The sequence below is a fragment of the Sediminibacterium sp. FW305-C-49 genome, from assembly GCF_058231085.1.
This window is the reverse complement of sequence record NZ_JBIQXS010000001.1, coordinates 815,578-873,248: the sequence shown is the minus strand read 5'-3', so window position 1 is coordinate 873,248 and position 57,671 is coordinate 815,578. Positions and strand designations below refer to the sequence as shown.

Genomic DNA, 57,671 nt, shown 5'->3' with positions numbered 1-57,671 from the left:
TGAATGCGTGGGTTATTTTTTACTTTGGCAATCAGTGTCCAGTCGGCTTCACCTTTATACATCTGCGCACGGGTACGGCCATGTATACTTAATGCTTTGATACCCACATCCTGTAAACGTTCTGCAACTTCTTCAATATTCTTGCTGTTATCATCCCAGCCCAGCCTGGTTTTAACGGTTACGGGTAAGCGAGTCGATTTTACAACGGCATCGGTAAGCCTCACCATCAGATCAAGGTCTTTTAATACACCTGCACCCGCACCCTTGCCTGCAACTTTTTTTACAGGGCAGCCGAAATTAATATCTAACAGATCAGGATTGGTTACATCTACAATTTTAGCGGCCATGGCCAGACTTTCTTCATCTCCTCCAAATATCTGGATACCAATCGGTCGCTCATAGTCGAAAATATCGAGCTTTCTCCTGCTTTTGATGGCATCACGAATCAAGCCTTCGCTGCTGATGAATTCGGTGTACATGAGATCGGCCCCGTTTTCTTTACACACTATACGGAATGGCGGATCACTCACATCTTCCATGGGTGCGAGTAAAAGCGGGAAATCGGGAAGTTCTATCGTATCAATTTTTACCATGACGCAACATTCTATTCTTTTCTCTGTTTCTTTGCCGGAGCTGTTCATGTCCGAAACCTGTCTTGATATACAGAAGGCTATTTACCCGTTTAACCGGGATTTAATATATGACCCGATACCCTTATCTTAGACACCGGCCCGAACAGGCTGCAAATTTACAAGCTTATTCTTCAACCACATGAATCAGAAGGCAGAGATTAGTTACCCGGTCCAGTTTTTATTGTTAATTGGGCTGGTTGGAGTAGGAATGATTATCGGATCATTGGTAATGGCTGGAGTGGGTGCCAGTCTGCTAGATGTACCTCTCTTAAAAGTGCCTGATGCCATGAATAAACCTGAAAATGCCAATATTTCCAGGTTCCTGAATACGCTGGCAACATTGTTGGCATTTTTTCTTCCAGCAGTCGTATTTGCAAAAATTGTCAACCGTCGTCCCCCGCTTCAATATCTCGGTTTTAACCTGAAAATGAACGGTAAACAAGTCATACTGGTAATACTTATAACGTTTGCGGGAATGATTTTAAGCGGTGCTCTTGGAATGTTGAACCAGGATATTCCTTTGTCTGATGAATGGCTCAAAAAAGCAAAAGAACTGGAACAAGCTTATAAAAATGTTATGCTGAATATGGCATATATGCGAAACGCAAGCGATTTTTTACTGGCTATACTGGTGATGGCACTTGCTCCTGCTATTTTTGAAGAAGTATTGTTTCGCGGGGCATTTCAGCAAGTATTTATTCGATGGACAAAAAATGCATGGATTGGTATTATTATCACCAGTATTTTATTCAGTGCCATACATTTTTCCTATTTCGGCTTCCTGCCAAGAATAGCACTGGGTATGATATTGGGGCTCATTTTTTACTATACCAATAATCTCTGGTTAAGCATATTGCAGCATTTTCTCAACAATGCATTTATTGTTGCACAATTATATATTGTACAATCGAGGGGCAAGTCTGTAGAAGAAGCCATGGATGAAACCATGCCTGTATGGTGGGGGCTTATCGGACTGGCCTTACTGATTCTGCTCTTTAAACAACTATATAAACAAAAGCCTGCAATACCTTCGCACATTACGTCACCTGTACCCGAAACTGAGCATGAGTAACTGGCAAAAAATATTTTCCACCCGTGTTTACGCCGAAGCAGCTATCATACAGGGTATGCTGGAAGAAAACCAGATACCTGTTCAAGTATTGAATAAGCAGGACAGTAGCTACCCCATGTTTGGTGATATACAAATTTTTGTTCCTGCCCACCTGCAACTGGCAGCCAGCGAACTGATTAATAAGGCTTTGCTGAATTAGTGAGTAGTCAATACTGGGTAAAGAAAAAACAACACTCACTACTCACTAATTCACCATTCACCATTCTTCTTATCTTCACATCATGGCTTTTAACTTTCAAACCTTTCGTACCCGTGCTTTAACGGCCATTGTATTTGTAGTAGTGATGCTGGGTGGATTATTGTGGAATCAATGGAGTTTTCTTTTGTTGTTTTCGGTGATACATGTTGGTTGTTGGATTGAATACATATCACTGATCGGAAAAATTAATTCAAGGTACCAGAGCATTTCACCAATACATAAGGCAGGGGCCATTATTGCCGGGCTGGGATTTATGTTTTGGATGACAGATGATCAATACAGCATCGGAAATGTTTTTTTGCGAGAAGTGGGAGGCTGGATAGTAGTAATATCATTGGCAGGCCTAATACTCATAAAACTCATCAAAGCACGCATGCCCGACTGGAAAATCATTGGTTATACAGTTGGTGGATTGCTCTATATCTCGCTGTCATGGGGTTTGCAGACAGACCTTTATAATGAAATCACTTCACCCCAATTCGCCAACAGTGGTTGGTTATTACCCATACTTATCATCGCTACCATCTGGATCAATGATACCATGGCATATATTGTTGGATCGTTTATAGGTAAAACACCTTTCTCATCTATTTCCCCCAAAAAAACCTGGGAAGGAACAATAGGAGGCGCCATACTGGCTGTATTGGCTGTTACACTTGTGGCTGTGTACTGGTTGGAGCTTGATATCACTCAAATGATCATCATTACCGTAACAGCTGCAGTAATGGGTACACTTGGCGATCTGTTTGAAAGTAAACTGAAAAGAATGGCTGGTGTGAAAGACAGTGGAAATTTTATGCCCGGACACGGCGGTTTTTTAGACAGGTTTGATTCTTTGTTACTGGCCACACCCTATGTATGGTTACTGCTTTTTTTACTTCGTTAATAAACAGACGAAATTTTGCAGCATTCGTTTACCTTTGTTGCTTAATTCTAAACTCATGACCATTCATCGTGAAGGTTACCAGACGATTGGCATCAGTGCTTTAATTTTTGGGGTACTGAATGTTGCATCATTTACTTTTTTTAGCGCATCAATTCCCTGGCTGGCCATCAGCATTTTTATTATTACGCTGGGACTTTTGTTATTCCTGATTTCTTTCTTTCGCATACCCAATCGCGTGCATACACTCGATGATAAGAAACTCATTTGTCCTGCAGATGGAAAAGTAGTGGTGATTGAGGAAATAGTAGATGAAGAATACTTCAAAGATAAAAGAATACAGGTAAGTATTTTTATGAGTCCGGCGAACGTACACGTAAACCGTAACCCCATGAGTGGTGAAGTGGTGTACAATCAATACCATAAAGGCAAGTACCTGGTAGCATGGCATCCCAAGTCTTCTACCGAAAATGAAAGGTGGAGTGTAGCTGTGAAAAATAATTACGGAACCATTCTTTACAAGCAAATAGCGGGAGCCCTGGCTAAACGAATCTGTAATTATACCACTGTTGGTCAGCAGGTAAAACAATGCGATGAATATGGTTTTATCAAATTCGGTAGCCGAGTAGATATCTTATTGCCTGTTGGCACTAAAATAGAGGTGAGCATGAACCAGGTGGTGAAAGGCGGCGTTACCGTATTGGCAAGCTGGGAGTAAATTTTGTAAACAATCCAGAGACTTCACAGATTTTTTTGTTAAGCCCATTTCATGAAAACGATAGACATCAGCTCCTTACCTGTCATGGAAAAACAACAATGGCTGCAACATGCTATTGCCCCACGTCCTGTATGTTTTGCCAGTACCATTGATAAAGCGGGAAATGTAAACCTGAGTCCGTTTAGTTTTTTTAACTTGTTCTCATCCAATCCGCCCATTGTCATTTTTTCACCAGCAAGAAGAGGGCGCGATAATACCACTAAACATACACTTGAGAATGTACTTGAAATACCTGAATGTGTCATCAATATTGTTGATTACGATATGGTACAACAAGTGAGTCTGTCGAGCTGTGAATTCCCGAAAGGCGTTAATGAATTTATTAAAGCCGGTTTTACCAGTGAGCCTGCTACAAGGATAAGCCCTCCTATGGTAAAAGAAGCTAAGATTAAGCTGGAGTGTAAAGTAAATGAAGTAAAAAGCCTGGGAGAAAATGGTGGTGCCGGACAACTGGTTATTGCGGAAGTATTATGTATGCATGTGGATGAAAGTATTCTGGGTGAAGATGGAAAAATTGATCAACAAAAAATACAACTGGTTGCAAGACTGGGTGGTGACTGGTATTGTAAAGTAAGCCCTGATAATTTATTCAAAGTGCCCAAACCCAATACACAACTGGGTATTGGAGTTGATCAGTTGCCGGATAGTATTCGAAACAGTACTATTTTAACAGGCAACCACCTGGGCATGCTGGCCAATGTTCATGTATTGCCCGATATTGATGCTTCTTTTGCAGACGACAGGGTAAAAAATATTTTCCAGTATTATGCAGTAAGTCCATCTGAAATGGAAAACGAACTACATAAATATGCCGCAGCATTGCTGAATGAAAATAAAGTAGATAAAGCCTGGCAGGTACTCCTCTGTTTATAATTCTACTAAACGACTTCTTCTTAACTCCCCTTCTCCCTTTTTCTTTGTGAAAACACTTGGAACCTTTTTGGTTACCTATAGTAAAGATGTATTAACAGGAAGAAAGGAAGAGCGGGAGATTTATGTTGATGTTATCTCTTTCTGATAAGAGAACAGGTCGGGAAATAATTCCCCTTCGGTCTTTTCCTTAAAAGACCTTCCGGTTTCTATGGCTTTTTGAACAATATCGTAGGTGCTGTGTGATAGTGTTAAGGGCTTCACAGCACTGTTGGCTAACCAGCTTTCTACCTGTAAAGAGAAGTCCATTGTTATTTTATCGATTACAGTTACATTAAAATCTTTTAAAGCGGCTGCATTGCACAACTGTTCATACTGGCCTCGTATGGGTAAACAAAGTAATTGTTTGCCTAGATACAAAGCTTCAGCAGGTGTTTCGAACCCGGCACCGGTAATAATACCATGCGCATTGATCATGCTTTGCGTAAATGCATTGTTACTGATAGGTATCAATGTAACATTGGCTCTTATTTCCTGCTGATTTACTTTTTTTGAAAATACTTCAAACCGAACACCCCGTATTTTATGCAGGGCCCGCAATACCACTTCATCACTGTAATGGGAAAGGTACACGGTTACATGGCCATTATTTTCTGGGCTAGCTTTCAGGATATCTTCTTTGATAACAGGCGAATAGATAAAATCGGCATACTGTTTAAAATGTAGTCCGATATAGGCGGAAGCTGTTGCATACCGTTTCAACACCAGTTCACCCGCAAAATCTTTCTTGGCACTTCTCGGTGTATGCTTACTTTGAAAACTCGCCTGGTGGCCAAAGCCAATACTGGGTATTTTTTTAAGTGAACAGGCAATAGCAGTAATACTATCGAAATCATTCAGTACGATATCATATTGCTCAACGGGTAATGCTTTTGCCTCTTCCCAGATTCTTTTCAGACTCAATTCCTTCCACATGCGCCAATAATCGAGGCCACCTGTATTGCCATAAAACAGGCTCAAGCCATTGCTTCTGTATTTTACGGGCAGGTTTGGCTGCAGGTTGCTGTTACTGCCACTCAGAAAAACATCTACCTGCCCGTATTGCTGCAGGTAAGGCATGAGTTCCATGGCGCGGCTGATATGTCCATTACCTGTTGCCTGTACTGCATATAATATTTTCATGTTCATGATGGTATGGCTAATGAGTGAATGAATAAGGCGATTTCATCTGTAACCACATTGAGTTGTGGTAATTTCTTTTCCATGGTTACCACAGGAACAGTATCTGTAGCAAACTGTTTTTCGTCATACTGATAAATACTCCATTCGTTGTTCTGGTATTCAAGAGAAGTAAGGTTTTCAATCCAGTCGCCACTGTTGAGGTAGGTAACCGAACCTTCTTTGGTGCTGATGATTCTTTTTTGTGGCTGGTGAATATGTCCGCAGATCACATAATCGTATTTCTTTTCAATAGCCAGTTCTCCTGCTGTTTGCTCAAAATCACCGATCCAGGATACTGCTTTCTTTACGCTGTTTTTTACTTTTTTGCTGAAACTCATTTTCTCTTTGCCCATCATTTTCAGGCAACGATTGATAAGGCTATTGATAAGGATAAGCAGGTCGTAACCGTGTCCACCCAATTTTGCCAGTAGTTTGGCACTACCTTTTGTGGTGGCATCAAACACATCGCCATGAAAGATCCAGGTCATTTTTCCATTGATCTCCATCACCACTTTATCAGTAAGCTGAAAATTACCCATATGCATATCGGAATAGCGACGTAAGGCTTCATCATGATTACCGGTTATGTAAATAACACGTGTGCCTTTACTCAACAGGTTCATGATTTCTTTGATCACCTGCATATGTGCAACCGGGAAATAACGTTTGTTGAATTGCCAGATATCGATGATATCGCCATTCAGTACAAGAATTTGCGGCTGAATGCTTTTGAGGTAATTGACAATTTCTTTGGCATGACAACCATAAGTGCCCAAATGAAGATCGCTCATCACCACCACATCTAAAGTACGTCTGTCCATACACCGTGGAGTTTAGCAAAATTGCTACGGTAGTATGAAGAGAATGTTAGGCGTGGGTGAAGAAATTGTTATTTGAAACAGTGAAGTGGGTGGGAAACGTGAATGGTCAATCGTCAATGAAATGCCACTTTGGACATTCGTTATTACTTATTTCTCTGTTCCTCTGTTTTACAAGTCTCCAAGCTGGGGCCGCATAATGATGTCTTCTGTTACAGCCATAGGAGAGAGCTGACTGGCAGCGAATATCATTTTGGCAATGTCCTCGGCTTCCATGATTCTTTTGGGGTCGATATCAAAACCATCCCAACTGGCCGTGAGAACGGCGCCGGGGTAAACGGCTGTAACTTTTATACCATGGGGCTTCATTTCTTCGCGTAGATTGCGACTAAAACCAGCCATCGCATATTTACTGATGCTGTAACTGCCTCCATTGGCATAAGCATGCAGGGATGCAATGGAACAGATATTAAAAATATGTCCCTGCTTTGCCGCCATCATCGATGGCAGCAGTTTACGTGTAAGGTGATAGGCACTGAATAAATTGGATTGTAACATTTCTTCCAGACTGCCTTCGGGCTCATTGTGTACACTGCCCGGAATAAAGTGGCCTGCATTATTGATGAGGATATCGGGAATTCCTTTTTGGAGACACCAGTCGGCAAAAGCGAGTACTTCATTTTTTGCCGTTATATCTGTTGGTCTGCCTGTAATGATGGCATCCGGAAAACGGGTTTGTAAATCGTTGACGGTATCATACAGTGATTTTTCACCACGGCTGCATAAAAATAATTGATGACCAGCCGCGGCAAACTGTGCAGCAATGGCTTTGCCAATTCCTTTAGATGCGCCAGTTACAATAACATTCATATGCGGGGTTGGTTTTATACTACGAAATAAAACATTTATTCTTTACTTCTACAGAATATCTCCCCATAACCTCCCGTTCCCCTTGCCCCTGTTTATAGGATATTTTAAATAAGTAATTCCCCGAAATTCGGTGCTTTTAAAAACAGGGAGAAGGGGAGAACAGGAGTTAACACAGGTTTTTTCTACAAGCTGATCAGTTAACAGTTGTTGTTATTACATTTGAACATGCGTTACAAACATGTATTTTTCGATCTCGATCATACACTCTGGGATTTTGAAACCAATGCAAAAGCAACTTTACAGGACCTCTATCACCAGTATGATTTACAGAGCAGGGGAATTGATGATTTTGATGCTTTCTTTACCCGTTACAGTTTCCACAACGAACGACTGTGGGACAGATATACCAAGGGTTTTATTAAACAGGATGAGCTCAGGTGGAAAAGAATGTGGCTGGCATTGCTCGATTATAAGCTGGCAGATGAACAATTATCACGAACCATGTCTGTTAGTTTTTTGGAAACACTTCCTACCAAAAAAGCCATCTTCCCTTATACATTCGAAATACTCGAATACCTGAAAAACAAAGGTTATAGCCTGCACCTTGTGACCAATGGGTTTGAAAAAGTGCAGCACAATAAACTACAGAACTCGGGTCTGCATGCTTATTTTGAAGCAGTGATTACCTCGGAAGCCAGTAACTGCCTTAAACCACAAAAAGAAATTTTCGATTATGCTTTTCAGCAAACGGGTGCCAGTGAGAAAGAAAGTATCATGATTGGTGATAACCTCGATGCAGATATACAGGGTGGGATTAATGCGGGTATGGATACTGTTTTTGTTAATCACCTTAATGTTGAGGCGCATGTACAACCCACTTACACCATTTATCACCTGAAAGAACTGGAGGATATACTTTAAAAACGTTTATTTCCCTGTAAGGAAATAAAAAAGGGATGCTTGTCATAAGCATCCCTTTTTATATGCAGTAAAGTTGATTATGCTTTAACGGTTGTTTTTTTCGCTTCAGTTTTCTTTACTTCTTTTGTTTCTTTTACTTCTTTGGCTTCTTTTTTAGCGTCTTTGCTGCAGCATTCTTTTCCTTCTTTGCTGCATTCTTTGGCTTTAGCGCATTTTTTCCCATCGTGTTTATGATCACCACCTGCAAATGCAGTACCAGACACCAGGAAAGCAGCCATCGCGAGTACAATTACCTTTTTCATATGACGTAGTTTTAAGTTTTTAGTTAAACCAAATATAATACATCAGCGCTTAGATTTTTGTTAAAAGAGAAGGATTTAGCTGATTTTACAGCTTCTTTTTGGCCAGAATAGAGAAATCGGTGTCTTCTTTTACAATGTTGTTTTCCAAAACACCAAGACCATCAATTTCCATTTTTACAACATCACCCGGCTGTAACCATTGTTCCTGGTAATTGGGATCATTGAGTTTGCCTGTTCCATTGAGTTCAAGAAAACAACCAGTGCCTACTGTTCCGCTACCGATAACATCACCCGGTTGCAACTGCACACCATAAGCACAACGTTCAATGATTTCAGCAAAGGTCCAGTCCATATCGCCCACATTTCCACTACTTACCTGAACACCGTTCACCCAACATTTCATACCCAGGTTCCAGTTTTTCCCTGTATGACCCGGTTTTGCAGGTATTTCAAAGGATTCCAGTTCATCCAGTGTAACAAGACATGGCCCTATCACAGTAGAAAAATCTTTTCCTTTTGCAGGTCCGAGGTTCAGCAGCATTTCTTCCATCTGTAACCTGCGGGCGCTCATATCATTCATGATCATGAGTCCGCCAATGTATTGATCGGCTTCTTCTGCCGGAATATTTCTTCCGCTTTTGCAAATGACAATAGCTGCTTCGAGTTCAAAGTCTAATTTCTCAAAATGATCAGGCATACAATGAATATCACCCGGCCCCTGTATACTATGATGATTGGTAAAATAAAAGATCGGATACTGATCGAACTCCGGAATCATATCCACTTTACGGTTTCTGCGTGCCGCAGCTACGTGCTGGCGAAATGCATAGCCATCTCTGCAAGAAGTAGGAAAAGGAACAGGTGCAAGTAAATGCTGTCCTTCTATGGCTATACCTTTTTCTTTACCGATTCTTCCGTCTTGAATGGCGGCATTAACCTGTTGGGCAACGGGAAACATATCATCCCAATAGTGTAAAAACATATTCATGCTATTGGGTAATTCGGGGTGTACCATATCACAATCATATAAATAACCATCTACCAGAAATGCGAGTTGATCACGGCCATCAGACAAATAAGAAACCAGTTTCATAGTTCAATCGTTTGAGGGCGAAAATAGCTTAAAAAATGCGCTGCAGAACTCTTTTTTCTCCTTTCTCTGCGGTCAACATTAACCGCAGAGAAAGGAGAGTGCTGAGGTTTCGCAGAGAGTACCTAAACTGGTATCTTTAAGCACCCAAAACAACCACATGAAAAGGATATTCTTGTTAACAGGAATGATATTGATGATTGTATGCCTTTCATTCAGAAAAACAGAACAGGAGCAGAACTGGATACGCATCAATCAACTTGGTTATACACCTGAAGGTATTAAGGTAGCTGTATGGTGCAGTAAAGAAAATAAACTGCCGTCTTCTGTAGCGCTTGTAGATGCAGCCACACAACAAACCGTGTACACAATTAGTGGTTTACAGGCTTTTGGTACTTATGGTCCTTTCAACCAGACTTCACGCATTCGTTTTACAGCTTATAATAAGCCGGGACGCTATTTTTTAAAATCAGGCAATACGCAATCACCCGTTTTTGCTATTAATGACAATGTATATAAAGGAACAGCCGATTTCTGTTTACGTTATATGCGGCAACAGCGAACACTGTTCAACCCTTATTTAAAGGATAGTTGTCATACCCGCGATGGTTATACATTATATGGCCCCATGCCAGATAGTACTTATGCAGATGTAGGTGGTGGATGGCACGATGCGAGCGACTATCTACAGTACAGTACTACATCGGCCAATGCTACCTGGCATTTACTGGCGGCTTACCAACAGTTTGAACATGTGTTTACGGATACCAAAAAAGCAAATGGACTTGATGGAAAAAATAATATACCGGATATTTTGGACGAAGCGAAATGGGGGATTGACTGGCTGATGAAAATGAATCCGTCAGATGATATTATGTTTAACCAGATTGGCGATGACAGAGATCATATGAAAATGCGCATTCCTAAAGAAGATACCAACTATTACGGAAAGGGAATTGAGCGACCTGTATATTTTGTCTCAGGTAAACCACAGGTACGGGGAAAGTTTATGAATGCTACAACAGGCGCGGCATCTACTGCGGGTAAATTTGCAAGTGCTTTTGCATTGGCATCAAAAGTGTATGCGAAAACAGATGCGAAGTTGTCAAAACAATTGTATCAAAAATCGCTGGCAGCTTATACTTATGGTAAAAAAATGCCTGGGGTAGCACAAACGGCATCTGTTAAATCGCCGTATATCTATGCCGAGGGTAACTGGACAGATGATATGGAACTGGCTGCCGCCAGTATTTATCCGCATAACCCTGAAAAACATCAAACATTACTGCAAGAGGCATATAATTATGCCAAACAGGAACCAGTAACACCCTGGCTCGGAAAAGATACAGCTCATCATTATGAGTGGTATCCTTTTATTAATCTCGGGCATGCTGTTTTAGCCTCATCGCTCCCTAAACAACAACGCGATACCATTCATGATTTTTATGAAGCGGGTATAAAAGCTGTATGGAATAAAGCAAAACAGAATGCTTTTTATCGGGGTGTGCCTTTTATCTGGTGCAGTAATAATTTGACGACTTCTTTTGCGATACAGTGTTATGCTTATCGTAAAATGACAGGTGATAATAGTTATGCAGAACTGGAGCAGGCCAATATAGATTGGTTATTTGGCTGCAATCCATGGGGAACGAGTATGGTATACGGATTACCATCCTGGGGCGATACACCGGTTGATCCTCATTCTGCGTTCACGCACATTAAAAAATACCCGATTGATGGCGGACTGGTTGATGGTCCTGTCTACACGGCCATTTATAAAAACCTGATTGGTATTAAACTGAATGAACCAGATGAGTATGCTACATTTCAAAGTGATCTTGCTGTATACCATGATGATTACGGAGATTATAGTACGAATGAACCTACCATGGATGGAACGGCTTCACTGATTTATTTACTGGCTGCCAAAGAAGACGAGACCCAGCCAAAAAAAGTATGGACAGCTTACCCCATGCCTTATTTTCCTCCTTCTTTTACATTACAGGAGAGGGCAATGGTAAGGGGCGATAGTACTAAAAAATCAATTGCACTCGTATTTACAGCAGATGAATATGCTGAAGGCTTACCAATGATCCGGCAAACACTTACCCAGCAGAATGTAAAAGCTTCTTTTTTCTTTACCGGTCGGTTATACAGAAACAAAATATGGCAGCCGCTGATACAACAATTATACAGTGAGAAACATTATCTAGGGGCACATTCCGATCAGCATATTTTATACAACGACTGGAAGAACAGGGATAGTCTTCTGGTAACCAGAGATTCTTTGGAAAACGATTATACTGAGAATATTGAAGCCTTGAATCAACTGGGTTTGTGGAAAGATAACCGACAGGAGTATTTTATCCCGCCATATGAGTGGTGGAATAAAAAAATCGGTAAATGGTTTGCTGAAATGGGTGTTAAGCTATTCAGTTTTACGCCCGGAACACGTACCAATGCAGATTATACCTGGCCCGAAATGGGGACTTCCTATAAATCAAGTGAAGAACTCATGCAATTGCTTCGATCCTTTGAAGTAAAACATACATTAAATGGTGCTATTCTTTTGATACATGCAGGTACAGACCCAAGGCGAAAAGATAAATTGTATAGCTATCTACCTGCTATCATCAATGAATTGAAAGCAAAGGGATACAGTTTCAGTACAATAGACCGCCTCTGATAGTTTGTTCTGTGTATTTTCAGTGCCAACAATATTATTGTCACTGAAAACACATGGAAGGAATAAAATCTACTCGCAAAGCAAAAAAATGCGGATATGTAAGTCACTTTTAATCATCAATCTCTAAATGTGTACTTACTGCAATCCTGTTCCAGGCATTGATGGTAACAATGGCCATTAGTATTTGAGCAATTTGTGTTTCTGTGAAAATGCCAGATGCTTTTTGATAAGTGGCCTCACTTAAACCCTGTTGATGAATAAGCGTAATTTCTTCTGTCATAGTAAGTACTATCTGTTCTTCTTCGGTAAAGAATTTAGAAGCTTCTCTCCACGCACTTATCAGAAAAATACGCTGGCTCGTTTCCCCATTTTTGATGGCATCTTTCGTGTGCATATCGATGCAGTACGCACAATTATTGATTTGTGATGCGCGGATCTTAATGAGCTCCTTGAGTGTTTTAGCAATTTCAGTTTTTGCCAGATAAGCTTCCAGTCCATACATAGCTTTATATGCATGTGGATCTGTTGTGTTAATGTTGATACGCTTTTCCATTGTTTTTTTTATGATGCCACAAAGCTCAGTAAACAAAAATTGGAAAAACTTAAACTGGTTTAAGAAATGCTTTTTTTTCTGATTTCACTTAAGTATTCAGGCGTAAAACCGAGATAAGAAGCAATAAGATATTGTGGAACACGCTGAAGGAATTCGGGTTGGCTTCTACGAAAATGATGATATAATTCTTCTCTGGTATGTTCATACAGGAATTTAATCCGCATTTGAGTAGCCGCATAAGCTTTCTGATAAATGCAACGAAAATATTTTTCCATAACAGGAAACTGCTTCAGCATCTGATCATATGAGTCGCGATCAATAACCAAAACCTCTGCATTTTCAACTGCCTGTATACAGAATGAACTGGGTGAATGGTTCAGATAAGAAAAAGTTTCAGTGATCCACCAGTTTTCAATGGCAAATTCTGTCGTTTGTTCAACGCCTTTTTCATTGGTAAAGAATTTTCTTAAGATTCCTTTTAATACAAAGTACGAGTTATGACAAGTCTGCCCTTCTTTTAGCAGATTTTCTTTTTTGCGATATTTTTGTAGCTGAAAGAATGGGATAATTTGATTCGATTCATCATCACTTATCTGTGTAAACTTCCTGATATGATTTTTGAGTTGTTCAGACATAATTTCTTTTATCATACTTCCAGCAGTAAGAACCGCATACTGTATCAGAAAATCTTGATTGCGCAACATGCATTGAAGTATAACTGTATACTAACCATCAAGTAAATACCCATACACACTGTACAATCATACTAGTTTCTAGTAATTTGTCGTCTAGCATTCCTGAAATAACGTATACTGATCAAAAATCCTATTACCGGTGTCAAAATAATAGCCAGTATAGCGATAAGCTTGAACTTGCGTTCAAGTAGTGGGTCGTTTATAATTTTAATGATTGTAATAATGCAAAGTATCAGATGCAGAAGTATAAATAAACTCCACAATGTCAAATTAAGGTCTGGGGAATAAAGTTCCATGGATATAACTGGTTTTAATTCGGCTGACTAAGTGATCAGCATCACATAAATATATGGAACCTCTACCATCTCTCCTCCTCAGATCCTCCCCAGTCTTTTCTGTTAAATTCTTCTCTTGCTTTCTTTTTCTGTTCCAGCCTGTCAATAATCATTTGCGCGATCAGTTCACCGGCATCCTGTTCGGGGTTGGTGGCCAGGGTTTTCTTTAACCGGGCCTCGCTGATGTCTAACCGGTATAGTAACTGAACCAGTCCGGCAAACTCATTACTGATCAGCGCCTGCAAATAAGCCACTAATTGTTCTTTCGTAAACGATTCGATATGTATCAATTCATTTTCTCCGCCCATACTTAAAGGTAAAATCTCTGCGTAAACCCAGCACCCTCTACTTCTCAGCGGAGGAATATAGTGTGAAACAGGGATTATGATGATAAAATGTTAAACATTTATTACAAAATGTAAAATAAATTTGACAAAATGAAAATCATACTTTACGTTTGTATTGTCAAAACAAATGAACCATGAAACAAATCAAATTATTCCCGCATAGTTTTCAGCGCATCGGCTGGATACTATTAATACCCTTCCTCACCCTCGGTATTGCCAATATGTTTTTCGAATACAATGCCTCCTGGCTCCAGTTCAGGATATCGAAGGGGAACGAACTTGAATTTTTCTCCAGCCACAATTTTACGGATGAACTGGCAGCAGTAGGACTCATCATCAGTCTTGTTTTTATTGCTTTTTCCAAAGAAAAAATTGAAGACGAAGCTATCCAGTTTTTTCGTTTGGAAGCATTGCAATGGGCAGTTTATGCCAATTACCTGGTATTGATTATCAGCATTTTATCTGTTTATGGCAGTACTTTTTTTCAGGTGATGACATATAATATGTTTACGGTGCTCATCATCTTTATTCTTCGGTTCAGGTATGTATTGTTTCAGTATAATAAAGCCAGCGTATGAAAAATAAGATTAAAGTGCAGCGGGCTATCCATAACCTGACCCAGGACGATCTGGCCAGGAAAATAGCCGTGAGCAGGCAAACCATCAACACCATGGAATCGGGGAAATATGTGCCCTCTACCTTACTGGCCCTTAAAATGGCCCGGCTTTTCGGGGTACCCGTAGAAGAACTTTTTGAACTCGAAGAAACAGATTAAAAAAATTTATTCCTTTTTCCAACCTTTTCCTGTAACAGAACTCTTTAAATGGAGTTTAGTAAATAACTCTTATCCTCCTTTCTCCCTGCCCAGGATTTAAATCAGGGGAAGAAAGGGGAGCAGGAAATAGAAATCATATGCTTAATATCAGAAAATGGATACCACTATTAATGTTGCTGATAACAGCAGCGGCCCTGGTAGGTGCCATCAGTATGTGTAAGCAGCCTTCTTGCACCGGGAAGAACCCGGAGACATCGACTTTTGAATGGATAGGATTACCCTCGGGCTCTTACCTGTGTATTTAAAGAGATGTTTCCCCATTCATTAATTGTTTAAGAGAAATGCATCATCATGTGTAACAGGATTTTCATGCTCATACTGAGCTTGTTTTTTATGGGTATGCTCAATGCCCAAAACAATATTACAGGTACCATCACTGGTAAACTCATCGATTCAGCTTCCAAACAACCCATGAATCTGGCTACGGTTTCTGTTTTCAAAGCAGCTGATACTGTTTTGGTAACATACAGACTGAGTACTGAAACAGGTGAATTTAAAGTAAGCGGTCTGCCGCTCGATATTGATTTGCGTGTGATTATTTCTTATTCGGGCTACGCCGTTACCCGGAAAGAATTTAAACTCTCCAAAGATGCTATAGCATTTGATGCAGGCACCATTGTTATGGCACCCAATAATGCCAATACACTCGATGAAGTGCTGGTTTATGCTGAAAGACCACCGGTTGTAGTTAAAAAAGATACAATTGAATTTAATGCCGCCTCATTTAAAACCCTTCCTTCAGCACTGGTGGAAGACCTGCTGAAAAAATTACCAGGTGTCCAACTCGATGCAGAAGGTAACATTACTGTGAACGGAAAAAAAGTAAACCGCATTATGGTTGACGGGAAAGAATTTTTTGGCGGCGATCCCAAAATGGCCACACGTAACCTGCCTGCCAACCTGATCGATAAAGTTCAGGTATCTGACGATAAAGATGAACTGGAACTCAATCCTGATAAAGCCAAAGCGGATGTTGGACAGGTCATCAACCTACGACTTAAAAAAGCGATCAAGCAGGGCTGGTTTGGTAAAATGTATGCAGGGAAGGGGGAAGGTAATTTATATGAAGCAGGTGGAATTGTAAACATGTTCCGCGATACATTACAGGTAAGTGTGATTGGATTTGGTAATAACCTCAGCAGGGCAGGATTTGGTTTTAAAGATATTCAAACCCTTGGTGGGTTCGACCGAAGCGGTATCAATTCTATTTCCATCAATAGCAATGGCGGATTAAATGTAAATGGAATTTCTTTTGGCGGAACAGGCTCTGGTATACAACGTTCCTCTGGTATTGGATTTAACCTGAATAATGAATTTAAAAAAGGATTTACGCTCAACACACAATATTTCTATGGTGCCACCCGTAACGATATCAGGGATATTGAAAACAGACAACAATTTTTAAGTGATACCATTTTAAATACCCGTACCAACCGCGATGAGGTGCAGTTTGCAAAGAGCCATCGTATTGGTAGTACACTTCGTTGGAAAATTGATTCGGTTAACCGTCTGGAGTTTCGCCCCAACCTAACCATCGGTGACAATAACAGTAATCGCCTTACCGATATTGCCACAACCAGCAACGTGAAAGGGCCACTGAATACCAGCCAGAACCTGCAAAAAGTGCAGGGTAACGATATAGGTTATAATCATAATTTCAGCTATTTCAGCAGCTCCAGAAAAAAGAAGGGACGCAGTTTTAATATGTTCAATTTTGTGAATTTTAATAATACCGAAAATGAACAGTTCAATAATGTAAACAACGTATTTTTTCCAACCGGTAACTCAACACTCGATCAATTGCGCGATAGGGAATCTGCCAACTTTACATTTAATACTACACTCAACTATACAGAGCCATTGAGTAAGCAACTCTCGCTTCGTTTAAATTATTCAGTGAACTATTTTACCAATGAAGATAACCTGGCAACTTTTACCAAAAACAGCAGTAGTGGTAAATACGACCAGTTAAATCCTGCATTGACAAATAAGCTTTCGCGTCGTAATCTGCGTAATAATGCTTCTGCAGGTTTAAACTGGCGGTATAAAAAACTAAGTGTTACTACCAGCATGAATATGCAGTGGCTTGATATCAGCAATCGATTTATTACACTTAATACAAAAGTTGATCAGCATTTCCGATACATGCTGCCGAGTGCAAATATCAACTGGCGAGAGTTTAGTCTGAGTTATAATGCCAATGTAAATCCACCTGGTATTTATGATATACAGCCGGTTGCCGATAATACCAATCCTTTGTACATTAATAAAGGTAACCCAGATCTGCAACCTGCTTTATCGCATAGTGTAAACCTGAATTTCTTCAAGAATGTTACCCAGAAACAATTATTTGTCAGTGCATACTTGGGCGGAAGCTTTAACCAGAATGGAGTAGTGCGTAGTCGTACAGTAAGTTCTGATGGTGTACAGACTACTTCACCCGTGAATGCTGATGGTATCCAGAGTTTTTATACCAATTTACATTTCAACAAACAATATAAACTTAATACAAGTTTCCAGTTTAGTGTAGGTGCAGGTTATAATGTTAACTATAGCCGCAATTTCATGATCATCAATTCATTGAAAAGCTATGTAAAAGCACTTGATTTCAGTCCGAATGTACGTGGTGGTATCAACTGGATGGATAAAATTGAAATGAATATCAGCTATTCACGAGGGTTCAGTAATACGTATTATGAAAGCCGCGATTTTACCAACCTTAAAGTAAATCGACAAAATATAAACAGCGATCTGGTCATTCGTCTGCCAAAAAAACTGGTTTGGGAATTCACACTTGATAGCCGCTATAATTCACAAACAGCACCAGGTATACAGAAAACTGTATCGTTGCTGAATGCAGGACTTACCTATCTCTTTCTTCAAGACGACAAGGGCATGCTGAAGTTTTCTGTATTTGATTTGTTGAACCAGAACCGCTCAGTCTTCCGTTTTGCGTCGGAAAACTATATTACAGACAGACAGGTAAATATTTTGCAACGTTATTTCATGCTTACATTCACGTACAATCTCCGGAGCTTTGGTGCAGCGGGTAAAGGAGCAGGAGGTAAAGTGGGCGGAAGACAAAGTTTATTCTTCTTCTGATTTATTCCAGGCCCGGATGCAAGTCCGGGCCTGGGGTTTAATATTTTTCGATTACGCCTAAACCAAAAAGGGCAAAATCATATTTCACCGGATCATTCGGATCAAGTTCACGTAAATAATTACTAAGCTCTATAGCAGCCTTCCAATCCATCTGTTTACGGTCTAATAGCTGAAAGCGTTTAGCCACCCTGGCCACATGCAAATCAATCGGACAAATTAGTTCTGATGGTTTTATTTTCTTCCAGATACCAAAATCAACACCTGCTTTATCATTTCTTACCATCCACCGCAAAAACATATTCAGTCTTTTACAGGAAGAACCTTTAAAGGGTGTGGCAATATGTTTTTTGGTTCGCAGAGGGGCATCAGGTAAAGAGAAGAAATAATTATGGAAATGTGTAAGCCTTATTTCCATATCGTTGGTAGCAGACAGCGTAAAAGCCTGCTCTAAAGAATCATGTTTACTGTAATGAAATTTTAGAAAGGCAATAAAGTATAGTAGATCTGTTGTATTGAATGTTCTGTGTTTGAAAGAAAGAAGTTGCCGAAGATCTTTATCAGTATGTTGTAAACAGAACTGATGAGGCTGATGATCCATCAACACCATTAGTTCAAATGATTTTTGTATGATGGTGGTTCTGTTACCCCAGGCAAAAATGGACGCAAAGAAACCGGCAATTTCAATATCCTGTTTTTTTGAGAAGCTATGGGGCACGCAGATTGGATCATCCTGAATAAAAGAAGGCTGGTTGTATTGCGCTACTTTTCGATCAAAAAAATCTTTTAAAGAACCCGCACTAGTAATCTCCATATCCTGCTAAGGTATATTTACTGAACAACCTTGCCCCGGATTTTAATCCGGGGTAGGAAAATTATCTCCAACCATCACCATCCAATATATTACCGATACCACCCAAAATACTTCCTTCTTCTTTTCTGTTATAGGTACCATAAGCAAGAATGCGCCCGGCAAGTCGACTGATGGGTAAGGTCTGTATCCAAACAATACCTGGACCTCTCAACGTAGCAAAGAATAAACCTTCGCCACCAAAAATAGTATTCTTAATACCGCCTACAAATTGTATATCATAATCAATACCCGAAGTAAAACCTACAATACAGCCGGTATCTACCTTCAGCATTTCGCCGGGCTGTAATTGTTTTTGTATGACGTGTCCGCAAGCATGTAGAAAGCACATACCATCGCCCTCCAGTTTTTCCATGATAAAACCTTCACCACCAAATAAGCCAGTACCCAGTTTACGCTGGAACTCAAGACCCACACTTACGCCTTTGGCGGCACAGAGAAATGCATCTTTCTGACAGATCACTTTGTTCTGGAAACGGGAAAGATCAATGGGAATAATTTTACCCGGGTAAGGTGAGGCGAAGCTTACGGTTTTAATACCACCCGTAACATTGGTAAAAGCGGTCATGAATAAGTTTTCACCTACCAGTACACGTTTACCTGCATTGAGGAGTTTGCCGAGTAATCCGCCTTGTTGTTTACTACCGTCACCAAACAGGGTTTCCATCTGTATACCGTCTTCCATCATCATAAAAGCCCCGGGTTCGGCAATGGCAGTTTCATTTGGGTCGAGTTCAACCTCTACATACTGCATCTCCTCCCCGTAAATTTTATAATCTATTTCATGGTTTTGTTTCATCTGATAATTTTTAAATAAGTAGTTTAATTCTTAAAATCATTACATAATCTGCGAATCTGCGGCTGCTTATTTTTGCCGCAGATTCGCAGATTACTTTGTTAAAACCATTCTCTTATATTGAAAAGAGCGGTCATGGAAATTCAAAAGTAGCCAAACCTGTAATTTTGAAACAGCCAGATAATTCATTACCTGTGCCTGGTGTTGTTCAATTATCCCGGCTTTTGATTTGATTTCTAAAATAATACAGTTCTCAATAACAAAGTCAGCAAAAAATTTGTGCGGCAGAATAATATTTTTATAGGTAACAGTATATTCTTTTTCTCTTTCATATAAAATACCCCTGCACTGTAATTCGTATTCAAAAGCATCCTTATACACAATTTCTGAAAAGCCTTTTCCAAGTGACCTGTGTATCTCCATACCTACACCAATTAGTTGGTAGGTTAGTGTCTGTAAAGGATATTCTGCGCTACTGTATTTATTCATATAGATTGCCAAATAAGACACAGAGATACACAGAAAACAGTGCGTATTTCCCGCAAAAAAGAGCCGCCCCTGGGAACAGGGGCGGCGTTGTGGATTATTACCAAAAACCAACTGTAAACTGTCTTTCTAGAACCAGCTTCCTGTAAATGTCTGGTTCACGGTTGTTACATTCTTCAAACGTTTTTCACGTTTTTTTCTCGCAATCCTGTTTTTAATCAATGCCACTACCATCAGCAATAAGAAGATGATCGTTAATGGCGGAATACCCATAAAGCTGATCCATTTACCACCAAACATCCTGCGCATAGGTCTGCGTAAACGTTCTGAGATCAGGTACATCGCAGGTACAATAATCAGTGTCATAAAGAAGGCAAAGGCAAGACCAAAGATGATGGTCCAGCTCAATGGCTTCCAGAACACTACGTTATCACCTCCAAAGAATATTCTTGGATTGAGTTCAGAGAACAGAGTAATAAAGTTGATATTGAAACCAACCGCAATGGGTATAAAGGCCAGGATGGCGGCCAGTGCGGTTAACAATACTGGTATGATACGTGTTTTACCCGCTTCAATTACAGCCTCTCTTGTTTTCATTCCTCTTGCTCTCAGTTCATCTGCAAACTCAATTACGAGGATACCATTCTTTACCACAATACCTGCCAGACCCACAATTCCCAATCCGGTCATGAGTACCGATACTTCCATACCCGTAATACTGAACCCTAAGAAGACCCCAATTACACTGAATATAATTTCAGTTAAGATGATGACTGGCTTGCTTACACTATTAAACTGTAATACAAGGATCAGCAAAATCAAACCTAATGCAATCAACAGTGCTTTGAAAAGGAACGCGCCTGTTTCAGCCTGCTGCTCACCTTCACCTGTTTGTTTAACGGTAACAGCATCTGGTAAGCCTTTGAAGTTGGCAATATGTTTGGCCAGTTCAGCATTCACGGCAGTGGCGTTATAACCTTCTGTTGTTAATACATTTGAACGCAGTGTGATCAATCGCTTCTGGTTCTTTCTTTTCACACTACCCAATGTACTTGTAGGTTCAACTTTTACCAATGCACTGATTGGAATATGTTTTACTGCACCTCCTGCTGCCATATCACGGAAAGAGATACGCATATTCAACAGGTCGGTTAAGCTTTTACGCTGCATTTCATTATTGCGCAATTGAATCTTGTATTCTTCTTTTCCTTCTTTAATTTTTGACACTTCTCTACCAAATAAGGCGGTACGTATTTCCATACCAATCTGAGCCGTAGATACACCTTCAATCAAAGCGCGTTGTCTGTCGACTATCAGTGTAATCTCTGGATTTTTGAGATCAACATCCATCTTCAACTCTTCCACACCTGCAACCTGTATAGAATCGAGGTAGTTTTTGAGTGAAGTAGCGCCTTTAATCATCGCATCAAAATCTTCACTGGCAATTTCAATATTGATAGGAGGATCGGTGGGAGGCCCGCCATTTTCCTGGTCAACACTAATCTCAGCACCTGGAATTCCTTTCATAGAAGCACGAATCTGGTCGAGGAAAGGTCTTGTGGAAACACCGTGTCTTTTCTCAAATTCAACAAATGAAACCTGTATTCTTCCGAGTTCGCTTCTTGTACTTCTGTCGCCAGCAGTAGGGTCACCGGCACCAACGGCCACATTACTGATGATACTTTCAACAATTGGATTCTGTTTGCCATTCTCGGTACCCAGAATTTTGTTTACACGACCTTCCAATACTTTGGTGACAGAATCGGTAAACTCTACATTGGTACCTACGGGTAATTTCAGGTATACAAAAATCTGGTTCGGATCTCCTTTCGGAAAGAAAGCAACCGGAATACGTCCGCTGCCAACTGATGCTACGAAAATGAAAAGAGATATGAAGAACAGAGCAATGGTACCCAATAATAAGTGTACAGGTCTCCAACCATTCAATGCCCAGCGTAACAGACTTTCATAATGACTCATGATCCAGGGCAAAGCCTTGTTCTGGAAATTGTGAATCGCATCATCCAGTACATAACGGTTGAACACGATCAGTATCATGAAGAACAACAGTAGGTTGCCCCAGAAAGTAGCGCCCATGATATCCAGCAGAATGCCGAGTACAATAGCGATCCAGAAACCTTTTTTCTTAAAGATGGCACTCTTAGCCTCTTTTTCTTCACCTTCAGGGTGATTCATGAAATCAACCGCGAAAATGGGGTTCATGATAAATGCTACCACCAGCGATGCCGCAAGTGTAAAAATGAGCATCGTAGGCAGATAAACCATGAACTTACCAATGATACCCGGCCAGAATAGAAGCGGGAAGAATGGTGCCAGCGTGGTAAGTGTACCTGCCAGAACCGGAATAAATACTTCACCTGCAGCGACTCTTGCAGAGAATGCGGTGGTGAGTTTCCCTTTTCCCTCAATAAATATCCTGTGTGTATTTTCAATTACCACAATCGCATCATCTACAATAATACCCAGACCAAATAATAACGCAAAGAGTACAATAAAGTTAAGTGTAACATGTGTTCCTACTATCAGGTCGGCGCCCGGTAAGAATACAAATGCTACGAACATACTCAGTGGTACAGACAATGCCACAAAGAAGGCATTTACTACACCCATAAAGAACATGAGTACAATTAATACGAGTACGAAACCAATGACAATGGAGTTAACCAGTTCATTGAAAGAAGTTCTGGTTTGTATACTTTGATCGCCGGTAATTACCGCTTTCATGTCGGTTGGGTAAATCACACTTTTTCCTTCTTCTACAATTTTCTTTACGCCATCACTTGTTTCAATCAGGTTCTCACCACTTCTTTTAATGATATTCAGGGTAACCACATTTTTACCATCCAAACGCGCATAACTCTCTTTCTCTTTAATGGTATCAATTATATGGGCAATATCTTTCAGATAGATAGGTGCGCCATTGGTATTTCTTACAATAATCTGCTGGATGTCGAAAGCAGTTTTTAACTGGCCTTTCAGCTGAAGGTTACGTTTCATGTTACCTACTTCCAGCAAGCCACCTGAAATATCTACGTTCTCACGTTGAACGGCTGCAGTAATATCATCAAATGTTACCCCTGCACTTTGCATGCGGTAATTATCAATGTTAATTTGAAACTCTCTTTCCGGAGCACCTACTACATCAACGCGGTTGATTTGTGGAAGGTCTTCCAGTTTGTCTTTCAGGTCATCTGCATATTTTTTCAGCCTGGGCAAATCATAATCGCCACTCAGGTTCACATACATGATAGGCTGTTCACTGAAACTTACTTCAAGAACAGTCGGTTCCTGGGTAAGATCATTGGGCAGGTCCTGCTTGGCTTTGTCAACCGCATCTTTTACTTTTTGTAAAGCGATATCGGTTTTTACATCCGTATCAAACTCAACCATGATGGCTGAGAAATCCTGCTGAGAGGTACTGGTAAATTTTTTGATCTTGGCACCTGTAATACCCTTAATCTGTTTTTCGATGGGTCGGGTAACCAGGTTCTCAATATCTTTCGGAGAGTTACCTACATGTACGGTCTGTACATAAATAGTAGGGATAACAATATCCGGGAACTGCTCTTTGGGTAAAGTAACGAATTGGAAGATACCAGCGAGACTCACAAACAACATCATCAGGTAGATGGATGTTTTGTTTTTGATACTCCAGGTAGTAGGTCCGAATTCCTTGAACTTACCTTTTATATTTTCTAAAGCACTCATACAATTAGTTTAATTAATCTTGAATCTTGTGTCTTGATCTTTTCAGATTCATGCTATTACTTACTGCTGGTAGTAATGGCCTGGCCATCGTATAAACTTTGATAACCTTCTGTAATAACGAGATCGCCAGACTGTAATCCTGATTTGATTTCCAGTTTGTCACCATAAAACTCACCTGCCGTTACCACCTTTTTTCTTGCAATCAGTTTGCCGTTTTCTTTGGAAGCCACCATCACATATTTTCCTTTCTCATCGTTCTGTAGAGTATTTACAGGAACAACAATCGCATTATTCAGTGTGTAGTCTTGTATTTGTACAAGCGCAATCTGGTTAGGTCTGAAATCCTTATCATTGGGCAATTTGGCTTCAATAAAGAAACTTCGGCTGATAGGGTTGATGATTTTACCAGATACAGATACGGCACATTCAACAGATTTTTTAATATCAGGTAATGTGATTCTCAGCTTAGAGCCCTTACCTACTCTGTCAAGATAATTTTCAGGTACTTCAGCAGTAACTTTCAGGTTATTGGTATTTACAATTTTAATCTGACCAGCACCTGCAAACAATTCACCTACACGGATATTTACATCTTCTGCAACACCGTCTACATCACTATAGACAGCAGTAAACTGTTGTTGTTCTCTGGAAATTTTAACCTGCTCTTCTGCACTTTTCAATTGACTTTCCAGTGTCTCCACATTATTCTTTGCAGTAATCAGTTGTACTTCGGTACCGATATTCTGATCCCAGAGATTTTTTTGTTTCTGGTACAGTGTTTTGGCAAATGATAATTGTGTTTTCAACGTCTCAAGTCCTTTTTCAGCAGCGAGAACACTCTGGCGTTGTAGAGCATCGTCTAATTTCAACACAAGCTGACCTTTCTTCACCACATCACCACGCTTGATATAAACTGCTTTCACCTGTCCGCCACCACCACGAGGGGTAACATAGGAAATGTTTTCTGATTCAATTTTACCCTGCAGATCAATGTAGTGGGTAAATGTTTCAGGTGCAACGGCAGCATACGCTACCAGTTTGGTGTTTTCAGGTTTGGCAGAAGCTGGGTCCAGTTTAGCGATGGTAGCTTCCAGTTTGCTGATCTCCGCTTCTATACCTTCTTTTTGTTTTTTTAATTCAGCCAGTTTGGCTTTTTCGGCAGTGGCTCCCGATCCTTCTGAAGAACTTGCACCACAAGAGGCAAGCATTACTGCAGAAGCCAGTATTACGATTGAGAATATCTTTTGCATATACTTAGGTTTATTGGTATTTATAATTTTCCGATTGCTTTTAAATAATCCACCCTGGCAATAATGGCACTATACAGGGCACTGATATAATTGGTTTGAGCCGTAACCAGGTCGGTCTGTGCAGCGGTAATCTCTGTGTTGGAACCAGTACCTACTTCATATTTCTTTTTGGTCTGGTTGTACACACTCTCTGCCAATTGCATGTTTTTCTTCTGGAAACTCATCGTGGCGATCGCTGTCCTGAAATTTACCCTTGATTGTGCTACTTCATTGTCGATATTCAGTTTGAGGTTATCGATCTGGTTTTCTGTCTGTTTCAATTCGAAACGTGCTTTCTTGATGCGGGCATCTTTTGCAAAGCCGTCGAAAATGGGTATAGAGATATTCAAGCCAACAAATGAAGTTGTGAACCAGTCGCCCTTGCCAAAGAAATCGAACTTGTTACGTTGTGCATTCTTGGTATAAGAACCCGATAAAGAAACAGTAGGCAGGTAGCTTAACTGGTAACGCTTGATGTTGAATTCATTCAGCTTTTTACCAAGTAAGAGATATTGAAAATCTTTTCTGTCGGTATAATTATACGCCGTATCCAGTGTAAAATCTTTGCTGATCTGGTCTTCACTCAGTTTGTCTGATAATACCAACGTATCTGTAACAGGCATACCCAGTAAGGTTTTCAATCCCATATAACCCAGGTCGATGCTGTTCAGTGCTTTCAGTTTTTCTGTCTGCAGATTGGCAACCTGAACAGCGATTTTGTCGAGATCAAGTTTTTCAGCAAAACCATTTTTGTACAACTCTTTGGTATCATGTTCCAGCTTGCTCAGGCGACTGATATTGGCATCAAGCAGGTCAATCTGTGTTTTACTTACCACCAGTTGATAATAGATCTTGTGAATATTGGTCTTGATCATTTCCTCCGTTACTTCCTTGTTCTTGGTTTGAAACTCAATAGAAGTTCTTCTGGCTTGCAGACCAATAAATACCTGTCCGTCGAACAGTAACTGCTGTAACTGTAAAGTGGCAGAAGCATTGTACTTCACACCAAAACGAACAGGAATAAAAGTGCCGGCTGCGCCACCAAAAAATTCACCAGGTAATAAGGATACCGGTAATTGTAAATAATCGTTACCCGATAATGTACCCGTAACGGATGGTAAGGCGGCAGATGTAATGTCGCGGTTGGTTTGCTGTTGTACCTGTATATTCAACAATGCATTTTTTACCTGTACATTGTTTTTATAGGCATACTCCACAGCCTGCTGAATGGTAAGTTCATGCCGTGTAGCATTCTGAGCGTAGGTAATTGTACTAATTGCCAGCCCCAACAGTAAAACCATGCTTTGAATCTTTCTTCTTTTGCTCATAGTTTACTTTTTTAGTCTTTGTTGCTTATATTTTTGAATCATTTTGAGCCCCTTGGCAGATGCCATACCGTACAGAAAATTATCTGTGATTTCTGCAATGATCTGCGCTGCCGTAAATTTTGACGGGGGGAATGTTTCTGTATCGAACATGAGGAAAATAGTCGCCAGTCTGAAACGGGTTAGTACTTCCACATCAATATCCGGTCTGTATAACTCATCTTTTATGCCCGATTCAAGATTTGATTTGATCAGCTCATAAAAAAATTTGTTCTTATGGTCAAGAAATTTGCGATAAGCTTTTGGATGGTATTTTTCCAGATCGAACATAACAGACGGGTTCATGTGTTTCAACATTTCCAGGGCCCTGTCAACCGTCAGGAAAAGCTCATGGATGGCGTTTTCGCTGTCTTCCCGAAAGCAGGTACAATCTGTTTTACTTTTTGCAATTTCAATATCTATGGTGCCTTCTACCAGTGCGTCCTTATCTGCATAAAACTGGTAAATAGTCTTCTTGCTCATGCCCAGGTGATTGGCAATCTCATCCATACTCACACTGCGCAGGCCATAACGCATGAATAATTCATGCGCTTTCATCAATATTCTTTCCTGTGTTTCCATACGCTTATTTCGGGCGCAAAACTAAGGAAACTTTATTCGTAACCAAAGTTTCCAAAGGTTTTTTTGGATTAAATCTGTGTTAAGCGGCTTTTAAAAGGGATGAGTGAAATGCTCCCGCTTGTTAGTTTTTACGGCTTCTATATCTCGGTTAATAGCCCGATTGCCTTTTTCTTAGTTACTTTACATTGAAATACAAGCTGATGAGTCAAACAGAGATCAAAGCCACCTTACGCATCTACCTGAAAAAAATGCTGCAGTATTTTTTTCAGGGTCTGATCGTGCTTGCGCCTATTGGCATTACTCTTTGGGTGGTCATTGGTTTATTCCGCTGGATTGACGGCTTTCTACCCAATCTCATCTATAATTTATTTCCCGACTTACTCGAAAAAGATGCATCCGGTAACCTGAAAAGCTTACCAGGATTGGGGTTCGTTGTAGTAATTGCCTTGGTATTACTGGTAGGATGGATATCATCGCTTTTTGTGGTGGGCAGACTGGTAACACTGCTCGATACCGTATTGGAAAAAACACCGGGCATTAAATTTATTTATTCATCGGTAAAAGACTTCCTCGAAGCATTTGCAGGCAACAAAAAGAAATTCGATAAACCGGTACTGGTAAACGTTGATGCCGTTGATGTATGGCGCATTGGTTTTATTACCCAACAATCATCTGCCGATTTTGGTATGGAAGAGCATGTAACCGTTTACGTACCACATTCATACGCCATTTCGGGCATCACTTATATAGTTCCCAAAGACCGCATCAAACCACTCAAAGATGTAAGTGCCGCCGATGCTATGAAATATGCAGTGTCTGGCGGAGTTACCGATGTGCATGAGTAGCAGATAGCCATAAGCTAACAGCTATTTTCCTACCTTGCGTTCTCAAGCAAGCAACATGAAAGTGTATAATTTCAACTCAGGACCATCTATCCTGCCTCAAACCGTTATGGAGCAGGCGTCTCAGGCCATTCATGATTTTAACGGAACGGGATTATCCATTCTTGAAATTGGTCATCGCACAACACATTTTCAATCGGTGATGGATGAAGCCATTACATCGGTTAAAAAACTGATGCACTTAGGCGATGAACATGAAGTACTCTTTCTGCATGGAGGCGCCACCACACAGTTTATGCAGGTACCCATGAATTTATTGGATGACCAGGCAACAGCAGCTTATCATGTAAATGGCATCTGGGGTAAAAAAGCGGCCACCGAAGCAGCATTGTTTGGAAAAGCAGTTGTGGTGGCAGATAGCGCCGACAGAAACAATACTTACATAGGAAAAGAGTTCACGGTTCCGGAAAATGCCAGTTACCTGCACATCACCACCAATAATACAGTGGAAGGAACGCAGTGGCATCATTTCCCTGAAACAACAGTGCCATTGGTGGCCGATATGAGCAGTGATATATTTTGTCGACCTGCAGATTATAACCGCTTTGCCCTTATATATGCCGGGGCGCAGAAAAACATGGGCGCAGCAGGTGTAAATATGGTGGTAGTACGAAAAAATGTGTTGGGAAAAGTAAAACGGCAGCTACCATCCATCATGGATTACCAGAAACATATAGCTGCCGGCTCGCTGATGAATACACCACCGGTTTTTGCTGTCTATATAAGTATGTTAACTCTTCGCTGGATCATACAGGAAGGCGGGTTGGCAGAAATGGAGAAAAGAAATCAGGCAAAAGCAGATTTATTATATCATACTATTGATAGTTTACCTGTATTTAAACCCACTGTTGAAAAAGAAGACAGAAGCCTCATGAATGCTGTTTTTTTTCTGACTGATCCATCACTCGAGACAGCTTTTCTCGAAGAATGTAAAAAAGAAGGCATGATTGGGGTAAAAGGTTATCGTACGGTTGGTGGCATAAGAATAAGTATGTACAATGCATTGCCGCTAAGCAGTGTAGAAGCGATCTGTTCGCTGATGAAAGACTTTGCACAACGTAAGGGCTGATTTTTTATAAACGGTTACAACCGAATTTGAATTTTACCTACTTTTGGACCGAAAAACGATTTTGGTCGAAAATGATATTGTCAGCAAAAGAAGAGATTGTAAAAGACGACATCCTCAGGGAGGCGCAGAAATTATTTCAGCAGTTTGGGCTGAAAAAAACTACTATGGAGGATATCGCCCGATCTATGGGTAAGGGTAAGAGCACCCTCTATTATTACTATTGCAGTAAGGAAGAGATATTTGATGCCGTCATCAGTAAAGAGATGACAGAAGTATTTAATGATGCAAAGGAAGCGGCTGAAAAATCGGCTTCAGCAGAGGGTAAACTCCGGGCTTTTACCATTACCAAAGTAAAGGCACTCCAGAAAAAATCAAACCTATATAAAGTAGTTCGAGGCGAAATGCAGGAAAATATGCGTTGCATGAAACACCTGCATACTGAGTACGACCAGCAGGAAGTAAAGCTGGTAACAGATATCCTCAGCTTTGGGATTAAAAATGGCGAATTCAATCCAGCAATTAAAAAGGAACTGGATATTATGCCGTTAATCATTGTGAGTTCCTTACGTGGACTGGAACAGGACCTGTTTGCGGGGAATAAATATCCCAAGCTGGAAACAAGGATTGATTCGGTGATTAGTATCATGGTGAAGGGATTAAAAAAATAAAATGGGGTTTCAAACGTCTGGTCTCGCCTAAGACGAGACTGGATATTATTAATAATAGAGAAAAACAACTACATGAAAGAACAAATACAACCTGCTAATGGCAAACTGGGTATACTGCTTCCCGGACTCGGAGCAGTTGCCACTACTGTTATTGCAGGTGTTGCGGCGGTAAACAAAGGATTGGCACAACCTATTGGTGCATTAACACAAATGGGAAATATCCGTCTCGGTAAAAGAACCGAGAACAGGTATCCTTTAATCAAAGACTTTGTACCATTGGCTCCATTGAGTAATGTGGTATTTGGCGGATGGGATGTGTACAGCGATAATGTATATGAAGCAGCCATCAATGCCAAAGTACTGGAGCCGGCTTTATTAAATACCATCAAACCTGAACTGGAAGCCATCAAGCCCATGAAAGCGGTATTTGATAAATCGTATGTGAAAAACCTGGATGGTACACATATTAAATCTGCCACCAGTAAATGGGATCTTGCCAATGAAGTGATCAGTGATATTGAAAACTTTAAAAAAGTAAATGGTTGCGATCGTGTGGTAATGGTATGGTGTGGGTCAACAGAAAAATATATTGAACCTTCTGCAGTGCATGAAACCATTGTATCTTTTGAAGAAGGTTTGAGAAATAATGATCCGGCTATTTCACCCAGTATGATCTATGCTTATGCAGCCATTAAGATCGGAGTACCTTACGCAAATGGTGCACCCAATCTTACCTGCGATATTCCGGCATTGATTGAGCTGTCGAAACAGACTGCCACACCCATTGGTGGTAAAGATTTCAAAACGGGTCAGACCCTCATGAAAACCATACTGGCTCCGGGTTTGCACGCGCGTGCATTGGGTATTCGTGGCTGGTTTTCTACTAATATTCTGGGTAACAGAGATGGATTGGTGCTGGATGATCCGGATAATTTTAAGACAAAAGAAGTTTCCAAATTAAGTGTACTGGAAGATATCCTGCAACCAGAAATTAATCCGGAGTTGTATGGTGATCTGTATCATAAAGTAAGAATCAACTATTATCCTCCGCATGGTGATAATAAAGAGAGTTGGGATAATATCGACATCTTTGGCTGGTTAGGTTATCCAATGCAGATCAAGATCAATTTCCTTTGTCGCGATTCTATTCTTGCTGCACCCATTGTACTTGACCTGGCCATCTTTATGGACCTTGCCAAACGTGCCAATATGAGTGGTATACAGGAATGGTTATCATTCTATTTCAAATCACCACAAACAGCACCGGGGCTGAGACCGGAACATGATATTTTCAAACAACTGATCAAGCTGCAGAACACATTGCGTCATATGATGGGTGAGGATCTGATTACACACTTGGGTCTTGACTATTACCAGGATCTGGTGGAAGCATTATGATGACTGTTCAGAAAATAATGGCCGGTTGTTCCGGTGTCGGCCATATAAAAGGAGGCGGAACAATCGCTGCAGCACTTTGTTGTGTGCCTTGGTATTTTGCACAGCGAACGGGTTCGTATGAATGGCCGGCACTTGCAATAACAGCGGCTGTTACTGCGTTGGGTATATGGGCTGCAAAAGGAGTAGAGAAAGAATGGGGTAAAGACAGCAGCAGGGTTGTAATTGATGAAGTGGCAGGAATGATGATCAGCCTGCTCTTTATACCGGTTACAATACCTTATATGGTAACGGGTTTTATATTGTTTCGATTACTGGATATTACCAAGCCTCTGTTGATCAGGAAAACAGAATTACTTCCCGGTGGATGGGGCGTGATGATGGATGATATATTGGCAGGTGTATATACCAACTTGCTGTTACACACAATTATGTGGTTAAATGTTTTTTGACCGATGGTTACTTTTGTAAAAGCACAGGCTGCATCATTAGCGGCTACCATTGTTGACTTTGCCGTCTTTATTGTATTGACGGAAGTATTCAATTGTTGGTACCTGGCAGCCAGTATTACAGGAACCATCTCAGGTGGTGTTGCCAACTTTTTACTCGGAAGAGTATGGGTATTCGACGCCAGCAACGGAAAAATACCCAAACAGGCATTCAAATACCTGTTGGTATGGATGGGTAACCTGCTATTGGTATCGGGAGGTGTATTTGTGGTAAAAGAATATGTTGGACTTTCCCCCCTTGTGTCAAAAATCATCGTATCTCTTATTGTGGGGTTTACCTACAATTACCTGTTACAAAAAAAATTCGTGTTCAAATAATAACAAAAAATGAAAAGTAAAAGAGCTGTTGTAAGGTGGGGACTGATAGGCATATTTATCCTGTTGGGCTTTATACAGGGCATATCACAAACGGTGATAAAAGGAACCGTTGTAGATGCGGTAAGCAAACAACCATTACAATATGTAAGCGTAGTATTTAAGGGTGGACGTGGCACAGTAACGGATAGTCTGGGACAATTTACATTACGTTCAACCGGAAGCGTGAATATCATCATAGCTTCTTATGTAGGATACCTGAATGTACAGAAAACAATTACACCCGGTAAGGAACAGACTATTGATTTTGAACTGGAAACAGATCCTAAAGCAATGAACAATGTTACCGTATCCACCAACAAGCGTGCGAAATACCGTAACAAAAACAATCCGGCTGTAGATCTTATCAGGAGAGTAATCGACAACAAACCACTAAACCGCCCGGAGAAGTATGATTATGTAGAGTACGATCAGTATGAAAAACTGGAAGTGTCATTAAGTAGTGTGCCGGAAAAACTGGCCAATAACAGAATGTTGCGTAAATACCAGTTTCTGTTTGAGAACAGAGATACTATAAAGCTCAAAGGGAAAACATTGTTGCCGGTTTACCTGGAAGAAAAACTCACGCAGAAATATTATCGCAAGAAGCCGGAGAAGACAAAATCGATTGTACGCGGAGAAAAACGTGTAAACTATGGAGAGTACATCGATAACGATGGTGTGAGTCAATACCTGAACAGGCTTATCATGGATGTAGATATCTATGATGACAATATTCCACTGTTTACCTATCAGTTTTTAAGTCCCATAGCCGATCTGGCTCCCACTTTTTATATGTTTTATATCCGCGACACCATAACGGATGAAACGGGTAAAAAGCTGATAAAAATGTATTTTACCCCTAGAAATACAAACGATCTTTTGTTCAGGGGTAATATGTATATCACGCTTGATGGTAACTATGCTGTGCAGAAGCTTGATATGTTCCTGAGCAAAAATGTAAACCTCAATTTTGTTCGTGAACTGCATATTGATCTTGATTTTGAACAAAATCCGGATGGCCGTTATCATTTAAGCAAGAGTAATGTAATGGCAGAAGCGGCAGCTACCAAAGGTGCCAGTGGTGGTTTTTTTGGTGAGCGAACTGTGTCATTCAAGAATTACAAAATTAACGAAGCAAGAGCCGATACCACATATGATGGGCCTGCTTTGGTAAAACAGAGCGATAAAGTTGATAAACTGCCCGATAGTTTCTGGCAACAGAACAGGCACGATACATTGACCGGAACAGAATCAAAAATCTATTCCAATATCGACAGCCTCGAAAAAATGCCATCGTTTAGAAGAACAATGGCGATCGCCATGTTCCTGTTCTCAGGTTATACATCGGTAGGTGGAGGATGGCTTGAAGTTGGCCCTGCTGCAGCTTTTTATGGCTTTAACCCGATAGAAGGTTTTAAACTTCGCCTGGGGGGAAGAACAACACCCAAACTCAGCAAACGTATTTATTTTGAAGGGTATGGGGCGTATGGTTTTAAAGATGAGAAGTTTAAATATTTTATGGGTACCACCTACTCATTAAATAACAAATCGATTTATACCTTCCCGCTGAAATATGTGAGGGCCAGTTACCAGCATGACACAAAAATTCCTGGTCAGGAATTGCAGTTTGTACAGGAAGACAATTTCTTCCTTTCATTCAAAAGAGGTAATAACGATAAATGGATTTATAACGACATCTTCAAATTTGAATATGTACATGAATTACAAAACAGGTTATCCTATACTTTAGGTTATCGCAACTGGCGACATACACCTGCAGGTTCTATCGTATATAATAAAGTAGTGAACGGATCTGTGGTAAATGTACCCTCTATTAATACATCTGAATTTTCGGCACAGGTACGTTGGGCACCCAAAGAGCAATTCTACCAGGGTAAAGTATTCAGGATACCCATCATCAATAAATATCCCATTTTCACCCTGCGCTTTACAGCCGGCGTAAAAGGAATATTTAAAAGTGAATACAATTACCAGAACATCAACCTGAGAGTTGAAAAAAGAGTATTTATGTCGCAACTCGGTTATAGCGATATGGTACTGGAAGGTGCTTATACATTCGGTTCGGCGCCATACCAGTTATTGACAGTTCACCGCGCTAACCAAACCTATGCTTACCAGTTGAATTCTTATAACCTGATGAATTTCCAGGAATTTGTCAGCGATCATTATGCTACATTATTGGTCGATCATCATTTCAATGGACTCATCTTTAACCGTATTCCATTGTTAAGGAAACTGAAATTACGTGAGTTGCTGAGTATGAAAATTATTTATGGCGGCATACGTGATCAGAATAACCCGGATAAAAACCCGGATCTGATCAAGTTTCCAACTACATTAGGCGTACCTACCACCTTCTCGCTGAGTAAGAAACCATACATTGAAGGAAGCGTGGGTATTGGAAATATTTTCAAACTGTTCAGGGTAGACCTGATACGCAGGTTCAATTATAAAGAAAACCCCAATATCAGTACCTGGGGCGTAAGGGCACGTTTTAAATTTGATTTCTGATTTAGTAGTTAATTTGTATCATAGAATAAATGCATGGAAAAGGTTCCGTTAAGAATAAAATTACAAAAAGCCATATATGTAGTAATCGACCCGTTTGTAAAAGGGTTGATTAAACTCGGACTTACGCCCAATATGGTAACCATGATTGGTTTTGTACTGAATATTGGCGTAGCGATTATCTTTATTGAAGGTGGTGAACGTGGAAATCGTGGCGACCTCTCCTATGTGGGGTGGGCTGGTGCACTGGTCCTTTTTGCCGGTTTATTTGATATGTTGGATGGTCAGGTGGCACGTCTTGGAAAAATGAGTTCATCTTTTGGTGCCATGTTCGACTCTGTGCTGGACAGGTATAGTGAATTGATTATGTTTTTAGGTATTTGTTATTACCTGATAGCGCATCATTATTTCCTGAGTTCGCTATTTGCATTTATTGCCATGATTGGTTCCATGATGGTAAGTTATACAAGGGCAAGAGCAGAAGGATTGGGTATTGAATGTAAAGATGGACTGATGCAAAGACCTGAACGTATTGTACTCATTGGTGTATCGGCCATTGCCTGTGGAATTGCAGGCGAATATATTGGCGGAGACTGGAAATGGTATATCAGTGGCGTGAAATTTCATGTACTCGAAACCATGTCGATTTTCACTTTACCGCTTACATTAATGGCAGTTCTTACCAATATTACAGCCCTCAATAGGTTACGTAGTTCTAAAAAAGCACTCGACGCAAAAGATGCATTGCTGAAAGCATCCAAAACATCAGCATTACCATTGGTGATTGCGGGATTATTGTTTGCTGGTTTATTCTCTATCAACAATGGTTACGCACAGCATGACCCAACATCAACCAACAGTCGCAAAACAGTCATTGAGCCACAGGATACATTTCCTGTACCCAAAGGAAACAGCAAACAACTTTTTTACCTGCAACGTACTGCTAATACCAATACCATTGTGTGTGAGTTGAAATACAATAAAAATGGCGAACTGGATGAAGATGATCCGGTGCATGTATTCTGGATTCGTTACCCCGAGGGAGGACAGAAAAAAGAACTATCGTATATACAACGTGTGTTTGCCTATGGAATTAAATCGCAGGTGCTGGGAAAAGATTCATACAAACTGCATTTTGTTTCTTATAAAAAACGCCCCATGTACCTGATGCGTTCGCCAAAAGACAACCAGTTTAAAGTATATGCTACAATCAACAACCAGCAGGCTGTACTAAGCCGGATATTTGTAAAAGTGGATGGTGGTACATTCTGGTCGCCTAATGTGGTGTATATGGAAATGAAGGGTGTAGACGAACAAACAGGCAAAGAAGTAATGCAAAGATTTAAACCCTGATATGACAGGTTATCACAAATCAACAGCACCTTTTTTTTCAGCCAGGCATTTGCTGATGACAACTGCGGTTTCAGCCGCTTACTTATTATTAAGTTATTGGTTGATAGGATATAAACAAGACCAGTTGAGTTTGGTGATATTGTTTACTGTTTGTTATTACCTATCGCGTATTACAAGAAAATTTATTCTCGGCTTCTCTATATTTATTGTCTTCTGGATCATTTTCGATTTCATGAAGGCCTTCCCCAATTATCTTTACCAGCAGGTGCATATAGAAGATTTGTATGTGGCAGAAAAAAAATGGTTTGGTTTCCAGCAAAACGGAGTAGTAGTTACGCCTAATGAATACTGGTTGGCAAATCATACAACCTGGCTCGATATTGTAACCGGATTTTTTTACCTGAGCTGGGTGCCGGTACCACTGGGTTTTGCCGCCTTTCTGTTTTTCAAAAACCGAAAATGGTTCTTACAATTCTCATTAACTTTTTTATTGGTAAATATTATCGGATTTATCATTTATTATGTTTACCCGGCAGCACCACCCTGGTACATACAGGAATATGGTCTTGCTTTTCAAGCCGCAACACCAGGAAACACAGCAGGCTTGTCGAGATTCGATACATATTTTGATGTAAGCATATTCAAATCATTGTATGAAAAAAGTTCGAATGTATTTGCGGCAATGCCTTCATTACATTCTGCGTACCCGCTCATTGTATTGTATTACGGCTGGAAATTCAGATTGAAATCGATCAATTTGTTTTTTACAACTATCATGATTGGCATATGGTTTTCAGCCGTATATACAAGCCATCATTATGTACTAGATGTATTGGCTGGAATCATATGCGCCATTACAGGAATACTGCTGTTTTCCTGGTTATTGACTAAACAAAAAACCGTTAAAAATACTATAGATGCTTACGTCCGCATCATTGAATAGCGCAGGGATATCTTTCATAACGTTTCTTTTATAATTATTTACGGATATTTGCGCAATGGCAATTATTAAACCCTTCAGGGCATTACGCCCGCAACCACAACTGGCAAAGCAAGTGGCCAGCAGACCTTACGACGTTTTAAACAGTACAGAAGCAAAAATTGAAGCACAGGGAAATCCGGCTTCATTTCTTCATATTACCAAAAGTGAAATCGATTTACCGGAAACAGTCGATATTCATGCACAGGAAGTGTATGAACAGGCAAAAGAAAATCTCAACGCATTCATGAAGCGTGAGGTATTGTTTCGCGAATCAAAAGAATGTTATTATATCTATCAGCTCATTATGAATGGTCGCAAACAAACAGGCCTTGTTTGTGTAAGCAGCATAGACGACTACGAAAATGATGTGATACGCAAACATGAATTTACCAGACCAGAAAAAGAACAGGATCGTATTAATCATATCCGTATTTCAGGTGCACAAACCGGAAATGTTTTCCTGGCATACAGAAGTAATAATGCCTTGGATGAACTCATTGAAAAATGGAAAGAAAATAAATCACCCGTGTATGATTTCACGGCAGACGATGATATTCAGCATACTATCTGGATTGTAAATGATACAACAACCTGCGATCAGATCACCAGCATTTTTCAGTCAGCTATTCCCTACACGTATATTGCAGATGGCCACCACCGTGCAGCATCTGCGGCCAAAGTGAGAAAGGCTTTAGGAGCAGACGCAGGTCCGGGAGCCGACTATTTTCTCACTACATTATTTCCCTCAAACCAGTTACAGATCATGGATTATAACAGGGTGGTAAAGGATTTGAATGGGATGACTGCAACGGCTTTTATTCAGGCACTTGAAAAACAGTTTGACGTACAATTGAAAGGTACTGAACCAGTAAAACCTGCAGTATTACATGAGTTTGGCATGTATTTGGAAGGTAATTGGTATGTGCTTAAAGCAAAACCATCTGCCTATACCAATGATCCCATCGGTGTATTGGATGTAACAGTATTACAATACCATGTTCTGGATACATTATTAAATATAAAAGACCCGAGAACTGATACACGCGTTGAATTTGTGGGTGGAATCAGGGGATTGAGAGAGCTGGAGAAAAAAGTAAACAGCGGCGACTTTGCAGCAGCTTTTAGTTTATACCCGGTAACCATCGAACAGTTGTTTGATATTTCAGACAGCGGAAATGTAATGCCCCCCAAAAGCACCTGGTTTGAACCAAAATTACGCGATGGGTTATTGACACACCTGATCGGAGAATAACTTAGTACTGTTTAAAATATAATTATGCGTATAGTAGTATTGGTAGTTCTGATGTTGTCGCAGTTCATGGTAACAGCACAGGAGCCCGGAAAAAAATTGCAGGAAACTGCTAAAAGCATGCTCATGCAAGGCGATTTCGATAATGCTATCGCCATATTGGAAACCGCGGCCAAACAGGCACCTGCAGATATCTCCATACAAAAAGACCTGGCTTATGCCTGTTATCTTAAAAGAGATTTTGGTAAATCAATCCAGATCGGCAGAGTATTGACAGAAAGAGTAGATGCAGATGAACAGGTATATCAGATTCTGGGTTTGTGTTATAAAGCTACCGCATCATATAAGGAAGGTGCAAAATTGTATAAAGCAGCTTTAAAAAAATTCCCCAATAGCACGATTATATACAATGAATTGGGAGAGTTGTTGGCGATGGATAATGCAATGGAAGAAGCGATTGAGCAATGGGAAAAAGGTATTCGTGTTGATCCGAATTACAGCAGCAATTATTATAATGCCTGTATCTATTATACAAAAACCGGTAACTGGATCAGGGTAGCACTATATGGAGAACTTTTTGTAAACCTTGAAAGTTTTACTGAAAGAACCACCGATGTGAAAAAGGCAGTACTTAATGCCTGGCAAAAATTGTTCTTGCCTAATGTTATCACACAACAACAAAAAAATAGCTCATCCGCTTTCGAAAAAGCTGTTTTACAGACAATAGAAAAAATTGTACCTACTGTAACAGCAGGTTTTCAGCCCGCAACAAGTACATCCATCCGTTCTAAATGGGTGTTAGACTGGTTTAAGAACAATACAGCATACCCATTCGGGCTATTCGATCAGCAGCAATATTTTATTCGGGAAGGCTTATTTGAAGCATACAATCAATGGCTTTTTGCTGAACCGGTGAACCAGGATGCATATAAGGTATGGAAAGACACACACCAGAAAGAAGCAGCAGCTTTTGAAGCTTACCAAAAAACAAGGTTGTTTAAACTGCCATCCGGACAGTATTATTTCTCCAAATAAATCTCTGAAATATAAGTTTAAAGCCTGTATCAGCAGATACGGGCTTTTTTATTTGTAGGCTTTTGCCTAAATTGACTTCCCTAAACAACTTATCATGGAAAACCAAAAAGACGAAAGACTCTGGCGTATCGCAAAAAAAAGAGCTTCTTTTAAGAGAACCCTCTATGCTTATATCGTCATCGTAGCCTTTTTGTGGGCCATTTGGTGGATGAATACCGGAAGAATTACAGGTTTTGTAGGAACCCCATGGCCTATTTGGGTGATGTTGGGTTGGGGTATAGCATTAGGTTTCCAGTATTTTAATGCATACAATGGAAGTGCCCGTGATCTCGCAGAAGAAGAATATGAAAGATTGAAAAAGCAATAACCTGCAGCGAAAGGTGAAATGTATTTATTAGAATGATTGCCATATGATTGTAAAAAGACTTTTTGATTGCCTGCAACACCAGCTACAACATTTTCCTAAAAAAGATATGCTGGCCGCAAAGGAAAATGGACAGTGGATAACGTATAGTACCGAGCAGGTAGCAGATACTGTGAATAGGTTTAGTGCAGGGTTGCTGCAATTAGGTGTGAGTGCGAGAGATATCACACCTGAGTCTAGCGATAAAGTCGCCATCATCAGCAATAACAGACCCGAATGGATTTTCACAGACCTGGCCACACAACAGATAGGCGCCATATTAGTTCCGGTATATCCAACCACAAGCCCATCTGAACTGGAATTTATTTTAAATGATGCTGCGGTACAATACCTTTTTGTTAGTAGTGCTGAATTACTGGAGAAAGCAAAAACAGTAGCTGCCAAAGTGCCGTCTATCAAAGCCATTTATACTTTTGATAAGATTGAAGGTGCTAAACATTGGACTGAAGTAACATCACTAGCAACAGAATCTACTATACAGCAGGTAAAAGCAATCAGTACAACTATTCCCGTATCACATCTTGCAACCATTATATATACTTCAGGTACAACTGGTACCCCGAAAGGAGTAATGTTAAGTCACAGGAATATTTATTGTAACGCGCAGTTTTCTAAAGAAAGTTTTCCATTCAATGATGCACCGGAATCGAAAGTACTCAGCTTTCTTCCACTGAATCATATTTTCGAAAAAACAGTAACCTATATCTATTTATACAGTGGTATCAGCATTTATTATGCCGAAAGCCTTGAAACCATTGGTGATAATCTTCGTGAAATAAAACCTGATGGTTTTACAACAGTTCCCCGTTTGCTGGAAAAAGTATTTGAGCGCATTATGGCAAAGGGTAATGAATTGACAGGTATCAAAAGGAAATTATTTTTCTGGGCAGTATCATTGGCAGAACGGTATGATAATTTAAAAAGAGGAGGCCTTTGGTACAATATGCAACTTGCACTCGCCAATAAACTGATCTTTAGTAAATGGCGTGAAGCATTGGGCGGTAATGTGGCATTCATTGTAACTGGCGGGGCGGCATGCCAGGTAAAACTGCTGCGCATATTTAATGCAGCACGGGTTCCGGTATACGAAGGATATGGCCCCACGGAAAATAGTCCGGTAATCAGTGTAAACCGACAGGCAAAAGGGCTTACAAAATTTGGTACCGTTGGTCCGGTAATCAATGGTGTTGAACTGAAGTTGGCTGAAGACGGAGAGATTTGTGTGGCTGGTCCGAGTGTAATGGAAGGATATTATAAGCGCCCTGATCTCACAGCAGAAGCTGTCATTGATGGATGGTTACATACGGGAGACATCGGTATTATTGAAGATGGAAAATTCCTGAAGATCACCGACCGTAAAAAAGAACTGTTTAAAACAAGTGGCGGTAAATATGTGGCTCCGCAGCCCATCGAAAACAAACTGAAAGAAAGTCCATTTATTGAGCAGATCATGGTGGTAGGCTCAGAAAGAAAATTTGTAGGAGCTCTAATTGTTCCATCTTTTCTTACATTGAAAGAATGGATGAAAGAAAAAGGATTGCAGTATACTACAAATGAAGATGCTGTTCATAACCCAAGGGTGCTGGAACTTTATCGGGAGCTGGTAGAAAGTTATAACAGTAATTTTAATCACGTCGAACAGATTAAAAAATTTGAATTACTGCCACAGGAATGGACTATTGATACAGGTGAAATGACTCCTAAACTGAGTCTGAAACGAAAAGTAGTGATGGAAAAATTTAGAGCAGCAATAGAACATATTTATGCCTGATATGCTTTTGTGATGGCTGATATGAAAGCACGTTAGGGTTCATAGTTCTGGATAGCTGGAGACCAGACAGGCTACACTGACTGTTCCTTAAATGAAATTATTCAGCAATAAAAGTAAAGCGCATCACCAAAGATGATCGAATCGGGTATTTATCGTGCAATGATTGAGAATGCAATGGATGCATTCTTTCTTACCAAAACTGATGGTACGATTCTCGATGCCAATAGTGCAGCATGCGAAATGTTTGGTTACACACTGGATGAAATTCGCGGAGCGGGCAGAAAGCAAATTATTGATATAGAATCCCCTGGTCTAGCTGAACATCTCAAAGAAAGACAGGAAAAAGGAAAAGTGGTTTGTGAACTGATTGGGATAAGGAAAAACGGCGAAAAATTCCCCATTTGGGTTTCCTCTGTCATTTTCAGTGAAGAGGGAACAGAACAAAAAACCTTTACCATCATTCATGATATCACAGAGCTTAAACGAAGAGAAAAAGAACTCAAAGATGCAGAAATGAATATGCGGGTGGTATTAAACAATACTGAAGAGTTATTCATTATCCTGGATAAAGATCTCAGAATTGTAAATTTTAATAAGGCCACAGAAGAAAAATCGAAAAAATTACTGGGAGTTCCATTCGAAAAAGGTAGATCAATATTTGATAGCGCCGACCCCAAACGTGTGCCATATCTGAAAGAATTGTATGCCGAAGTATTGAGTGGAGCGATTCGTATGAGTACTGTGGAAATACCTGCAACAGTTGAGCGTCCAAAATTTATTATTGATATCCGTTATGCACCACTTTACGAAAATGAGCAAGTCGTAGGTGTAATTATTAATGTACATGATGTTACTGAAACAAAGGAGAAAGAAGCAAAGTTATTACAGACCAATGAGCGTTTTCATTATGCAACAAAGGCAACCAATGACGCTATATGGGATTGGGATATACAACAGGATAAGGTTTTACGCATAGGTGATGGCTTAAAGAACATGTTCGGGTATGAGATTGCAGATGCGGCTAATGATAAAAATTTTTGGATAAAGAGGGTTCACCCAGATGATTTGGAAAGGATGACAGATAAAAGGAGCCATATCCTTTATCATACAAGTGAACTGTATTGGGAAGATGAGTACAGATTCAGAAAATCTGATGATACATATGCTTATGTATTTGATAAAGGATATATCATCCGCGATGCAGAAGGTAAGCCACAAAGAATGATAGGGGCAACACAGGATGTGTCGGAAAGAAAAGAATCGGAAGCTTTATTGCTTGAATTGAATAACAGGCTTAAAAAGAGGGCTGAAGAACTGGTGAGTTCTAATATAGAGCTGGAGCGATTTGCTTATGTGGCATCACATGATTTGCAGGAACCTTTAAGAATGGTAACCAGTTTTTTGCAATTATTTAGAAAAAGATATGAAGGTAAAATTGATGAAACAGCCGATCAATATATTCATTTTGCAGTAGATGGTGCAGAAAGAATGAAAACACTTATCATGGATTTACTAGAATATTCAAGAGTGGGGTCAAGTGCGGAAGTATTTCAGGAAATTGATCTTAATCATCTGTTGAAGGAATTAAAAGAAGTTTTCTATAAAACCTGTGAAGAAAAAGGTGCAATTATTCATGTGGAAGCTATGCCAATAGTAAAAGCCAATAAAACACAGTTGTTTCAGTTGTTTCAGAACCTGGTGAGTAATGCTTTAAAGTATCAAAGTGATCAAGCACCTGAAATTGTGATTTCCTGTGAAGAAAAAGAAGAAGAGTATGTCTTTTCAGTGAAAGACAACGGAATAGGAATTGATCCTTCTTTTCATGATAAAATATTTGTAATTTTTCATCGCTTGCATAGCCGTTCTGAATATGGCGGAACTGGTATTGGATTAGCCATATGTAAAAAAATAACCGAACGGCATGGTGGTAAAATTTGGGTAGAATCTGAACCCGGTAAAGGCAGTAATTTTTTCTTCTCTATATCCAGGAGAATATAAAGGAACAGGATTGTCTTGATTCTTTAAATGTTTAGTATCTTGTTTGAAGAACAGATGAAAACCTGCGTAAATTCAATCACCCAAATGGTCTGCCATGTCAGATAGCCACCAATCGATGACAGTGTTGATTGTAGAAGACAATCCTGGAGACCTGTTCCTCCTGGAAGAATTATTAAAAAGTACATCATTACATATAGATCGGTTAATTAAAGTGGTGAACGCCGCCGATGCCATACAAGTGTTGCAACAGGAAGAAGTAAACCTGGTATTACTCGATTTAAGTTTGCCGGATAGTAGTGGTCTTCATTCATATGAATCAGTCAATGAATATGCGGCGTCTATACCTATCATCGTGCTTACCGGTTTAATAGATATGGAAGTAGCACTCGAAACCATGGCTAGTGGCGCCCAAGATTACCTGATAAAAGGAGAATTTGATGAAAAACTGCTTGATAAATCAATGCAATACAGCATCGAACGTAAGAAAAGCCAGGAAAATTTAAGAGAAAGTAATGACAGGTATAAATTTGTAACAAAGGCAACAAACGATGTGGTATGGGATATGAATCTGGATACCAGAAAAATATTGTGGGCTGGCGAAAATTTTAAAAGACTGTTTGGCTATGAATTAGAAGATGATGAAAGCGATTTCGATTTTTGGGCTATTAAAATACATGAAGACGAACGAATGGCTGTGGTAGGCAGACTACTGGATACATGTAATGGAAACAGAGGAGAATTATGGAGCGATGAATACAGGTTCAAAAGAGCCGATGGAACTTATGCTTATATCCTTGATAAAGGCTATCTCTTATATAAGAATGAAAGAGCCATTCGTATGATTGGGTCTATGCAGGATATCACTGAAAGAAAACTTGCAGAATTGCAGGTAGTAAATAGTGAGAGACGTTTTCGGTCACTGGTACAGAATGGATCGGATATGATTAAAATTCTGGATGAAAATGCTGTATTCACATTTTCAAGTCCGAGTGTAGAACAGGTACTGGGGTTTTCTTCCGGGCAGATCATCGGTAAAAATGTTTTTGAGTTTATACATCCGGATGAATTACAGCAAATCAGACAGCATTTTGAAACAATCAAACATTCTGATTATCACGAAATACAATATTTCCGCTTTAAAAATGCAGATGGAGAATGGCGCTGGCTCGAAACCAAACTCACTAACCTGTTGAATGATCCGGCAGTAAAAGGTATCGTATCCAATTCGAGAGATGTAACGGAAAAGAAAAAAGCCGAAGAAGCTATACGCGCATCTGAAGAAAGATACAGAAACTTGTTTTTCAACAACCCCATGTCTATCTATATCTGGGATATTGAAACATTTGAAATTCTTGAAGTAAACGATACAGCTCCAAGGGAATATGGGTATTCAAGAGAAGAATTTCTCACTTTATCAATGCTTAACTTAAGAAAGGAAGAAGATATTCCGAAATATCGTGAGTATGTCAGGAAATTGGCTGCTTCGGGTCCTGAAACGGTAACGCAGGGCGTCTGGAAACATAGGCGTAAGAATGGGGATCCCATTTTTATGGAAATCCATTCACAGAAAATAGCTTTTAAAGATCGAAAAGCGGTTCTTGCATTAGCTAATAATGTAACGGAAAAAATACGACTGGAGAAAAAACTTGAGGAAGAAAGAAATGTCAAACAAAAAGAAATTACAGAAGCAGTAATACGTGTACAGGAGAAAGAACGCTACGAAATAAGCCGCGAACTGCACGATAATGTGAACCAGCAATTAACCGTTGCTATGATGTACATCGCTACAGCAGAAAAAGGAACAGGCAACGCGGAAGCACTATTAAAGCAATCGTCAGGGTTTATCTATAACGCCATTGAGGAAATACGGAAACTGTCAAAGGCCCTTGTAACACCTTTAATCAAAGATTTTGGTCTCTGTAAAGCCATTGATGGTTTGATAGAGGATATACAGTTAGCGAACACGCTGCAGCTTGATTTCTTTTACGGTAATTTTCAGGAAGACGATATCAGCTACGAATTTAAGTTAAACATATTCCGTATTGTGCAGGAACAAATGAATAATATCATAAAACATGCACAGGCAAAACAGGTGGTAATTGAATTATACCGTGACGAAAAAATCAGACTTTCTATTATTGATGACGGAATGGGATTTGATACAGAGAAAAAAAGAAATGGAATCGGACTTAATAATATTCAAACCCGTACCGATTTATACGCAGGCAAAATAGATATAGAATCTTCACCCGGGCAGGGTTGTAAGATTAAAATTGAGTACCCGATTACACAGGATATATTGATTACCCCGCAGATAATTTAAAAAGCCACGGATGTACAGATTATAGTTTAGTAATCTGTACATCCGTGGCTTTTTTATTAAAGAACCAGGACTTAATTTATTCGACTCCTGGTTGTTTTAATTTCCAGCCCGTTTTAGCTTTTTCTGCATCAACTAATTTCTTTACATCGGCCAGTAATTTTTTGGCATCATAGACAATACCGTCTTTAATTGTAAACTGAACGCCTCCCGACCTTATAATTTTATTCTCTTTGGTAAGTTCAATGGCACCCGTACCATATAGCACCTGTAAATTTTTTAAGGGGTTGGCATTTACAATTACTATGTCGGCCAGTTTGCCTACTTCGATACTGCCAATTTCTTTTTCCATGCCTAAAGCCTGAGCACCATATAAAGTGGCAGAACGAATTACTTCGAGCGGGTGAAAACCGGCTTCGCGTAACAACTCCAGTTCACGTATATAACCAAAACCATAAGTCTGATAAATAAACCCATTATCAGAACCAGCCGTAACACGACCACCACGGTTTTTATATTCATTGATAAAACCCATCCATAACCGGTAATTGTTTTTCCATTCTACTTCCTGCTCTGTTCCCCAGTTATGCCAATATGAACCATGACTCTGGTAGCTGGGCTCATAAAATTTCCAGAGAGAAGGTAATGTATAATCTTCGTGCCATTCTGCTCTTCTGGCACGGTGCAAATCGCGGTTGGCTTCGTAAATATTGAAAGTGGGGTCTAATGTAAAGTCGAGCGAGATCAACTCATTCATTACTTTGTTCCAATGATCGGAATAAGGAGCAGCAGCTTGCTTCCATAATTTACCTGCTTCTTCAAAACGGTGCTGCTCATTGTTATAGTTATAATCAGCAGGATAGTTTTGAATGGTTTTATCTGTAAACAAAGCCTCTGGTAAACCATACCAGTGTTCCATACTTGTCATACCCGCTCTTGCCGAATTAAGGACATTCCAACGGGCAACATCGGTTTGTGCATGGTGGGCAGTAGAACGTAAACCCAATGCTTTATTTTCGCGAACAGCAGCATCCATTACTTCTGGTGAGGCGCCAAAAAACTTAATACCATCGGCACCTTTTTTGGCATTCTCACGAACCCAGTTACGTGCCTGCTCTGCATTGGTAATAGGACCACGGTTGCCCTGGCCAAAAGAGGTATAGGCAAAAATGCGCGGAGCCGTAATGGAATTGGCGGCACTTTTACGTTTATGTTCCAGTACCCATTCTAACCCATTACCTGCCGAAGGATCACGAATGGTTGTAATACCATGTGCCATCCATAATTTAAAAACATATTCTGCAGGGGTACCTTGTGCAGTACCACCAATATGACCATGCATGTCAATAAAACCGGGTAGAGCATACATGCCTTCACAGTTCAGCTCTTTACCACCTGCTTTGAGTGCAGGTCTTCTGTTTTGGTTAATGGGTAACCCCGGACTACCCACGCCCTGTATCTGAACAATACGGTTGTTTTCAATCACAATATCCATCGGCCCGAGTGGAGGTGCTCCTGTACCGTTGATAAGGGTAACACCGCGGATAATGAGTTGTGTGTAAGGCCCATCACCTTCTTTTGCCTCAGGTGCCTTGGTTATCTGTGCACAGAGGGTAAAAAGGCAAAGCTGTAAAGAGAGAAAAAGAAAGAATACTTTTTTCATGGCAATTTGAATTGGAGAATGAAAATAACGAATATGGTGTGAATTCGTTTTGCGCAAATAGAATGATCTGTGTTTGTTAATCTTTGGTAGCAAGATACTTTCCCCTGATCACATCCTGCACAGCCTTTCCTTCAATTTTGCTCTCCAACCAGGAAATAACATCGAGGTACATAAATGCACGGTTCTCAAGGCTGTTTTTCTCCAGTGGTCTGAGTTTGTTTAATAACAGTTCAAACTGAGGCTTCAGTTTTCGTGGTGTAAGTTTGAAAGACTGTTTCAGAAAAGAAAATATTTCTAACTCAACCGTACTCAGGTTCTGCATCTTGGCCATGAAACGATATACCGACTTCAGCAGGTATTCTAATAAGTCAAAATTTCCCAATTCATAATGTGCAATCAGGTGTAAGAGTCGTGCATAACATTGCAGATCGGTACGCAGGTCAACTTTCAGGTTGATGATTTTATTCAGGTAATCAATACTTTTTTCATGATCACCCGAACCAAAATACAAAGAGGCAAACTTGTAGTAGAAAACCAGAATACGATGCCTGTCGAGATAAATCTCATATTCCTTTAGTTTCTCTTCAATCTCAGGCACCAGTGCCAAACCTTTTGTAAAAGTACCTTCCATGAAATGCTTGTTCAGCTTGGCTGTGTACAGGTATAAAAAAGTTTGTATCAGGTTATTGTGGTTGTGCTGAACAACAGGCTCATGTGTAAATCGTTCAAACTGTTGAATGGCTTCTTCAAATTTTTTATGGTTACGTAAATCGAAGTGAGCACTTAGCAGGTTGTGCATGCCTTTTATATAATGCGCGGTCTCTACCTCAATCATTTTAGGCGATTGGTTGAAAAGATCCACCCATTTCTGACAATACCGGTAATACAGCAAAAAATCCTGAACAATAAAACCATACCAGCAATAACATTGGTAACGATACAGCTTCTCATAAAATCCATCACAGCTTTTTACCTTTTCCAGTAAATCCTGTTTGAATATCTGGTCAACCTCGGCCCTGTCTTTTTCATTCCGCGCATGACCGTTCTGAATATACCAGCTATACAATAGCAGCGAAAGATCTGATAACTGCCCGATCAATTGTAAACGCCCATTGATTTCCACCGATTCTGCACTCAGTTTTTCAGCCCTGTCCTGCATACTCCTGGTAATATGTAAAGCTTCAATTTTTTTCTCTAGAAAAACAACCTGCAATATATAGGTAACCTGCTGGTGGTTACGGGCTAGGTCCTTAATCTTATCGAGTATTTTCAAACTCTGTAGGTATAAACCTTTATTGTACAGCAGTCGGGCAAAATCGAGTTGTTCATGTAACTGCAGGTCAATATTCTCCTCTTTTTTCAGCGAACGTAAACTGGTTAATACTTCCTGGTATAAACGGGCTTTGAGATTAGATAGTTGTTGTTTCTGTATCCCGGGGTGTTTTTTTAGCAGCAGTTCCTCATCATAATGCTTCATTTTATCGAGTGCATCGAATAGCTGAACCACTTTCAGATCGCCTGAACCTCCTGAATGACTTTTCATATACAGCTTAAAATGCCTTTTTTCGGCAGTTTCGAGCGACTGTATGAGCTGAAAAAGGGTATCGGTACTTCGGTTAGGCATGGTAAATCTTACAGGTTAAAATCCTTTACTGACAATGGTTTCATCAGAATTGAAGCTGTTTGTACAGTGTAAAATAACATCAATTTTGATCTGAAACCGCTCATTAACTCATCTAAATTCGAAGATAAGCAGGCTGATGATTTGTTAATACAGGCAATCGTTAACAAAATCCTTCAGCTTGCTTTTTTATCCTAATTATAAAAACGAAGCCGAAATGGGTCAGCAGGTCTATATTTTCGATACCACATTACGCGATGGGGAGCAGGTGCCAGGTTGTAAACTCAATACAAAAGAAAAACTGGAACTGGCCCTTAAGCTGGAGGCGCTGGGTGTAGACATCATTGAAGCTGGTTTTCCCATTTCATCACCTGGCGATTTTGAATCAGTAGAACAAATTGCCAAAGCCGTTAAGAATGCAACAGTTTGTGGCCTGAGCAGGGCAGTACAAAAAGATATTGAAGTAGCGGCACAGGCATTAAAATATGCCAAACGACCTCGTATCCATACAGGCATTGGTACATCTGATTATCACATCAAGGCCAAATTCAATGCTACACAGGACGAAATACTGGCACGTGCGGTGCAGGCGGTGAAATGGGCACGCAATTTTACCGATGATGTAGAGTTCTATGCAGAAGATGCAGGCAGAACCGACAATGTTTACCTGGCAAGGGTAATCGAAGCTGTCATCGCTGCAGGTGCCACAGTAGTAAATATACCGGATACCACAGGTTACTGTTTACCGCATCAGTACGGCGAAAAAATTGCTTACCTGAAAAACAATGTATCCAATATCGATAAGGCCGTGATCTCCTGTCATTGTCATAACGATCTCGGACTCGCAACTGCCAACGCTATTGCAGGTGTTATCAATGGCGCGCGGCAAATAGAATGTACCGTTAATGGTTTGGGTGAAAGAGCCGGTAATACATCACTAGAAGAAGTGGTCATGATATTGCAACAGCATAAAGACCTTGGGTTTTATACACAGGTACAAACACAACAGTTAAATCCCATGAGCAGGGAAGTATCAGATGTAATGCGAATGCCTGTTCAACCCAATAAAGCAATAGTAGGAGCCAATGCATTCTCGCACTCATCGGGCATTCACCAGGATGGCTTTTTGAAAGATGCACAGACCTATGAAATCATCAATCCGGAAGAAGTAGGTGCAGAGGGAAGTAAAATCGTATTAACTGCCAGGAGTGGTAGAAGTGCACTTGCACACCGTTTTCAGAAATTAGGTTACCAATATAACAGGAATGATATCGATGTTCTGTATCAGTCATTTTTACAGGTAGCAGACAGAAAAAAAGAAGTGGAGGAGAGCGATCTGCATGCAATGGCACAGGCCTATAAACCTGAGCCGGCAATGGCATAGGATTTTCTCATCAGCATAGTTTTAGTTTTTCTTCCAGCATGGCACATCAGTGCCATGCTATTTAAAAAGATTATGGCAAAGACATTATTTGAAAAAATTTGGGATAAACACGTTGTCAAACAGATCGACGGAGGACCGTCTGTATTGTATATCGACAAACATTTTATTCATGAAGTAACCAGTCCCCAGGCATTCAAAGGCATTGAAAAGCGGGGACTTTCTGTTTTCAGACCTGATCAGGTAGTGGCCACAGCCGATCATAATGTGCCCACGCTCAATCAGCATTTGCCTATCAAAGATGAGTTATCTCGTTTACAGGTACAACAACTGATAGAGAATTGCAAAAAACATCACATTGAATTATATGGATTGGGTCATCCATTTCAGGGTATTGTACATGTGATCGGACCTGAACTGGGTATCACACAACCGGGCATGACAATTGTTTGTGGCGACAGTCATACATCCACACATGGTGCTTTTGGAACCATTGCATTTGGTATTGGAACCAGTGAAGTAGAAATGGTATTTGCCTCTCAATGCCTTATGCAGAGCAAACCTAAGCTGATGCGTATTAATATTGAAGGAGAGTTGAATAAAGGGGTGGTATCAAAAGATATCATTCTTTATATCATCTCAAAAATATCAGCCAGTGGTGCTACAGGTTATTTTGTAGAATATGCAGGTTCAGCTATCCGTTCATTGTCGATGGAAGCAAGAATGACCATTTGTAATATGAGTATTGAAATGGGTGCACGTGGCGGTATGATTGCGCCCGATGAAATTACTTTCAATTACTTAAAAGGAAGACAGTTTGCACCCTCAGGAGAACAATGGGAAAAGAAAGTTACAGCATGGCAACAGTTATATAGTGATGCAGATGCTGTATTCGATGAAGAAATTTATATTGATGCATCTGCTATTGAACCTATGATCACTTATGGCACCAACCCGGGTTTGGGTATTGCCATTAATGGCCTCGTACCTGTTGCAGAAAGTATTCCCGATGAAGGAGAGAGAAATAATATTATGAAAGCGTTGCAATACATGGGTCTGGAAGGCGGAAAATCTTTACTGGGTATGCCTGTACAGCATGTATTTATTGGCAGTTGCACCAATTCGAGAATTGAAGATTTACGAATGGTGGCATCACTTATAAAAGGAAGAAAAAAACACGACCATGTACAGGTGATGATCGTTCCAGGCTCACAACAGGTTTCAAAACAGGTGCAGGCAGAAGGACTGGATAAGGTTTTCAGGGAAGCCGGTTTTGAAATAAGACAGGCGGGTTGCAGTGCATGCCTCGGTATGAATGAAGACAAGATACCTGCAGGTGAATATTGCATCAGTACCAGCAACCGAAATTTCGAAGGCAGACAGGGTGCAGGTGCAAGAACATTGCTGGCAAGTCCGCTAACAGCCGCGGCGGCAGCGATTACAGGAGTAGTAACAGATGTAAGAGAACTAATATAAGCTAGAGGCTGCAAGCCACAAGCTTCAAGATGATAAAATGAATAAAGTAACAACGATACAAAGCAGGTTTGTTCCGATTACGATGGAAAACATCGATACGGACCAGATTATTCCAGCACGCTTTTTAAAAGCAACCACAAGGGACGGGTTTGGTAAAAACCTTTTTCGCGACTGGCGTTATATAAATGACGATGACCAACAACCTAAAGCAGATTTTGTGTTAAACCAACCTGTATTTGCTGGAGAGATATTGGTTGCCGGAAAAAACTTTGGATGTGGTTCATCACGCGAACACGCAGCATGGGCCATAAAAGATTATGGATTTGCTGCAGTGGTCTCCAGTTTTTTTGCAGATATCTTTAAGAATAATGCGTTGAACAATGGACTTTTACCTGTTACAGTAACAGAAACATTTTTGCAGCAAATTTTCGTACAACCAGCAACATCAACCATCACCATCGACCTGTCTGCCCAAACCATTACCATCGATGCAACGGGTCAGCAGGAATCATTCGACATCAACAGTTATAAAAAAACCTGTCTGCTGAATGGATATGATGATATCGACTACCTGATCAATATGAAACAGGAAATAGAAACATTTGAACAAACATTTGCATAAACCTGAGCTATTATGAATAAGAAGATTGCCGTTATACCTGGAGATGGAATTGGACCTGAAGTCACCAATCAATCCGTAAAAGTATTGGATGCAGTGGCCAAACGCTTTGGTCACCAGTTCGATTATCGTTACGCGGTGATGGGCGCTATCGCTATTGATCAGACAGGTAATCCTTTGCCTGATGCAACGATTGATACCTGTTTACAAAGTGATGCCATTTTATTTGGTGCCATCGGCGATCCAAAATATGATAATGATCCTGCTGCAACAGTTCGGCCGGAACAGGGTTTACTTAAACTGCGCAAAGTATTACAACTCTATGCGAATATCAGACCCATTGATACTTACAAGGCATTACAGCATATGTCGCCATTGAAAGCAAAGCAACTGGAAAATGTTGATTTTGTGATCTTCCGTGAATTAACTGGTGGTATTTATTTTGGAAAAAAAGAATTACAGGCCGATGGAACCGTTGCGGTAGATGAGTGCGCCTATTCGGTAGAAGAAATTGAAAGAATTTCTCACCTGGCATTTCAGTATGCGCAAAAAAGAAGAAAAAAACTTACGTTGGTTGATAAAGCCAATGTGCTGGAAACTTCACGTCTCTGGAGAAAAGTGGTACAACAATTGAGCAGCACTTATCCTGACGTAGCAGTTGATTATATGTTTGTTGATAATGCAGCCATGCAGATCATTCTTAATCCCGCACAGTTTGATGTGGTATTAACCGAAAACATGTTTGGCGATATCATCAGCGATGAAGCCAGTGTATTAAGTGGTTCGCTGGGTTTATTACCATCTGCATCGGTGGGTAACACAGTGGCATTGTTTGAACCTATCCATGGATCGTATCCGCAGGCCGCAGGAAAAGATATTGCCAACCCATTGGGGTCCATACTTTCAGCGGCTATGTTGCTCGATCATTTTGGATTGCAGCAGGAAGCTGTCGCCGTTCGTAAAGCAGTGGAATGGACTTTAATCAATGGATTTGTATCAAAGGATATAGATCCTGTCAATAACTATTCAACAACCGCAATTGGCGATTTGATTGCAGATCATGTTGAAAGAAATACGGATGCAGAGATTGGCACTAACACAAGTTTGAATAAGTCAACGATTATTTAGATCGTTTAGCAGAGGAATAAAGTTAGAATAGGCAAGTGCGGCAAAATACCCTGGAGTATGCGCCGCACTTGGCTTTTAGAGCATAGCAATAACAAACGCTTGTTCGTAATAAAATGAGCGTTGCAGAAAAATAAATAAAAAAGTTCTTTGTTTTTTTCAACAGGCGGGACTATCTTCGTTATCAAGAGCATCCCTCTATGTTTAGAAACAGCATCAATATTGTCAACAGCATCAATACGATTATTATTGTGGTTGTCATTATTATCCCTGTACTGAACGGAGGAGGAGCCCTTATGTAATTGTAACGAAAAAACTAAGCATACAGCCCCGCCTCCAAAAGGCGGGGCTTTTTTATTTACAGCAAAACAAACAATATGTATTACGGCGAGTCAACGGTATTGTACTTTAATGGCGCATTCACAAAAGCGGCAGATGCAAAGATTGATTTGTATAGCCAGTCGCTGCACTATGGCTATGCAGTATTTGAAGGTATCAGGTCATACCAGACAGCAAACGGCACAAAAATTTTTAAGGCAAAAGAGCATTACGATCGTTTAAGGTATTCGGCAGAGGTAATGGGTATTCCCTTCTCCACTTCAACAGAGGAATTGACAGCATTGACTTATGAACTATTGAAACGCAACAATTTCAGTGATGCCTATATCAGGCCTGTTGTGCTCTGCTCTCCGAATATGTCATTGTCAAAAGGAAAAGAAAGTTATCTCGCCATTACCGCATGGGAATGGACCAATGGATACCTGAGTAATCAAATGCGTATCATGACTTCTTCTTACAGAAGACCAAACCCAAGCGGATTTAAGATCAATGCAAAAGTTTCAGGTCATTATGTAAACTCTATTCTAGCCTGTCAGGAAGCAAAAGACAATGCATACGACGAAGCATTATTACTCGATATAGATGGTAATGTTGCAGAAGGCCCGGGCGCCAATGTGTTCTTCGAAAAAGAAGGAGTACTGTATACACCTGCAACCGGAAATATCCTCCCTGGAATAACAAGAGCTACTGTTTTAGCATTATGTGAGGCATTGGATATCCCGGTTGTAGAGAAAAAATTCAAACCGGAAGAAATGCGGGGAGCGGATAGCGCTTTCTATTGTGGTACGGCTGCTGAAGTAGTTGCACTTGAATCGATGGACAATATTTCATTTACGCAATCATGGGAAAACAGCCTGGGAAGTGTATTACAAAAGGCATACAAAGCAAGCGTATTGGAAAAAGAATACAAGCGCGAAACTATTGAAGCCTAAAAATCATTGTCGCGGATTTCGATCCGGGGAATAAAAAATAAGCATGAAAGAACTGAATAAATATTCAAAGACCATTACACAGGATGTTACACAGCCTGCTGCGCAAGCTATGTTTTATGGTATTGGCCTGACAGAAGACGATTTGAAAAAAGCACAGGTAGGTGTGGTGAGTATGGGCTATGATGGCAATACCTGTAATATGCACCTGAATGATCTTGCCAAACTGGTAAAGCAAGGTGTATGGGATAATGATCTCGTTGGACTCATCTTTAATACAATTGGCGTAAGTGATGGCATGAGCAATGGCACTGATGGTATGCGATACTCTCTCGTGAGCAGAGATATCATTGCTGATTCTATTGAAGCTGTTTGTGGTGCGCAATACTATGATGGAATTATTGCCTTACCTGGATGCGATAAAAATATGCCGGGATCACTGATAGCTATGGGACGTTTAAATCGCCCAGCCATCATGGTGTATGGTGGTACCATTGCACCAGGGCATTACAAAGGACAGGATTTGAATATTGTTTCTGCTTTTGAAGCACTCGGACAAAAAATAGCCGGTAATTTATCAGAAGCAGACTTTAAGGGCATTGTACAACATGCTTGTCCGGGTGCAGGTGCCTGTGGTGGGATGTACACAGCCAATACAATGGCCTCAGCTATTGAAGCTTTAGGAATGAGTTTACCTTATTCATCATCGAACCCCGCATTAAGCGAAGAAAAAAAACAGGAATGTCTTGATGCTGGAAAAGCCATCCGTCATTTACTCGAACTGGATATCAAACCGAAAGATATCATGACAAGAAAAGCATTTGAAAATGCCATTACTGTTATCATGGTATTGGGTGGTAGTACCAATGCAGTATTGCATTTGATTGCCATGGCAAAAGCGGTGGATGTAGCACTTACACAAGACGATTTCCAGCAAATCAGTGATCGTGTACCTGTACTGGCCGACTTTAAACCCAGCGGTAAATACCTGATGCAGGACCTGCATCAATACGGCGGTTTGCCTTCGGTAATGAAATACCTGTTACAAAAAGGATTGTTGCATGGTGAATGTTTAACAGTAACAGGTAAAACACTGGCCGAAAATCTTTCATCTGCACCAGACCTTGATTTTCATCAACAGCAAATCATCCTTCCATTAGAAAGTCCGGTAAAAGCAACAGGCCATTTACAGATACTCTACGGTAACCTGGCAGAAAAAGGAAGCGTAGCAAAAATCAGTGGTAAAGAAGGTGAATTGTTTGAAGGTCCCGCCCGTGTATTTGATGGAGAACATGCATTGATTGATGGCATTAACAGTGGTAAAATAAAAAAAGGAGATGTAGTGGTGATCCGTTATGTGGGCCCGAAAGGTGGGCCGGGCATGCCTGAAATGCTGAAACCTACATCGGCTATTATTGGGGCTGGGCTCGGAAAATCGGTAGCACTCATCACAGATGGAAGATTCAGTGGAGGAACCCATGGTTTTGTGGTTGGGCATATTACACCAGAAGCATACGATGGCGGTTTGATTGCACTCGTGAAAGATGATGACATCATTGAGCTGAATGTATCAACCAAAAAAATGACACTCAAAATAACAGATACGGAAATAGAGAACAGAAGAAAAGCATGGAAACGTCCGGCACTGAATGCAACCAAAGGTGTGCTCTTTAAGTACGCACAGGTAGTAAAAGATGCATCAGCAGGTTGTGTAACAGATGAATTATAATCCAATCATTTATAACTGAAACAAGATGGAAGCAGTTGTGGTACCAAAAGAAGAGGCAAAGCAAAAACAGGTAACTGAACTAAGTGGTTCACAGGCTGTATTGGAAGCATTGATAGCAGAAAAAGTGGATACCATTTTCGGATATCCCGGCGGAGCCATTATGCCTATCTATGATGCTTTGTACGATTATCACGAGCAGTTGAAACATATCCTTGTTCGGCATGAACAGGGCGGTATACATGCTGCGCAGGGTTATGCACGTACATCCGGAAAAGTAGGGGTGGTATTTGCTACCAGCGGCCCCGGTGCTACTAATCTGGTAACAGGATTGGCCGATGCACAAATCGACAGTACTCCACTAGTATGTATTACGGGCCAGGTATTTGCGCATTTGCTCGGTACAGATGCTTTTCAGGAAACAGATGTAATCAATATTACCGCACCCGTAACCAAATGGAACTACCAGGTAACAGATGCAACAGAAATACCTGAAGTATTGGCCAAAGCTTTTTATATCGCAAGAAGCGGAAGACCCGGTCCGGTATTGATCGACATTACTAAAAATGCACAGTTACAAAAATTCGGATACGAAGGTTATTGCAAATGCGATCATATCAGGAGTTACAGACCCAAACCAATCATTCGAAATGAGTTTATAGAACAAGCCGCCGCATTGATTAATGCTGCCGAAAAACCATTTATCGTTTTTGGACAAGGTGTGATATTGGGTAAGGCTGAAAAAGAATTCAAATGTTTTGTGGAGAAATCCGGTATTCCCGCAGCATGGACCATTCTCGGTTTGAGTGCCCTGCCAACAGATCATCCGTTAAACATGGGTATGCTGG

Annotated in this window: 50 protein-coding genes (2 of these 50 only partly in view); 32 read left to right on the top strand and 18 right to left on the bottom strand. The window is 40.3% G+C overall.

All coding sequences use genetic code 11. The annotated features are described in order from the left end of the window. Window positions 1–593, bottom strand: partial view of a tRNA dihydrouridine synthase DusB gene (gene dusB / locus ACH3Z1_RS03545; protein WP_490821234.1) — the 5' portion only. It extends 445 nt beyond the left edge of the window; the window shows 593 of its 1,038 coding nt (coding positions 1–593); the start codon lies at window positions 591–593; its stop codon lies beyond the left edge, outside the window. A 178-nt stretch (window positions 594–771) separates the two neighbouring features. Between dusB and ACH3Z1_RS03540 the strand changes: the two genes are divergently transcribed. From ACH3Z1_RS03540 to ACH3Z1_RS03520, 5 genes are all read left to right on the top strand, one after another. After that, window positions 772–1,704, top strand: coding sequence for a CPBP family intramembrane glutamic endopeptidase (locus tag ACH3Z1_RS03540; RefSeq protein WP_490820472.1), 933 nt, complete (start codon window positions 772–774; stop codon window positions 1,702–1,704). Then, window positions 1,697–1,903, top strand: coding sequence for a putative signal transducing protein (locus ACH3Z1_RS03535; RefSeq protein ID WP_490820471.1), 207 nt, complete (start codon window positions 1,697–1,699; stop codon window positions 1,901–1,903). The genes ACH3Z1_RS03540 and ACH3Z1_RS03535 overlap by 8 nt, the downstream gene beginning before the upstream one ends. An 82-nt stretch (window positions 1,904–1,985) precedes the next feature. Then, on the top strand, window positions 1,986–2,849 hold the full coding sequence (locus ACH3Z1_RS03530) for a phosphatidate cytidylyltransferase (RefSeq protein WP_490820470.1): 864 nt from the start codon (window positions 1,986–1,988) through the stop codon (window positions 2,847–2,849). 55 nt (window positions 2,850–2,904) lie between these two features. Then, the gene (locus ACH3Z1_RS03525; RefSeq protein ID WP_490820469.1) at window positions 2,905–3,564 is read left to right on the top strand and encodes a phosphatidylserine decarboxylase family protein; all 660 of its coding nucleotides are present in this window, start codon (window positions 2,905–2,907) and stop codon (window positions 3,562–3,564) included. Between the two features lie 51 nt (window positions 3,565–3,615). Beyond that, window positions 3,616–4,497, top strand: coding sequence for a flavin reductase family protein (locus tag ACH3Z1_RS03520; protein WP_490820468.1), 882 nt, complete (start codon window positions 3,616–3,618; stop codon window positions 4,495–4,497). 120 nt (window positions 4,498–4,617) lie between these two features. Here the strand turns inward: ACH3Z1_RS03520 and ACH3Z1_RS03515 are convergent, their stop codons facing one another. From ACH3Z1_RS03515 to ACH3Z1_RS03505, 3 genes are all read right to left on the bottom strand, one after another. Continuing rightward, complete coding sequence (locus ACH3Z1_RS03515; protein ID WP_490820467.1) at window positions 4,618–5,676, bottom strand: glycosyltransferase family protein; 1,059 nt, start codon at window positions 5,674–5,676, stop codon at window positions 4,618–4,620. Between the two features lie 2 nt (window positions 5,677–5,678). Then, window positions 5,679–6,536 carry a UDP-2,3-diacylglucosamine diphosphatase gene (locus ACH3Z1_RS03510; RefSeq protein WP_490820466.1) on the bottom strand — a complete coding sequence of 286 codons (858 nt, stop codon included), beginning with the start codon at window positions 6,534–6,536 and terminating at the stop codon, window positions 5,679–5,681. A gap of 168 nt (window positions 6,537–6,704) precedes the next feature. Further along, window positions 6,705–7,403 carry an SDR family NAD(P)-dependent oxidoreductase gene (locus ACH3Z1_RS03505; protein WP_490820465.1) on the bottom strand — a complete coding sequence of 233 codons (699 nt, stop codon included), beginning with the start codon at window positions 7,401–7,403 and terminating at the stop codon, window positions 6,705–6,707. A 225-nt stretch (window positions 7,404–7,628) separates the two neighbouring features. Between ACH3Z1_RS03505 and ACH3Z1_RS03500 the strand changes: the two genes are divergently transcribed. Then, complete coding sequence (locus ACH3Z1_RS03500; protein WP_490820464.1) at window positions 7,629–8,324, top strand: YjjG family noncanonical pyrimidine nucleotidase; 696 nt, start codon at window positions 7,629–7,631, stop codon at window positions 8,322–8,324. 77 nt (window positions 8,325–8,401) lie between these two features. Here the strand turns inward: ACH3Z1_RS03500 and ACH3Z1_RS03495 are convergent, their stop codons facing one another. Both ACH3Z1_RS03495 and ACH3Z1_RS03490 read right to left on the bottom strand, forming a co-directional pair. After that, complete coding sequence (locus ACH3Z1_RS03495) at window positions 8,402–8,626, bottom strand: hypothetical protein (protein WP_490820463.1); 225 nt, start codon at window positions 8,624–8,626, stop codon at window positions 8,402–8,404. An 85-nt stretch (window positions 8,627–8,711) separates the two neighbouring features. After that, window positions 8,712–9,719: a fumarylacetoacetate hydrolase family protein gene (locus tag ACH3Z1_RS03490; RefSeq protein WP_490820462.1), complete on the bottom strand. Its 1,008-nt coding sequence runs from the start codon at window positions 9,717–9,719 to the stop codon at window positions 8,712–8,714. Between the two features lie 157 nt (window positions 9,720–9,876). Here ACH3Z1_RS03490 and ACH3Z1_RS03485 point away from each other — a divergent pair, with 157 nt between their 5' ends. Further along, window positions 9,877–12,402, top strand: a complete 2,526-nt coding sequence (locus tag ACH3Z1_RS03485; RefSeq protein ID WP_490820461.1) for a bifunctional glycoside hydrolase family 9 protein/polysaccharide deacetylase — start codon at window positions 9,877–9,879, stop codon at window positions 12,400–12,402. Window positions 12,403–12,511: 109 nt separating this feature from the next. Here ACH3Z1_RS03485 and ACH3Z1_RS03480 read toward each other — a convergent pair whose 3' ends face one another. The 3 genes from ACH3Z1_RS03480 to ACH3Z1_RS03470 all read right to left on the bottom strand — a co-directional run bounded on the left by ACH3Z1_RS03480 (window position 12,512) and on the right by ACH3Z1_RS03470 (window position 14,293). Continuing rightward, the gene (locus ACH3Z1_RS03480) at window positions 12,512–12,955 is read right to left on the bottom strand and encodes a carboxymuconolactone decarboxylase family protein (protein ID WP_490820460.1); all 444 of its coding nucleotides are present in this window, start codon (window positions 12,953–12,955) and stop codon (window positions 12,512–12,514) included. 59 nt (window positions 12,956–13,014) lie between these two features. After that, window positions 13,015–13,659 carry a Crp/Fnr family transcriptional regulator gene (locus ACH3Z1_RS03475; protein ID WP_490820459.1) on the bottom strand — a complete coding sequence of 215 codons (645 nt, stop codon included), beginning with the start codon at window positions 13,657–13,659 and terminating at the stop codon, window positions 13,015–13,017. 349 nt (window positions 13,660–14,008) lie between these two features. Further along, the gene (locus ACH3Z1_RS03470) at window positions 14,009–14,293 is read right to left on the bottom strand and encodes a hypothetical protein (protein ID WP_490820458.1); all 285 of its coding nucleotides are present in this window, start codon (window positions 14,291–14,293) and stop codon (window positions 14,009–14,011) included. A 173-nt stretch (window positions 14,294–14,466) separates the two neighbouring features. On the opposite strand from ACH3Z1_RS03470, the gene ACH3Z1_RS03465 reads away from it, so the two are divergent. From ACH3Z1_RS03465 to ACH3Z1_RS03455, 3 genes are all read left to right on the top strand, one after another. Next, complete coding sequence (locus ACH3Z1_RS03465) at window positions 14,467–14,910, top strand: hypothetical protein (RefSeq protein ID WP_490820457.1); 444 nt, start codon at window positions 14,467–14,469, stop codon at window positions 14,908–14,910. Next, window positions 14,907–15,107 carry a helix-turn-helix transcriptional regulator gene (locus tag ACH3Z1_RS03460; protein WP_490820456.1) on the top strand — a complete coding sequence of 67 codons (201 nt, stop codon included), beginning with the start codon at window positions 14,907–14,909 and terminating at the stop codon, window positions 15,105–15,107. Before ACH3Z1_RS03465 ends, ACH3Z1_RS03460 begins: the two co-directional genes overlap by 4 nt. Before the next feature lie 369 nt (window positions 15,108–15,476). Then, window positions 15,477–18,269, top strand: coding sequence for an outer membrane beta-barrel protein (locus tag ACH3Z1_RS03455; RefSeq protein ID WP_490820455.1), 2,793 nt, complete (start codon window positions 15,477–15,479; stop codon window positions 18,267–18,269). 37 nt (window positions 18,270–18,306) lie between these two features. Here the strand turns inward: ACH3Z1_RS03455 and ACH3Z1_RS03450 are convergent, their stop codons facing one another. The 7 genes from ACH3Z1_RS03450 to ACH3Z1_RS03420 all read right to left on the bottom strand — a co-directional run bounded on the left by ACH3Z1_RS03450 (window position 18,307) and on the right by ACH3Z1_RS03420 (window position 27,383). Then, complete coding sequence (locus tag ACH3Z1_RS03450; protein WP_490820454.1) at window positions 18,307–19,080, bottom strand: TIGR02757 family protein; 774 nt, start codon at window positions 19,078–19,080, stop codon at window positions 18,307–18,309. Between the two features lie 61 nt (window positions 19,081–19,141). Then, window positions 19,142–19,936, bottom strand: coding sequence for a TIGR00266 family protein (locus tag ACH3Z1_RS03445; protein ID WP_490820453.1), 795 nt, complete (start codon window positions 19,934–19,936; stop codon window positions 19,142–19,144). A gap of 90 nt (window positions 19,937–20,026) precedes the next feature. Next, window positions 20,027–20,422 carry a GxxExxY protein gene (locus ACH3Z1_RS03440; RefSeq protein WP_490820452.1) on the bottom strand — a complete coding sequence of 132 codons (396 nt, stop codon included), beginning with the start codon at window positions 20,420–20,422 and terminating at the stop codon, window positions 20,027–20,029. A 126-nt stretch (window positions 20,423–20,548) separates the two neighbouring features. Then, on the bottom strand, window positions 20,549–24,148 hold the full coding sequence (locus ACH3Z1_RS03435; protein ID WP_490820451.1) for an efflux RND transporter permease subunit: 3,600 nt from the start codon (window positions 24,146–24,148) through the stop codon (window positions 20,549–20,551). 56 nt (window positions 24,149–24,204) lie between these two features. Continuing rightward, window positions 24,205–25,398 (bottom strand): efflux RND transporter periplasmic adaptor subunit, encoded by a 1,194-nt coding sequence (locus tag ACH3Z1_RS03430; protein ID WP_490820450.1) that lies wholly within the window; start codon window positions 25,396–25,398, stop codon window positions 24,205–24,207. A 20-nt stretch (window positions 25,399–25,418) separates the two neighbouring features. Further along, window positions 25,419–26,765, bottom strand: a complete 1,347-nt coding sequence (locus tag ACH3Z1_RS03425) for a TolC family protein (protein WP_490820449.1) — start codon at window positions 26,763–26,765, stop codon at window positions 25,419–25,421. Window positions 26,766–26,768: 3 nt separating this feature from the next. Next, window positions 26,769–27,383, bottom strand: a complete 615-nt coding sequence (locus ACH3Z1_RS03420) for a TetR/AcrR family transcriptional regulator (protein ID WP_490820447.1) — start codon at window positions 27,381–27,383, stop codon at window positions 26,769–26,771. A gap of 200 nt (window positions 27,384–27,583) precedes the next feature. Here ACH3Z1_RS03420 and ACH3Z1_RS03415 point away from each other — a divergent pair, with 200 nt between their 5' ends. From ACH3Z1_RS03415 to ACH3Z1_RS03345, 15 genes are all read left to right on the top strand, one after another. Next, window positions 27,584–28,228: a DUF502 domain-containing protein gene (locus ACH3Z1_RS03415; protein ID WP_490820446.1), complete on the top strand. Its 645-nt coding sequence runs from the start codon at window positions 27,584–27,586 to the stop codon at window positions 28,226–28,228. 55 nt (window positions 28,229–28,283) lie between these two features. Further along, complete coding sequence (serC, locus tag ACH3Z1_RS03410) at window positions 28,284–29,354, top strand: 3-phosphoserine/phosphohydroxythreonine transaminase (protein ID WP_490820445.1); 1,071 nt, start codon at window positions 28,284–28,286, stop codon at window positions 29,352–29,354. A 71-nt stretch (window positions 29,355–29,425) separates the two neighbouring features. Next, window positions 29,426–30,022, top strand: a complete 597-nt coding sequence (locus ACH3Z1_RS03405; protein WP_490820444.1) for a TetR/AcrR family transcriptional regulator — start codon at window positions 29,426–29,428, stop codon at window positions 30,020–30,022. A 72-nt stretch (window positions 30,023–30,094) separates the two neighbouring features. Then, a complete protein-coding gene (locus tag ACH3Z1_RS03400) occupies window positions 30,095–31,420 on the top strand; it encodes an inositol-3-phosphate synthase (protein ID WP_490820443.1) in 1,326 nt (441 codons plus the stop codon). Further along, window positions 31,420–31,869: a phosphatidylglycerophosphatase A family protein gene (locus ACH3Z1_RS03395; protein ID WP_490820442.1), complete on the top strand. Its 450-nt coding sequence runs from the start codon at window positions 31,420–31,422 to the stop codon at window positions 31,867–31,869. Before ACH3Z1_RS03400 ends, ACH3Z1_RS03395 begins: the two co-directional genes overlap by 1 nt. A 3-nt stretch (window positions 31,870–31,872) precedes the next feature. Then, window positions 31,873–32,244, top strand: a complete 372-nt coding sequence (locus ACH3Z1_RS03390) for a GtrA family protein (RefSeq protein WP_490820441.1) — start codon at window positions 31,873–31,875, stop codon at window positions 32,242–32,244. 9 nt (window positions 32,245–32,253) lie between these two features. Then, the gene (locus tag ACH3Z1_RS03385; protein ID WP_490820440.1) at window positions 32,254–34,815 is read left to right on the top strand and encodes a DUF5686 and carboxypeptidase-like regulatory domain-containing protein; all 2,562 of its coding nucleotides are present in this window, start codon (window positions 32,254–32,256) and stop codon (window positions 34,813–34,815) included. Between the two features lie 33 nt (window positions 34,816–34,848). After that, window positions 34,849–36,165 (top strand): DUF4833 domain-containing protein, encoded by a 1,317-nt coding sequence (locus tag ACH3Z1_RS03380; RefSeq protein WP_490820439.1) that lies wholly within the window; start codon window positions 34,849–34,851, stop codon window positions 36,163–36,165. 1 nt (window position 36,166) lies between these two features. Continuing rightward, on the top strand, window positions 36,167–37,108 hold the full coding sequence (locus tag ACH3Z1_RS03375) for a phosphatase PAP2 family protein (protein ID WP_490820438.1): 942 nt from the start codon (window positions 36,167–36,169) through the stop codon (window positions 37,106–37,108). A 55-nt stretch (window positions 37,109–37,163) separates the two neighbouring features. Beyond that, the gene (locus ACH3Z1_RS03370; RefSeq protein WP_490820437.1) at window positions 37,164–38,399 is read left to right on the top strand and encodes a DUF1015 domain-containing protein; all 1,236 of its coding nucleotides are present in this window, start codon (window positions 37,164–37,166) and stop codon (window positions 38,397–38,399) included. 24 nt (window positions 38,400–38,423) lie between these two features. Continuing rightward, entirely contained in the window at window positions 38,424–39,431 is a 1,008-nt protein-coding gene (locus ACH3Z1_RS03365) for a tetratricopeptide repeat protein (RefSeq protein ID WP_490820436.1), read from the top strand. Between the two features lie 94 nt (window positions 39,432–39,525). Then, window positions 39,526–39,798, top strand: coding sequence for a 2TM domain-containing protein (locus tag ACH3Z1_RS03360; protein ID WP_490820435.1), 273 nt, complete (start codon window positions 39,526–39,528; stop codon window positions 39,796–39,798). A 43-nt stretch (window positions 39,799–39,841) separates the two neighbouring features. Continuing rightward, a complete protein-coding gene (locus tag ACH3Z1_RS03355; RefSeq protein WP_490820434.1) occupies window positions 39,842–41,626 on the top strand; it encodes an AMP-dependent synthetase/ligase in 1,785 nt (594 codons plus the stop codon). Window positions 41,627–41,758: 132 nt separating this feature from the next. Then, window positions 41,759–43,624, top strand: coding sequence for a PAS domain-containing sensor histidine kinase (locus tag ACH3Z1_RS03350; RefSeq protein ID WP_490820433.1), 1,866 nt, complete (start codon window positions 41,759–41,761; stop codon window positions 43,622–43,624). 94 nt (window positions 43,625–43,718) lie between these two features. Beyond that, window positions 43,719–45,947 carry a PAS domain S-box protein gene (locus ACH3Z1_RS03345; protein WP_490820432.1) on the top strand — a complete coding sequence of 743 codons (2,229 nt, stop codon included), beginning with the start codon at window positions 43,719–43,721 and terminating at the stop codon, window positions 45,945–45,947. Between the two features lie 76 nt (window positions 45,948–46,023). Here the strand turns inward: ACH3Z1_RS03345 and ACH3Z1_RS03340 are convergent, their stop codons facing one another. Both ACH3Z1_RS03340 and ACH3Z1_RS03335 read right to left on the bottom strand, forming a co-directional pair. After that, window positions 46,024–47,607 (bottom strand): amidohydrolase family protein, encoded by a 1,584-nt coding sequence (locus ACH3Z1_RS03340; protein ID WP_490820431.1) that lies wholly within the window; start codon window positions 47,605–47,607, stop codon window positions 46,024–46,026. 76 nt (window positions 47,608–47,683) lie between these two features. Further along, a complete protein-coding gene (locus ACH3Z1_RS03335; protein ID WP_490820430.1) occupies window positions 47,684–49,231 on the bottom strand; it encodes a hypothetical protein in 1,548 nt (515 codons plus the stop codon). A 214-nt stretch (window positions 49,232–49,445) separates the two neighbouring features. On the opposite strand from ACH3Z1_RS03335, the gene ACH3Z1_RS03330 reads away from it, so the two are divergent. The 7 genes from ACH3Z1_RS03330 to ilvB all read left to right on the top strand — a co-directional run. After that, window positions 49,446–50,612 carry a 2-isopropylmalate synthase gene (locus tag ACH3Z1_RS03330; protein ID WP_490820428.1) on the top strand — a complete coding sequence of 389 codons (1,167 nt, stop codon included), beginning with the start codon at window positions 49,446–49,448 and terminating at the stop codon, window positions 50,610–50,612. Between the two features lie 72 nt (window positions 50,613–50,684). Then, a complete protein-coding gene (gene leuC, locus ACH3Z1_RS03325) occupies window positions 50,685–52,085 on the top strand; it encodes a 3-isopropylmalate dehydratase large subunit (RefSeq protein ID WP_490820427.1) in 1,401 nt (466 codons plus the stop codon). A 37-nt stretch (window positions 52,086–52,122) separates the two neighbouring features. Beyond that, complete coding sequence (gene leuD / locus ACH3Z1_RS03320) at window positions 52,123–52,707, top strand: 3-isopropylmalate dehydratase small subunit (RefSeq protein WP_490820426.1); 585 nt, start codon at window positions 52,123–52,125, stop codon at window positions 52,705–52,707. Between the two features lie 12 nt (window positions 52,708–52,719). Next, window positions 52,720–53,832, top strand: a complete 1,113-nt coding sequence (gene leuB, locus ACH3Z1_RS03315) for a 3-isopropylmalate dehydrogenase (protein ID WP_490820425.1) — start codon at window positions 52,720–52,722, stop codon at window positions 53,830–53,832. A gap of 374 nt (window positions 53,833–54,206) precedes the next feature. Then, window positions 54,207–55,100: a branched-chain amino acid transaminase gene (locus tag ACH3Z1_RS03310; RefSeq protein WP_490820424.1), complete on the top strand. Its 894-nt coding sequence runs from the start codon at window positions 54,207–54,209 to the stop codon at window positions 55,098–55,100. 43 nt (window positions 55,101–55,143) lie between these two features. Further along, window positions 55,144–56,826 (top strand): dihydroxy-acid dehydratase, encoded by a 1,683-nt coding sequence (gene ilvD / locus ACH3Z1_RS03305; RefSeq protein WP_490820423.1) that lies wholly within the window; start codon window positions 55,144–55,146, stop codon window positions 56,824–56,826. A gap of 25 nt (window positions 56,827–56,851) precedes the next feature. After that, on the top strand, window positions 56,852–57,671 hold the 5' end (the start) of the coding sequence (gene ilvB, locus ACH3Z1_RS03300) for a biosynthetic-type acetolactate synthase large subunit (protein WP_490820422.1). The gene runs 917 nt beyond the window's last position; 820 of the gene's 1,737 nt are visible here — the first part of the coding sequence; its start codon is at window positions 56,852–56,854; its stop codon lies beyond the right edge, outside the window.

Bases quoted from the DNA above. Each gene is read 5' to 3' on its own strand.
- ACH3Z1_RS03435 (WP_490820451.1), bottom strand. From the start codon at position 24,148: ATGAGTGCTTTAGAAAATATAAAAGGTAAGTTCAAGGAATTCGGACCT.
- ACH3Z1_RS03535 (WP_490820471.1), top strand. From the start codon at position 1,697: ATGAGTAACTGGCAAAAAATATTTTCCACCCGTGTTTACGCCGAAGCA.
- ACH3Z1_RS03520 (WP_490820468.1), top strand. From the start codon at position 3,616: ATGAAAACGATAGACATCAGCTCCTTACCTGTCATGGAAAAACAACAA.
- ACH3Z1_RS03400 (WP_490820443.1), top strand. From the start codon at position 30,095: ATGAAAGAACAAATACAACCTGCTAATGGCAAACTGGGTATACTGCTT.
- ilvD (WP_490820423.1), top strand. From the start codon at position 55,144: ATGAAAGAACTGAATAAATATTCAAAGACCATTACACAGGATGTTACA.
- ACH3Z1_RS03390 (WP_490820441.1), top strand. From the start codon at position 31,873: ATGGTTACTTTTGTAAAAGCACAGGCTGCATCATTAGCGGCTACCATT.
- ACH3Z1_RS03420 (WP_490820447.1), bottom strand. From the start codon at position 27,383: ATGGAAACACAGGAAAGAATATTGATGAAAGCGCATGAATTATTCATG.
- ACH3Z1_RS03450 (WP_490820454.1), bottom strand. From the start codon at position 19,080: ATGGAGATTACTAGTGCGGGTTCTTTAAAAGATTTTTTTGATCGAAAA.
- ACH3Z1_RS03515 (WP_490820467.1), bottom strand. From the start codon at position 5,676: ATGAAAATATTATATGCAGTACAGGCAACAGGTAATGGACATATCAGC.
- ACH3Z1_RS03350 (WP_490820433.1), top strand. From the start codon at position 41,759: ATGATCGAATCGGGTATTTATCGTGCAATGATTGAGAATGCAATGGAT.
- ACH3Z1_RS03530 (WP_490820470.1), top strand. From the start codon at position 1,986: ATGGCTTTTAACTTTCAAACCTTTCGTACCCGTGCTTTAACGGCCATT.
- ACH3Z1_RS03425 (WP_490820449.1), bottom strand. From the start codon at position 26,765: ATGAGCAAAAGAAGAAAGATTCAAAGCATGGTTTTACTGTTGGGGCTG.
- ACH3Z1_RS03465 (WP_490820457.1), top strand. From the start codon at position 14,467: ATGAAACAAATCAAATTATTCCCGCATAGTTTTCAGCGCATCGGCTGG.
- ACH3Z1_RS03475 (WP_490820459.1), bottom strand. From the start codon at position 13,659: ATGTTGCGCAATCAAGATTTTCTGATACAGTATGCGGTTCTTACTGCT.
- ACH3Z1_RS03500 (WP_490820464.1), top strand. From the start codon at position 7,629: ATGCGTTACAAACATGTATTTTTCGATCTCGATCATACACTCTGGGAT.
- ACH3Z1_RS03495 (WP_490820463.1), bottom strand. From the start codon at position 8,626: ATGAAAAAGGTAATTGTACTCGCGATGGCTGCTTTCCTGGTGTCTGGT.
- ACH3Z1_RS03345 (WP_490820432.1), top strand. From the start codon at position 43,719: ATGTCAGATAGCCACCAATCGATGACAGTGTTGATTGTAGAAGACAAT.
- serC (WP_490820445.1), top strand. From the start codon at position 28,284: ATGAAAGTGTATAATTTCAACTCAGGACCATCTATCCTGCCTCAAACC.
- ACH3Z1_RS03340 (WP_490820431.1), bottom strand. From the start codon at position 47,607: ATGAAAAAAGTATTCTTTCTTTTTCTCTCTTTACAGCTTTGCCTTTTT.
- ACH3Z1_RS03365 (WP_490820436.1), top strand. From the start codon at position 38,424: ATGCGTATAGTAGTATTGGTAGTTCTGATGTTGTCGCAGTTCATGGTA.
- ACH3Z1_RS03505 (WP_490820465.1), bottom strand. From the start codon at position 7,403: ATGAATGTTATTGTAACTGGCGCATCTAAAGGAATTGGCAAAGCCATT.
- ACH3Z1_RS03310 (WP_490820424.1), top strand. From the start codon at position 54,207: ATGTATTACGGCGAGTCAACGGTATTGTACTTTAATGGCGCATTCACA.
- ACH3Z1_RS03445 (WP_490820453.1), bottom strand. From the start codon at position 19,936: ATGAAACAAAACCATGAAATAGATTATAAAATTTACGGGGAGGAGATG.
- leuC (WP_490820427.1), top strand. From the start codon at position 50,685: ATGGCAAAGACATTATTTGAAAAAATTTGGGATAAACACGTTGTCAAA.
- leuD (WP_490820426.1), top strand. From the start codon at position 52,123: ATGAATAAAGTAACAACGATACAAAGCAGGTTTGTTCCGATTACGATG.
- ACH3Z1_RS03480 (WP_490820460.1), bottom strand. From the start codon at position 12,955: ATGGAAAAGCGTATCAACATTAACACAACAGATCCACATGCATATAAA.
- ACH3Z1_RS03330 (WP_490820428.1), top strand. From the start codon at position 49,446: ATGGGTCAGCAGGTCTATATTTTCGATACCACATTACGCGATGGGGAG.
- ACH3Z1_RS03360 (WP_490820435.1), top strand. From the start codon at position 39,526: ATGGAAAACCAAAAAGACGAAAGACTCTGGCGTATCGCAAAAAAAAGA.
- ACH3Z1_RS03380 (WP_490820439.1), top strand. From the start codon at position 34,849: ATGGAAAAGGTTCCGTTAAGAATAAAATTACAAAAAGCCATATATGTA.
- ACH3Z1_RS03510 (WP_490820466.1), bottom strand. From the start codon at position 6,536: ATGGACAGACGTACTTTAGATGTGGTGGTGATGAGCGATCTTCATTTG.
- ACH3Z1_RS03430 (WP_490820450.1), bottom strand. From the start codon at position 25,398: ATGCAAAAGATATTCTCAATCGTAATACTGGCTTCTGCAGTAATGCTT.
- ACH3Z1_RS03525 (WP_490820469.1), top strand. From the start codon at position 2,905: ATGACCATTCATCGTGAAGGTTACCAGACGATTGGCATCAGTGCTTTA.
- ACH3Z1_RS03540 (WP_490820472.1), top strand. From the start codon at position 772: ATGAATCAGAAGGCAGAGATTAGTTACCCGGTCCAGTTTTTATTGTTA.
- ACH3Z1_RS03395 (WP_490820442.1), top strand. From the start codon at position 31,420: ATGACTGTTCAGAAAATAATGGCCGGTTGTTCCGGTGTCGGCCATATA.
- ACH3Z1_RS03405 (WP_490820444.1), top strand. From the start codon at position 29,426: ATGATATTGTCAGCAAAAGAAGAGATTGTAAAAGACGACATCCTCAGG.
- ACH3Z1_RS03460 (WP_490820456.1), top strand. From the start codon at position 14,907: ATGAAAAATAAGATTAAAGTGCAGCGGGCTATCCATAACCTGACCCAG.
- ACH3Z1_RS03455 (WP_490820455.1), top strand. From the start codon at position 15,477: ATGCTCATACTGAGCTTGTTTTTTATGGGTATGCTCAATGCCCAAAAC.
- ACH3Z1_RS03490 (WP_490820462.1), bottom strand. From the start codon at position 9,719: ATGAAACTGGTTTCTTATTTGTCTGATGGCCGTGATCAACTCGCATTT.
- ACH3Z1_RS03415 (WP_490820446.1), top strand. From the start codon at position 27,584: ATGAGTCAAACAGAGATCAAAGCCACCTTACGCATCTACCTGAAAAAA.
- ACH3Z1_RS03375 (WP_490820438.1), top strand. From the start codon at position 36,167: ATGACAGGTTATCACAAATCAACAGCACCTTTTTTTTCAGCCAGGCAT.
- ACH3Z1_RS03470 (WP_490820458.1), bottom strand. From the start codon at position 14,293: ATGGGCGGAGAAAATGAATTGATACATATCGAATCGTTTACGAAAGAA.
- ACH3Z1_RS03385 (WP_490820440.1), top strand. From the start codon at position 32,254: ATGAAAAGTAAAAGAGCTGTTGTAAGGTGGGGACTGATAGGCATATTT.
- ACH3Z1_RS03335 (WP_490820430.1), bottom strand. From the start codon at position 49,231: ATGCCTAACCGAAGTACCGATACCCTTTTTCAGCTCATACAGTCGCTC.
- ACH3Z1_RS03485 (WP_490820461.1), top strand. From the start codon at position 9,877: ATGAAAAGGATATTCTTGTTAACAGGAATGATATTGATGATTGTATGC.
- ACH3Z1_RS03440 (WP_490820452.1), bottom strand. From the start codon at position 20,422: ATGAATAAATACAGTAGCGCAGAATATCCTTTACAGACACTAACCTAC.
- leuB (WP_490820425.1), top strand. From the start codon at position 52,720: ATGAATAAGAAGATTGCCGTTATACCTGGAGATGGAATTGGACCTGAA.
- ACH3Z1_RS03355 (WP_490820434.1), top strand. From the start codon at position 39,842: ATGATTGTAAAAAGACTTTTTGATTGCCTGCAACACCAGCTACAACAT.
- ACH3Z1_RS03370 (WP_490820437.1), top strand. From the start codon at position 37,164: ATGGCAATTATTAAACCCTTCAGGGCATTACGCCCGCAACCACAACTG.